We start from the raw sequence: 57,671 nt of genomic DNA, 5'->3' as shown, positions 1-57,671 counted from the left end.
CGGCGTGCTGGGCTCTGCGGTAAGCATGGATAAAGACGTCACCAAACGCCTGCTGCGCGATGCGGGGCTGAACGTCGCGCCGTTTGTCACCCTCACCCGCGCCAGCCGCAGCAACATCAGCTTTGCCGAAATAGAGCAGAAGCTGGGCCTCCCTCTGTTTATCAAACCGGCGAACCAGGGATCTTCTGTAGGGGTGAGCAAGATCAACAACGCGCAACAGTATGAAGCTGCCGTGGCGCTGGCTTTCGAATTCGATCATAAGGTGGTGGTGGAAACCGGCATCAAAGGCCGCGAAATAGAATGTGCCGTGCTGGGCAACGATGACCCGCAGGCCAGCACCTGTGGCGAAGTGGTAGTCAGCAGCGACTTCTATTCTTACGACACCAAATACATTGACGATAAGGGCGCGCAGGTCGTTGTACCGGCGTCACTGCCCGCAGAGATTAACGATAAAATTCGTGGAATTGCCGTGCAGGCCTACCAGGCGCTGGAGTGCAGCGGCATGGCGCGTGTGGATGTCTTCCTGACGGAAGACGGCGAGGTGATTATTAACGAAATCAACACGCTGCCCGGCTTCACCAATATCAGTATGTATCCAAAACTCTGGCAGGCCAGCGGCCTGGATTATCAGTCGCTTATCACCCAGCTGATTGAGCTGGCGCTTGAGCGCCACCGGCAGGACGCCCAGTTGAAAAGCTCAATTAGCCACTAAATGCTACTCTTCAGCCGTCCCCGGCTCCTCTGGCTCCGGGCGACGGCGAATGATAAAGCTCGCCAGCCAGAAGCAGATTATCCAGGTGACAAGCCCCACCGCGTAGTTCTGCCAGCCTTCGGTTTTGAAACCGAGCAGACCAATCACCCCGTTTAAGATGAAAATCAGCCCGATCGCCACGGCGTAATAGTGCCAGTCACGCCGCATTTTTTGACTCAGTGTTTTCGCCTTCATGGTGTTATTCGCCCGCCGTCATTCAGTAGCGGCATTGTCGCATAGCCGCCACCGGGAAACCGCTCGTTTATAGACGTCAATCGTGATTATGTTACGAAAATTTCATTTAAGTTACAAAATTGTGATATTACGCAAAAATTGCGCATCCAGGAAGATTCCGGCGCTGAAATTACCAACAATCTGATATTGACAAACCTTATGACCTGCCACACTTGCTGTAATTATCGGGCGGAAACCTGATTGGCGGTATGGTTACATGGGAGGTCTCTATGACTGAAATTACCTTGTCGAAACACGTTGTCCTTACAACGATTACCGTTTCTTCATCCAGGACTGGTGGCGCTACCCTGAGCAATATCGCCTATGCGGTATTCATTCTGTTCTGCTTCTGGGTCGGTAGCCAGATCCTTAACTTACTGGTACATGCGCCCGGCGTACTTGAACACCTGGCTCAGGGCAACGACGCAACCCGCCCGCGTATCGAGATGGGCCTCGCCGTGAGCACCGTGTTTGGCCTGGTGCCGTTCCTGCTGGGCTGCGCGTTTCTCGGCCTGATAGCCCTGATGGTGAAGTATCACCACCGGCATGAGTATTAATGCCGGGTGACGCTGCGCCTTTCCGGCCTACGTTTCGATTTGTAAGAGGATAAGCACGGCGTCAACCACCGAGTTTTTTGTCGGATGGCGCTCCGCTTATCCGACCTGCGACAGCGTCATCCACCAATTTTTACCTCTTCATACAAGCCGCACGCCTCTCATCTACTCGTTTTGCAAACCATGCAGTCGTTAAATTACGGGTAATTTTCGGGCTTTCAAGCGTGATGCCCGGCAGCATTTCACGCGGTAACTTCTTGCCGGCTTTCTTTTCCGCCAGCGCGTAAACCTGCTCGTAGAGATCTGTTTTCTCGAAGTCGATGCTGTCGCCTTTTTGTAGCGCGCGGTGGATCTGGCTGTCGCTCATATCCAGCTTGCCCGCCAGCTTTCTTACCGCCAGCTCGGTACTGCCCGCTTTGTCGGTATTATAGAGAATAAGATCCCCGTCCAGCGCCAGCTTCGTTCCCGTAGCCTTGCTTACCGCATTCTGGAAGGCGGCGTTGCGGCTGGCGTACCACCCGGCGTTGAAGTCCGCGAAGCGGTATAAAGGCCGGGTGTAATTCGCAGGGTAATTCAGCAAATGATAGGTACCGAACCACATTCCGCCCCGGCGGGTGAAGACTTCCTGACGTACCGTGCCTTCCATCTTCCACGGATAGCCGCTGGTATGCTGCTCAGCAAAGGCAATGCTTACCTGCATTGGCCCGCCGGTGTGTACCGGGTTAAGGTTGCCGAACAGCTTCTGGCCCATCGGCACCATGCCGATGAAGTCATCGAAAATCGCGCTCAGCTGGCCTTCAGTTTTAACCTTGTCCAGCCTGTCGCTGTAGCTCTTGCCGTTCGGTGATTCAATCTTCAGTGCGGTGTGGACCAGGAACGCCGGGATATGCATTTTTTCGGCGCGACGGTCGATCTCTTTCCAGGCGATAGCGCTCAAATTCGGCACTGCCGGGTCTGCCACCAGGTTGGACTCCTGCTGCGCCACCGCCAGCACGGAGCAGATATTCTCCTCGCCTGGCGCGATATCCTGGCTCTTAAAGACGGTCGCTAACTCCTTCGCCCAGGCGCTGCGATCCTTCTGGCCCGGCGGCAGCTTTTGCTTCACCACCGTTTCCACATCCACCGGCTTTGCGGTTTCGGAAACGGGCGAGGCAGTTTTTGTGGTACAGCCCGAGAGGAGCAGAATAGACAACAAACTAAAGCCCATCGCGGCTCGCGGCGCTCTCAAAATTGTTACCGTCATGACATCCTTTTTTCTTCTTAATTATCAAACGCTCCCACCCTGCCATTTTTTCACTCTGTGCGGTAGTAAAAATCGCTGATTGACAAATAGATGCCTGGTCAGTAGTTTCACCTGCAATTACTGACCAGGCAATCATTATGAACGACCATCCGGGTATTATCAGCAGCAAGCTCCACCTCGGTTTGCTTATCCACCTCGCAAACCAGTTCAAAGACCAGCTCATTAACCAGTATTTTGCCGGTGCGGATATCACTGCCCCGCAGTTCAAGGTGCTTATCAGTATCCATAAAGGCTTTATCAGCCCCGTGGAAATCAGCAAAAATCTGGTGATGGACGCCGGTGCCATGAGCCGCATGGTTGACCGTATGGTGAAGCGAGAGCTGATTGCCCGCACCCCGAACCCGCAGGATAAACGTCAGGTCATTCTGGCCCTGACTGACAAAGGCCATGCCCTTTGCGACCGCTTTGAGAAAGAGGCACTGACCTCAATCATCGGCGATCTCACCGCCCGACTCACCCACGATGAATCCCGTTTACTGGTAGAGCTGATTACAAAAATGCTGCCGGACGAGATCACTGCCCCACATCGCTAAGTCTTCAATAAAGGTCATCACAAGATGGAAACCACACCTGCCCAACACGTTGAGCGCGGCAGCAAGCGCAAACGTAACTTTATTATTCTGTTTCTGATCCTGGTGCTTGCCGCCGGGGGAATTCTCGCGTGGTATCTGCTTTACGCCCGCTTCTATGAATCTACCGACGATGCCTATGTTAACGGCAACCAGGTGACGCTGACGCCGCAGATTGGCGGCACGGTCACCCAGGTCACAGTGGATGAAGGCGACTTCGTCCAAAAAGGCCAACCGTTAGTACTGCTGGATCCGAGCGATACCGAAATCGCTCTGCAACAGGCAGAAGCCAACCTGGCTAACACCGTTCGTCAGGTTCGCGGGCTTTACAGCACGGCGGATAACTACCGTGCTCAGGTCGCGGCCAAAAAAGTTGCCCTGCAAACTGCGCAGAATGACTACACCCGCCGTCAGAAAATTTTCTCTACTGGCGCAATCGCTGCGGAAGATCTTTCCCATTATCGTGATGCGGTAACCAGCGCCCAAAGCGATTTAGCCGCCGCGCAGGAAGCACTACGCACCAATACAGCAATGGTTGATGACACCGTTATCGACAGCCATCCGGAAATTAAAAGCGCCGTTGCCACCCTGCGCCAGCGCTTCCTGGACAACGCCCGCAGCACCATCGTTGCGCCGGTAAGCGGCTATGTGGCCAAACGCGCCGTGCAGCTTGGGATGCGTGTGGATTCCGGCACCACGCTGCTGGCTATCGTGCCGCTCAGCGAAGTCTGGGTGGACGCCAACTTCAAAGAGAGCCAGATGAGCACCATGCGTCTGGGTCAAAAAGTTACGCTCAACGCGGATCTTTACGGTGACGACGTGGAATATCACGGCACCATCGAAAGCCTGGGCATCGGTACCGGCAGCGCCTTCTCTTTACTGCCTGCCCAGAACGCCAGCGGCAACTGGATCAAGATTGTTCAGCGTCTGCCGGTACGCATCACGCTGGATCCGCATGACATGCAGAAACACCCACTGCGCGTTGGCCTGTCGATGAACGTCAGCGTGGATATCCGCGACGACGGCGGCCATCTGCTGCCGCAGCAAACCGTTAGCGCCCCTCGTTTCACCACGGATGTGTATCAAAACCCGCTGGCCGAGGCGGACAAACTGGTGGCTAAAATCCTTCATGACAACAGCAAAACGGTCGCCGCGGGCAGCCGTTAAGAGAGACGTTATGCAAGATAAGGCCTCGTTTACGCCGCCCAATATGTGGCTGGCGGTGCTCGCGCTGTCGCTGGCGACATTCATGCAGGTGCTGGACTCCACCATCGCAAACGTTGCGCTGCCGACTATCGCCGGGAACCTCGGCGTTAGTGCGGACCAGGGAACGTGGGTTATTACCTCCTTCGCGGTGTGCAACGCCATTGCCCTGCCGCTGACCGGCTGGTTTACCCGCCGGTTCGGGCAGCTGAAGCTTTTTATCGGTTCGGTGGTGATGTTCACCCTCACCTCGTTCCTGTGCGGCTTCGCCCACAGCATGACGGAGCTGATTATCTTCCGCGCCCTGCAGGGCTTCTTTGCCGGGCCGATGTTCCCGATGTGCCAGACGCTGCTGCTGGTGATCTTCCCCTCCAGCAAGCGCAGCATGGCGCTGGCACTGCTGTCGATGGTCACCGTGGTCGCCCCCATCGTCGGACCAATCACCGGCGGCTGGATCACCGATAACTATTCCTGGCCGTGGATCTTCTACATCAACGTGCCGATCGGCATTTTTGCCTCGATTGTAGTCTGGACGCAGCTTCGCTCGCGCGAAGAAACAACCACCCACTCGCCTATCGACTACATCGGTATCGGTTTACTGGTGCTCGGGGTTGGTATGCTGCAAATCGTGCTGGACAAGGGCAACGATCTGGACTGGTTTGCCTCAACGCACATCATCATCATGACGGTGATTTCCGCGATATCACTGGTGTCGTTTGTCATCTGGGAGCTGGGAGAGCGCCATCCGATTGTAAACCTGCGCCTGTTCAAGGATCGTAACTTTGCCATCGGCACGCTCTCGCTGACGCTGGGATACGCGGCGTTTTTTGCCATCAACATTATTCTGCCGCAGTGGCTGCAAACGCAGATGGGCTACACGGCGATCTGGGCCGGGCTTGCGGCAGCGCCAATGGGCGTGTTGCCGCTCATCATGACGCCGATAATTGGCCGCTACGCGACCAAGTTTGACCTGCGTATTCTGGCTTCGCTGTCATTCCTGACGATGGGCGCGTCCTGTCTTATCCGCGCGCAATTCAATACCAATGTGGATTTCCGCACCATCGCCGAGGTGCAGCTGTTTATGGGCATTGGCGTGGCGTTCTTCTTTATGCCGATCACCACCATCGTGCTGTCGAACCTGAACGGGGCGGAAGTGGCGGAAGGTTCTGGTCTGGCAACGTTCTTCCGCGTGCTGGGCGGCTCGTTCGCCTCGTCGCTGACCACGTGGATCTGGTCACGCCGGGAGATCTTCCACCATGCCAACCTGACGGAGAGCGTGTCACAGTACAACCCGGCGGCGGTGGATTATGTTGCGAAGATGGGAGGCGCTACGCAGCAGCATATGGCGTTTATCGATAAAACCATCGAGCAGCAGGCCTACATGATGTCGACCATCGATTATTTCTGGATTCTGGGCTGGGGATTTATGGCGCTAATCCTGGTTATCTGGTTTGCGCGTCCGCCGTTTGTCCGCTCCGGCGCGCCGGGCGCGCCTTCGGCGGGACATTAAAAATGCGGCCCCATGATGGGGCCGCATTTTTTATACCGATTCGCCTGCGGCTTCTACCGGAATGTCCTGCAACGTGCGTTCAAAGCTGCGCAGACGTTTGTAGATAGACATCAGCTCCACCAGCGTCGTCCAGGAGCTGATCAGATACTGGAACGAGCCGCGCACCTGGCCGAAGACGTTGGTGATCTGCGTCATCAGACCCAGGGTTATCGTCCCGGCCACAATCGACGGGAAGAGCAGGAACAGGCCAAAGACGTTATCCACCTGCAGATAAAGAATGCGGGCAATATTGAAATACATGTAGTGGAAATACAGGCGGAAGTAGTTCTGACGCACGCCGTTAAACAGCTCTTTAACCGTTGGCGGCGAGGCGCGGGTTGGGTCATCTTCGCCATACACCAGCTCTTTACGATAGGCCGCCTCAACGCGCTGGTTTTTAAACTCAAGTCCTGGCAGCTTGATCCCCACCACCGCCAACAGGCCGGTACCGAGCAGGGACCAGACAATCGCCGCAATCACCAGGCCGTAAGGGATGTGGCCGATAATTGGCAGCTCAGGAACGTGGGCTGAAAGGGTAACAAGCACCGGCAAGAAGGCAATCAGCGTCATGATGGCGTTGATAAAGCTCACGCCCATATCTTCCAGCGTCGAGGCGAAACGCATGGTGTCTTCCTGCACACGCTGGGCGGCACCTTCGATGTTGCGCAGCAGCTGCCAGTTCTCCATGTAGTATTCGTTCATCGCCGTCCGCCAGCGGAACACGTAGTGGCTGACGAAGAAGTTGTTCATCACGCCCACCATCACCGCAATCAGCGCAATCCCCAGGAAGACGCCAACCTCATGGTAAAACTGCCCGATGGTGACTTTATGCGGCGAGCTGAGCGCCGTCTGGATCAGGTCATAGAACGGCGCGTACCAGGCGTTGACCGCCACGCCCACTTCCACCAGAAACCAGGTGACGAAGATGATCAGGGAAGAGCCAAGAATGGACCAGTACTGCCAGCGGTGCGGGCTGTAGATAAACCAGAAAGCGGCAAACGCGCCGACGCAAACTGCGTAGTAGGCGTAGAAAATCAGGTAGCTGCGTGACCAGAACCGGGCGGCGCTGATCGGCACATCGCCCTTAGCGCCGGCGAGCTGCTGCAGCCAGTGGCCTCCCCCGACCTGCCAGAAGATAACGGCTAATATCGCCCAAAGAAAAGCCGACAGGAAAAACGCTGTCGGGCGTGGGAAAAACGACTTAAACATTACAACACTCCTGAACTTAATGTTCTTTTAGTTATTTTTGCGACATCGCTTATTTATAGCGGATCCGGGCACAGTAAAGCCTGGGGAATGTTGTATCAAGTAATGTGTAAACTTTTCAGATAGTCGTCCACGCAGTCAGGATATCCGCCGTCTCCTTCACGTCCAGCCGGTTGCCGGGAATAGTCAGGGTACGCCAGACGTCGTTGTAGTGGGCAATCAGTACTTCCGCAACCGCAGCCGGGCGGTTCGCCGTGGTGTGGGCATCCCCTGCTACCGTCATGGCATAGCCCTTGCTGACGCCGTTTTTTATCGTCGCATCCACGCAGTAATCCGTTGCGCAGCCGCAAACCACAAAGTCGGTTATGCCATGGCTTTGCAGAACGTCCTCAAGCGCTGTGCGATAGAAAGCATCGCAGGCCGTTTTGGTGACGTAGAGGGCGTTTGCTGGTCGGGTAAGTTCAGGAAGAAGATCGAATGCGTGGCTATCTGGCTCCAGCCACTCTTCGGTGTGCTGGATGAAAATCACCAGGTCTGCGGCATCGATGAGCTGGTTGATGCGGGAGGTACAATCTTCGCGGGAGGCACGAGGTGTATCAAACACCCCGTTTTGCATATCAATGACCATCAAAATGCGCGATGCGGGCATGGCTCTTCTCCTGTTGAAATTCCTCAGAAGCGTAGCATACCCGCCGCAGGATCAGGCGCTGTAGAGCTTGTCCTGACCGAAAGGACGCGTTTTAAATCTGCGATGTAGCCAGAGATACTGCTCCGGCGCGCGCATGATTTCGTGTTCGATCTTACGGTTCATGTAGGCGGCAGCGGCCTGTTCGTCATCCACCGGGTAGTCGACAAGCTCAGGTTCAATCACCAGCTGGTAGCCGGAGCCGTCCGGCTTGCGGATAAGCACCGTGGTCAGGATGGCCGGTTTTGCCAGGCGCGCTATGGTGTAAGTGCCGTTGGTGGTGGCGGCTTCCTGCACGGCGAAAAACGGCACGAAAGAGCTGCCCTTCGGGCCGTAGTCCTGGTCCGGGGCAAACCACACGGCTTCGCCGGACTTCAGCGCTTTGACCATGCCTTTAAGATTGCGACGGTCAATCATCGCCTTATTGGAGCGTGAACGACCGATGGTCTGCACGAACTCCATCGCTTTGTTATTATGCGGGCGGTACATCGCCATCATCGGCTGGCACAGGCCCATGACGCGGCCTCCCAGCTCAAGCGACATAAAATGAACGCCGATGACCATCACGCCACGGCCCTTTTCGCAGGCGGCATGCAGGTTTTCCAGTCCGCGCACGTCAAACCATTTACGCACACGCTCGTCAGGCCAGAACCAGGCCATGCCCGTTTCAATCAGGCCCATACCGAGGGAGGCAAAGTTTTGCTCGACGATGGAATCAACGTGCTGGTCGGAATACTGCGGGAAGCAGAGTTTAAGATTCTGGCGCGCAATGGAGACGCGGCGCTTTAAGAAGCGCATGGAAAATTTGCCGATAAAACGGCCCATTTTCAGAAGAACGGGATAAGGCAGCTGTACCCAGAGCCATAAAATGGCCAGGCCAAACCAGGTCAACCAGTAACGTGGATGAAGCAAGCCTTTGGAAAACAGCGGTTTTGTAGACATAGTTGAGCTTCTTTATGCGTGAATGGGGTGTATCGCATAAAGAATTAAATCATTAGCGGTACAGCGCAGGCTACATATTTAGACGCCAAGGGGCGAGGAAAGTTGCAGCAAAGTAATAAACTTACAAGATGATGATAGGCATTTTACGTTCAGTGTATGTATAGGAGATGTCAGTTTTTTTACTGCTCTTCGCTGGCCACGCGGCGCAGGTGTCCGTTATACACGGTTGAGAGTATGAAAAACAGACAGGCATCGTCTGAATTTGTTTTTACGCAGCTGGTGCAAAAAACAGCCAACCCCCCCGCTGAAACGCCGCGTTACGCTTTTTCTCATCACAAACCTCATTTTCCACGTTTGCGCAGAGCGCTTGAGTAGTATAAATACGATCAATACCGCCTCACTTTGCTAAATGGATTACTTGCGTTGAAAATTTGTCTCCCGCGCATCGCCGCGCTCGTTCTTGCTGCGCTGCCCGTCCTGGGGTTTGCGCAAACCTCGCCCGATCCTGTTTTTGCTTCTGAAATCGCGGAGCGCTACGCCAACCATATCTTCTACGGCAGCGGCGCTACCGGAATGGCGATGGTGGTGATCGACGGCAACCAGCGTGTATTCCACAGCTTTGGCGAAACCCGCCCCGGCAACAACGTGCGGCCCCAGCTCGATTCGGTAATCCGTATCGCCTCGCTGACCAAGCTGATGACCAGCGAGATGCTGGTGAAAATGCTCGACCAGGGCAAAGTGAAGCTGAACGATCCGCTAAGCAAATACGCGCCGCCCGGCGCACGGGTGCCGACCTTTAAAGGTGAGCCTATCAGGCTGGTGAACCTGGCCACGCATACCAGCGCCCTGCCCCGCGAACAACCCGGCGGCGCACCGCACCGCACCGTATTCACATGGCCCACGCAAAACCAGCGCTGGAACTGGCTCTCAACCGCCACGCTGAAGTATGCCCCGGGCAGTACGGCGGCTTACTCAAATCTGGCCTTTGACCTGCTGGCGGATGCCCTTAGCCGGGCCGCCGGAAAACCCTACGCCACGCTGTTTGACGAGCAGATTGCCCGTCCGCTGGGGATGAAGGACACCACGTTTACGCCTTCGCCGGACCAGTGCAAGCGCCTGATGGTGGCTGAGAAAGGTGCCAGCCCCTGCGATAACACGCTGGCGGCAGTGGGTAGCGGCGGCGTTTACTCCACGCCGGACGACATGATGCGCTGGATGCAGCAGTTCTTAAGCTCCGACTTCCACCAGCGCAACGGCCAGGCAGACCGCATGCAAACGCTGATCTACCAGCGCAAGCAGCTGCACAAAGTGATTGGTATGGACGTGCCGGGCAAGGCTGACGCGCTGGGCCTGGGCTGGGTCTATATGTCGCCGAAGAGTGGCCGTCCGGGGATCGTACAGAAAACCGGCGGCGGCGGCGGTTTCATCACCTACATGGCGATGGTGCCGCAAAGTAACGTCGGGGTATTTGTGGTAATTACCCGTTCGCCACTGACCCGCTTTGTGAACATGAGCGACGGCGTGAACGATCTGGTGTCTGAACTCAGCGGCTATGCGCCCGTGGTGACGCCAACATCCTGACAGCTTAAGCAGGCCCTGTGCGGCCTGCTTCTCTCTTTACGGGATAATCAAATCCCCGCGCAGCACGGAACTCCCCGCCACGCTTTCGCTTTTCTCATTCAGCCTGCTGACGATGCGCGCCGCCATGGCGTCCATTGAATACTCGATTGCCGGAATTGTCGGAATACCCGGCAGATGCAGTGTGCCCGCCAGGCTAAACACCATAATGTCCCCAGGCACGGATTTATTAAACGCCTGCAGCTGCGTGATAACCCGCTGCGCCTCCTGCTCGTCCGCCACCAGCAGAGCATTAAAATTTACCGTCGTGCTGTTGTTAAGCAGCACCTGCAACGCTACGGACGACGAGGTAGCATCCATAAAGATCAGGTTGCGGTTAAACGGCAGGAAGTTATTTTCCAGCGCCCGCTTGTAGCCCAGCAGCACCTGCTCCACAGGACAGCTGGTTTCAGGGGCAATAAGCGCAATCTGCCTGCGCCCCTGCTTGATCAGGTAGTTACAGGCTGTTTCCGCCGCAAAGGCATGGTCAAACTGGATGCTGTTGGCGGCATCAAACTCCAGACAATCCACCAGGATGACGTTTTCATAGGGGATATCCAGCGGGAAGCGCGCGCCGATAATCAGCACGTCATCGCACAGGCCGCAGGTCAGCTCTTCCAGCGCGTGCATGACTTCGGCTTTGCCGCTGGCAAAGCGCAGCAGCAGATGCTTCTGGTGCTGGCTCAGATGCTTTTCCAGCGCGTAAAGATACCCTGTCGTCTGGTTGATGTTCTCCTGGGCGCAGATCACCCCGATACAGCCGGTTGACTGGCTCAGCAAAGACTGTGCAATGACGTTTGGCCGGTAATTCAGCGTTTCCACCGCCTGCAATACGGCAGCACGGCTGGCTTCTTTTACCCCGCGTGAACCGCTCAACACGCGTGACACCGTGGCTTTAGATACCCCGGCCAGACGCGATACATCGTTGATTGTCGACATTTTCTCTCCCCTGAAGGCAGCACATCACCGCCTGCTATTCCTTACTGGCACTCGCCGCCCGTCCTGTTTCCGTAAAAGTATAATCGTTTCCGTTTTTCATGGAAACTTGTTTCCATATCAGTCCATGAAGCCTCCCTCAACCATAACAATTTGTGATGAACATCCAAGAAGATTCGCTTGCTAAGGCTACTTTTCAGAGGGTCGTCACATTTCTGCAACAGGCAAATGGAAAACGGTTTCCACAAAGTATCAAATCGCATCCGCAATAACTTTTTACATTTAGAGGATGAGTGATGATGATCAGGATTATGTTGTGTTGTTCCGCCGGGATGTCCACTAGCCTGCTGGTGCGCAAAATGGTCGCCGCCGCCGCCGAGCGCGGCCTGCCCGTGGAAATCGAAGCTTATGGCGTAGCCGATTTCGATAACCAGTTCCCGCGCTACCAGGTCGTGCTGCTTGGGCCGCAGGTAAAGTACATGCTCAACGGGCTGGCGGAAAAGGCGGCATCGAAAGGGATCCCGGTGCGGGCGATTGATACGATGGATTACGGCATGCAGCGCGGCGACAAGGTGCTCGACTACGCGCTTTCCCTTATCGAGACCGCAAATCAGAAGGTCAACATATGAGCTCTTTATATCAGTCAATGGTTGCCATTATCGAGCAGTCCATTACCCCGCTCGCAGGCCGCCTGGGCCAGCAGAAGTACGTGATTGCCATCCGCGACGGCTTTACCGCCGCCCTGCCGTTTATGATCATCGGCTCGTTCATGCTGGTCTTTATCTTCCCGCCCTTCTCGGCGGACACCACGCTCGGCTTTGCCCGCGCCTGGCTGGATTTCTCGCAGACCTGGCGCGAACAGCTCATGCTGCCGTTTAACCTCAGCATGGGCGTGATGACGTTCTTTATTTCTGTGGGTATCGGCGCGAGCCTCGGGCGGCAGTTTAACCTCGATCCGGTGATGTCCGGCCTGCTTGCGTTTATGGCCTTTCTGCTGGTCGCCGCGCCGTATGCGGACGGCAAGATCTCTACCCAGTATCTTTCCGGGCAGGGGATCTTTACCGCCCTGATCACCGCTATTTATTCCACGCGGATGTACGCCTGGCTTAAGCAGAACAACATTACTATACGCCTGCCGAAAGAGGTGCCGACCGGCGTTGCGCGCTCGTTTGAAATTCTGATCCCTGTGCTGGTTGTTATCGGTACGCTGCATCCGCTAAACCTGTTCATTGAAGCGCAAACCGGCATGATCCTGCCGCAGGCGATTATGCACCTGCTGGAGCCGCTGGTTTCCGCGTCCGACTCCCTGCCTGCGATTTTGCTTTCCGTTCTGCTGTGCCAGATCTTCTGGTTCGCCGGGATCCACGGCTCGCTGATCGTCACCGGTATCATGAACCCGTTCTGGATGGCGAACCTTTCTGCCAACCAGGCCGCGTTGGCGGCGGGTACCGTGTTGCCCCATGTCTATCTACAGGGTTTCTGGGATCACTACCTGCTTATCGGCGGCGTGGGTTCGACGCTCCCGCTGGCATTTCTGCTGCTGCGCAGCCGCGCCACCCACCTGCGAACCATCGGCAAAATGGGCGTGGTGCCGAGCCTCTTTAATATCAACGAACCTATTTTGTTCGGCGCGCCAATTATCATGAACCCGATGCTGTTTATTCCGTTCATCTTTGTGCCGATGATTAACGCCTGCCTCGCCTATGGCGCGACAAAATTAGGCTGGATTGCCCAGGTTGTTTCGCTGACCCCATGGACCACCCCTGCGCCAATTGGTGCCTCGTGGGCGGCGAACTGGGCGCTAAGCCCGGTCATAATGTGCGGCATCTGCATGGTGATGTCGGCAGTTATGTATTTACCCTTCCTGCGCGCCTATGAACGCTCGCTATTAAAAGCCGAAGAAGAAAAGTCTCAGATATTAACCCCGGCTACCGAACTCAATTAATTATCTCTGGAAGAAAAGATGATCGACTTAGAAGAAGCCGTCATGGAAATAATCATGAACGCCGGTCAGGCCCGCAGCCTCTGTTTTGAAGCGCTACACGCTGCCCGCAACGACCGCATTGACGAGGCGAAAAGCCTGCTGCGCGAAGCCGACGGTTACTCGCGCCAGGCGCACCTGATGCAAACGAAATTAATCGAACAAGATGCAGGCGAGGCGAAACAGCCGATGACATTAATTATGGTGCACGCTCAGGACCATTTAATGACGTCAATGCTGGCCCGCGAACTGTCGCAGGAAATTATTCACCTTTATCAGCGCTAAGCACACAGCTTATTTAATACGGAGAGATGCTTATTTAAATAGACTAATCGATACCTCTGGATTACAGCATAAAAAATAAACTCGTCCGGCTGCCGCGTAATAAATACGCCAGCCCGAGCGGGATAGTCATTGTCTGAAAATAGAAATAACTACAGTTGAGATGATTATGAAATTAATAACTAAGCTGCCGGTCGCCCTCGCAGTTCTCGCCGCCCTTTGCCCAATTTCTTCCTTTGCGCAGGAGTTCACGCAGGAGCAAATCGATCAAATCGTGGCAAAGGCCGTAGATAAAGCGCTGGCAGACCGCGAAGCGAAAATCGAGGCGGCGCGGGTCAAAAGAACCGATCCTCTTGTCACCCCGCAGGTGCCCGAGCCTGCCACGGCGGAGCTGGCCATTCCCTACGGCGTGAAGTTCACCGGCTACGCCCGCTACGGCGCGCACTTCCAGGCGGGAGACCAAAAATACGTGGGCGTCGACGGTTCCTATAACGGTACCTCTGCCATTGGTCGACTGGGTAACGAAGGTAACGGCGGCGAATTCCAGCTCACCAAAGCGTTCAAAAGCGAAGCGGGCGCCATCTGGGACGTGGGCGTGATGTTCGACCACTGGGGCGATGAGGTGAACCTCAAAAAAGCCTACGCCGGGGTGACTAACCTCTTTGCCTCCCAGCCGAACGCCTATTTCTGGGCCGGGCGCGACTTCCATCAGCGTCCGCAGCAGGGCATCAACGACTACTTCTGGATGAACCACGACGGCCAGGGTGCCGGGGTGAAAAACTTCGACCTGGGCTTTGCACAGCTCGACGTGGCGGGCGTCTCTTCGGTTGAGCAGTGTAATCCGGAAATGATCGAGGACGGCGATAACCCGTCACGCATCTCCTGTACCGGCAGCTCCGGCACCGGCGACAGCGGCAACTATGCGGCGACTTCTAAACTTCACGGCATCAAATTTGGGCCGATCGATTTCGAGCTGTACGCCAACTACGGCTTCGATTCCAAAGCCATCGACAGCGACGAACGCGCCAAAGCCTGGCAGGCGGCCGTGGTGCTCAGCCACACGGGCGACAACAGCCTGAACAAAATCATCGCCCGCTATTCCGACCACTCGGACAACAGCGTATATAACAAAACCAACGGCCTGCACACCGTCTACACCAGCTTCGAGGGCAGCTATAAGTTCACCCCGCAGGCCCAGATTGAATACCTGCTGGCGTTCCACGATTACGACAATGATGACCTGCCGTCCGACAACCGCCGCAACTACGGCGCGATCGTCCGTCCGATGTATTTCTGGAACGACATTCATTCGACCTGGCTGGAAGCGGGCTATCAGCGCGTGGATTATGAAAACGACGGCGATAACAAGGGCTGGAAGCTGACGCTGTCCCAGAACATCTCCATCGCGATGGGGCCGGAGTTCCGCCCGATGCTGCGCTTCTACGTCACCGGCGGCCAGGTTGAAAACAACCACACCACCCGCGTGGCGGGCGAAGAGAGCACCCAGCTTGATTCGTTTAACATAGGCGGCATGTGGGAAGCCTGGTTCTGATGCGGTAACGCCCGGCGGCAGGCGGGGGCCCCTCATCCCCTCCTGCCGCTTCATCTATCTGAAAAAGCTGGTTGTTTTAAATAATCTCTACCGGTTCGGCCCGCCCGGTTCTATGCTTAAGCGATGGATAAAATGGCTGAACTGAAAAAAACCAAGCGCATCGCGCTCTCTTTACTGCTGATTGCTGCGGCAGTCTTTGTCACAACCCTTTTCCTCCCGCCGAGCTTCTGGGTCAGCGGCCTGAAGGCGATTTCCGAAGCCGCGATGGTCGGCGCGCTGGCCGACTGGTTCGCCGTGGTGGCGCTGTTCCGCCGCGTGCCGATCCCGTTTATCGCCCGGCATACCGCGATTATTCCCCGCAACAAAGACCGCATCGGCGAAAACCTCGGCGTCTTTGTACAGGAGAAATTCCTCGATACCCAGTCGCTGATAGCCCTGATCCGCCGCCACGAACCGGCGCAGATGATTGGCGTCTGGTTCAGCAGGCCCGACAACGCGCAGCGCGTCGGCCAGCATCTGATGCAGATCTTGAACGGATTTCTGGATATGACCGACGACTCGCGCATTCAGAGCCTGCTGCGCCGGGCGGTGCACAAGGCGATCGATAAGGTTGACCTGAGCTACTCCAGCGCCCTGCTGCTCGAGAGCATGACGAAAAACAACCGCCATCAGGCTCTGTTGGACGCGATGATTGCCCAGCTGGTGACCTGGCTTGACCGCGAAAGCTCACGTGATTTTATTGCCCATCAGATTGTGCACTGGCTGGAAACAGAGCATCCGCGTAAAGCAAAAATCCTGCCGACGGAGTGGCTGGGCGAGCACAGCGCCGAGCTGGTGACCAGCGCGGTCAATAATCTGCTCGACGACATCACCCACGATCGGGGGCACCAGCTGCGCAAGGCCTTCGACCGCGCCACCTTTAAGTTCATCGACAGACTGAAGAGCGACCCGGAAATGGCCGCTAAAGCCGAGAATATCAAAACGTATCTGAAGGAGGACGAAGCCTTCAACCGCTACCTGAGCGAGATGTGGGGCGACCTGCGGAAATGGCTGAAGGAGGATATGCGCTCGGAGGACTCCCGCATCAAACAGCGCATTGCCGAGGCGGGCCAGTGGTTTGGGGAAACGCTGGTGAACGACAGCGCGCTGCGCGCGTCGCTTAACGAACATCTTGAGCAGGCCGTCGGCAAAGTCGCACCGGAGTTCGCCACCTTCCTGACCAGGCACATCAGCGATACGGTAAAAGGCTGGGACGCGAAAGATATGTCCGCGCAGATTGAGCTGAACATCGGCAAGGACTTACAATTTATACGCATCAACGGCACGCTGGTCGGCGGCACCGTCGGCCTGCTGCTGTTCCTGCTCTCGCAGCTGCCTTCGGTGATTCATTTTTGATAGCGAACGGCGGATGGCGTTACAATCATCTCGCCGCTTTCGTAGGTCGGATAAGCGCAGCGTCATCCGACAAAAACCAACGCTACTGCGCTAAATCCACCCGAACAATACTGTCCGGCCCTTTGGTGGTGTGGTCCTTATTAAAGCCCTGCTTCACCGTCACATACAGCGTTTGTCCGTCGGCAGAGAGCAGCAGGCTATTTGGATGCGGAGGCAGGTCGATGGATTTTTTCTGCGCATACGTCGTGGCATCCAGAATCAGCAGCCTGCCGGATTCGCGCTGGGTCAGGTACAGCTCGTTGCGCTTCGCGTTGAATTTCACCGCCAGGGTATCGCCCGTCGCCAGGTTCTTCAGCACTTCCCCGGTTTTGATATCCAGCACCAGCGTGGTTTTCGCCTTTGAGTTGTCGGTCACGAACAGGCGGCCCGTCGCCGGATCTTCTGCCAGGTTAAGCAGCAGCGCTGGTTTATCCCCGAGCGGCTTCCAGCGTTTTTCGATACGGTTAGTCCGCGGGTTGATCACCAGAATCTCACCGCCGCCGTTTGCGGCGTAGATCCGCTGCGTCTGCTCTGAGTAAAGCAGGCCAGTTACCCACTTCCCGGCGTTATTGATGCGCTTTTTCAGCTTCAGCGTCTTCGCATCCACCACCCAGATCACCGCAGGATCCGCTACGCCGCCTACGTACAGCAGCCCGTCATGAAGAATGATTTCACGCGCGCCGTACGGCAGACCTTTCTCGTTACGTTCGGTGAACAGCAGGCGTTTGAGCACCTTACCATCTTCAACGTTGACCGCGCTGATGCCGCCGTCCAGCGAGTTGGTCACAAACAGCGTCTTGCCGTCCGCATCCATTACCGCGCCGAAGTTTTTCAGGTCGGTGTACGATTCCCCCAGCGTTTTCAGCGTCACCGGATCCAGCTTGTAGATTACTCCGCCCTGCACGGTTTTAAACCCCTGCGCGGTAGCGACATACAGCGCGCCCGTCTGCTGGCTGAACGCCATTTCATACACGCCTTCAGAAAGCTCACGCTGCGTTAAAGCGCTTTTTTGCTCCGTCTGAGCAGCGGCTGCGGGCTGATCGGTTTTGGTTTGCTGAGCGGTACATCCCGTTAATGCCAGCGCAATGAGCGCCGCCAGCGCCGTTCTTTTTTTTATCACGATTAGGTTCCTGTTTCCGTCAGAAAGGCGGGTGGCGACCTGTGAGAACCTCCCCGGTGCCGGACAGGACACCTGCGAGCAAAACGCCACCCTTAAATGCAAATGAGAAACATAATCATTTCCTTGATGAATGTAAAACGCTATTGATTAATGAATGCTTCTCATAACGGCATTCAGTAACCAGGACTAATCCTTCCGCTACGCCGTCTATGCTTAATAGTTCGCTATAAAAACTAAGCGGTGCATTTTTCCTGGTTTAACTTTTAGATTACTGGAGGCCTGGTATGAGCAACCAAGGCGATGAGGCAAATAAAAGCGTGCGGCCTGAAGCTGGCGGCACGATGAGCAAAATTTTCTGCATAAGGGATTTTGACCTGCCTGAATACAACCTGACGAGGCGCGATCTGCTGAAAGCAGGCGCGGTCTCTGCGGCGGCGGCGGCGACCATGACGCACTCCAGCCCGCTGGGAGCCAGCGAGCTGAAAACGACCCCGCCACCGGCAATGACCCCCGTGACGCTGAAGGTCAACGGCAAAGAGCAGCGGCTGGAAGTCGATACCCGGACGACCCTGCTGGACGCGCTGCGGGAAAACCTGCATCTCACCGGCACCAAAAAAGGCTGTGACCACGGCCAGTGCGGGGCCTGTACGGTTATCGTCAACGGACGCCGTCTTAACTCCTGCCTGACCCTGGCGGTGATGCAGGACGGCGCCGAAGTCACCACTATCGAAGGCCTCGGCACGCCGGATAACCTGCATCCTATGCAAGCCGCGTTCATCAAACACGATGGCTACCAGTGCGGCTACTGCACCCCGGGACAAATTTGTTCGTCCGTGGCGGTGCTAAAAGAAATCGAAGACGGGATCCCAAGCCACGTCACCCTCGATCTTGTTTCCCCGGCCCAGCCGACTCAGGAGGAGATACGCGAACGCATGAGCGGCAACATCTGCCGTTGCGGGGCTTACTCCAACATTCTTGCGGCGATTGAAGACGTCTCCGGGGGGCAGAAATCATGAAGGCATTCACCTACGAACGCGTAAAAAACCCGGCGGAGGCGGCTGCCAGCGCCCAGGGCAAGCCCGGTGCTAAATTTATTGCGGGCGGCACCAACCTGCTCGATCTGATGAAGCTGGATATAGAAACCCCGCCCCACCTGATAGACGTTAACGGCCTTGCGCTGGATAAAATTGAGCCGACGGAAAACGGCGGCCTGCGGATCGGCGCGCTGGTACGCAACACCGATCTGGCAGCCGACGAGCGTGTACGACGCGACTACGCCGTGCTTTCACGCGCGCTGCTTGCGGGTGCTTCCGGCCAGCTGCGCAACCAGGCAACCACCGCCGGAAACCTCCTCCAGCGTACCCGCTGCCCCTATTTCTACGACACGAATCAACCCTGCAACAAACGCCTTCCCGGCAGCGGCTGCGCGGCCCTGGAGGGCTTCAGCCGTCAGCATGCCGTAGTAGGAACCAGTAAGGCCTGCATCGCCACCCACCCCAGCGATATGGCGGTTGCCATGCGGCTGTTGGACGCGGTGGTAGAGACCGTCAGCCCGGACGGCAGCGAGCGAAAGATCCCTGTCGCAGAGTTCTACCGCGCGCCGGGCAATACGCCCCATCTGGAGACCGTCCTCAAAGCAGGCGAGCTGATCGTCGCCGTTACGCTCCCCGCCCCGCTCGGCGGCACGCACATTTACCGTAAGGTCCGCGACCGATCATCCTACGCCTTTGCGCTGGTATCCGTCGCCGCAGTGGTGCAAAGCGATGGTACGGGCCGGGTTGCGCTCGGCGGCGTTGCGCACAAGCCCTGGCGCATGGAAGAGGCGGATGCCCTGCTTCCTCAAGGGGCGAAAGGGGTTTACGACAGGCTGTTTGCCGGAGCCACGCCAACGCCTGAAAACGAATTCAAGCTGATCCTGGCGAAGCGCACGCTCGCCTCGGTGCTGACGGAAGCGAGGGGATAAATCATGAAATTTGATAAGCCAGCGGGCGCGAACCCGATAGATCGGCTTAAGGTAGTCGGCCTGCCGCACGATCGCATTGACGGCCCGCTGAAAACCACCGGCACCGCCCGCTACGCCTACGAATGGCACGATGAAACGCCCGATGCGGCCTATGGCTATATCGTCGGATCCGCCGTGGCGAAAGGTAAAATCAGCTCGATGGAGCTTGAAGCCGCCCGCCAGGCGCCGGGCGTCATCACCATCGTCACCGCCGACAACGCCGGCAAGCTCGGCAAAGGGGATAAAAACCCTGCCCCGCTGCTGGGCGGCCCGGATATCACCCACTACCATCAGGCGGTTGCCGTTGTGGTCGCGGAAACGTTCGAACAGGCCCGCGCTGCGGCGGAGCTGATGAAGGTCGAGTATCGCCGTGAAAAAGGCCGCTACGATCTGGCCGATGAAAAACCTTCGATCAATAAGGCACCCGAAAGCGAACCGGATAAATCGACCGGGGACTTCGAAGGTGCTTTTGCCGCCTCCGCAGTGCAGCTGGACGCCACCTACACCACGCCGGACCAGAGCCACATGGCGATGGAACCGCACGCCTCTATGGCGCAGTGGCAGGGCAACAAGCTCACCGTCCATACCTCTAACCAGATGGTGGACTGGTGCCGGAGCGACCTGGCCACCACGCTAAACCTGCCGCCGGAAAACGTCCGCGTGCTGTCACCCTATATTGGCGGCGGATTTGGCGGCAAACTCTTCCTGCGCAGCGATATTCTGATGGCCGCGCTGGGCGCCCGCGCCGCAAAACGCCCGGTCAAAATCGCCCTGCAGCGCCCGCTCATTCCTAACAATACAACCCACCGTCCGGCGACTATTCAGCACATCCGCATCGGCACCGATAAAGACGGGCGTATCTCCGCCATCGCCCACGAAAGCTGGTCCGGTAACGTGGAGGGCGGCCCACCGGAGACGGCGGTGCAGCAAAGCCAGCTGCTTTATGCCGGGGCAAACCGTTTTACCGGGCTTCGGCTGGCAAAACTCGACCTGCCGGAAGGCAACGCCATGCGCGCGCCGGGCGAAGCACCGGGCCTGATGGCGCTGGAAATCGCCATCGATGAAATCGCAGAGAAGGCAGGCGTCGATCCGGTTGAGTTCCGCATTATCAACGACACCCAGGTTGACCCGGCCAACCCGAACAGGCCCTTCTCGCGCCGCCAGCTGGTTGAATGCCTGCGCACGGGGGCCGACCGTTTCGGCTGGAAAAATCGCAAGGCACAGCCCGCACAGGTCCGCGACGGACGCTGGTTGGTCGGCATGGGCGTTGCAGCAGGGTTCCGTAACAATCTGGTGATGAAATCCGGCGCGCGGGTGCATCTGGATACCGCAGGTCGCGTCACCGTGGAAACCGACATGACGGATATCGGCACCGGCAGCTATACCATCATCGCCCAGACCGCCGCCGAAATGCTGGGCGTGCCGCTGGAAGATGTGGTGGTTAAGCTTGGGGACTCCGACTTCCCGGTTTCGGCAGGCTCCGGCGGCCAGTGGGGGGCGAACAGCTCCACCGCCGGGGTTTACGCTGCATGCGTCAAACTGTGTGAAACGGTCGCCGTTAAGCTGGGGCTTGATCCGCAGAAGGCAGAGTTTACCGACGGGCAGGTGCGCGATGGGGAGAAAAGCGTGCCGCTGAAAGACGCAGCCGCTGGCGGGACGCTGACCGTTGAGGACAGCATCGAGTTCGCGGAGCTGGAAGAGAAATTCCAGCAGTCCACCTTCGCCGCTCACTTCGTCGAGGTGGGTGTGGACGTGGCGACCGGGGAAACCCGCGTGCGCCGCATGCTGGCAGTTTGTGCCGCTGGCCGAATTCTCAACCCAAAAACCGCCCGCAGCCAGGTGATCGGCGCGATGACCATGGGCGTTGGCGCGGCGCTGATGGAAGAGTTAGCCATCGACGAGCGGCTGGGGTACTTCGTCAACCACGATCTGGCCGCCTACGAGGTGCCGGTCCATGCGGATATCCCGGAACAGGAAGTGATCTTCCTCGACGATACCGACCCTGTGTCATCACCGATGAAGGCCAAAGGCGTGGGCGAGCTGGGGCTGTGCGGCGTGAGCGCGGCTATCGCCAACGCGGTATACAACGCGACGGGCGTGCGGGTGCGAGATTATCCCGTCACGCTCGATAAGCTGCTGAAGGGGCTGCCGGAGCTGGTTTAACAGTTTGTCGGTGGATGACGCTGCGCTTATCCCCCCTACGTTATCGCCGTCCTAGGTCGGATAAGCAGTAGGTTGGATAAGCGCAGCGTCATCCGACATTTTTTAACAACTGTTGCTCATAAGAACAAAGCAGAACGGCAAAAATGTCCGCGGCGCGAAGGCAAAGCGGATCGTTCTTAACTACGCTTTGACACTGTATTTAGCAATCGCTTACCGCTCTGAGCCAGCCTTCCACAGCCGTGGAATATCCAGCGTTACTCCATCCTTCCCACCCAGGGGGTTAGATCATGTCATTTGTCACCACGAAAGATAATGTCAGCATTTTCTTTAAAGATTGGGGCCCTAAGGACGCACAGCCGATTTTCTTTCACCATGGATGGCCGTTAAGCGCCGACGACTGGGACACGCAGATGCTGTTCTTCCTGTCGAAAGGATTTAGGGTGATCGCATCGGATCGACGTGGGCATGGCCGCTCAGGCCAGGTCAGCGAGGGGCACGACATGGATCATTATGCTGCAGACGCCTCCGCGGTGGCGGAACATCTGGATCTGAAAAATGCGGTGCATATCGGACATTCCACCGGTGGCGGACAGGTTGCGCGCTATGTGGCGAAGTACGGACAGCCGCAGGGGCGAGTGGCGAAAGCAGTGCTGATAAGCGCGGTGCCGCCGCTGATGGTGAAAGCGGAAAGCAATCCTGACGGCACGCCAATTGAGGTGTTTGATGGCTTCCGCCAGGCGCTGACCGCCAACCGGGCGCAGTTTTTCCTGGATGTCGCATCCGGGCCTTTTTACGGCTATAACCGTCCGGGGGCCGAGGCGTCACAGGGCATCATTGAAAACTGGTGGCGGCAGGGCATGACGGGCAGCGCCAAAGCGCACTATGAGGGCATCAAGGCATTCTCGGAAACCGATCAAACGGAAGATCTGAAGGCCATCTCCGTGCCGACGCTCATCCTGCACGGTGACGACGACCAGGTCGTGCCGTATAAAACGGCAGCGCTGCTGCAGGAAAAACTTATCCCCAACAATAAAATGAAGATCTACCCCGGCTACCCGCACGGGATGCCAACCACGCACGCCGACGTCATCAATAACGATATTCTTGAGTTTATTCGTAGCTAAGCCGGAGCGGGGCTTAACGCCCCGTTTTTCACTGCTAGATCAGCTTTAACAACAGGCGGATTGGCTTGATGTTCACGATAGCGTGCCAGATTTTATGCAGATCGATCACGTCCGCCAGGGACAGCAGCGCGAGGGTAATCATCAGCGTTGAGGCGGTAATGATCAGCATCAGGCGAACGATGTTTTTCTGCATCCTCACCTGCTGCTCGCTGCGACGCTCGTCTTTTTCGTAGTCGACGATGGTGGCAATCGACTTCGGCTGCACAAAATAGCGATCTTCCTTTTGCAGCAGATCCTCGGTGATCACCAACGACTTCAGCAGCAGCGTCACCTTGCGGCGAAACTCTTCATTGCGGATGTGCTTGTACCACAGTTTGCCGTACAGCAGCTCGATCACCTCTTCCACCGTCACGCCGGTATTCAGCTTCGACGGGCGCTGCTGTATATATTCGTTAACCAGCAGATTTAGCAGCGCGATGCGGTCGCGGCTTTTCAACTCTTTGCTGGCAAAAAACGCCGACACGAACTTGCCTTTGCCACGGCTAAAGAGCGTTTTGATATAGACGAAGCGGGTGTAATAGCTGAAATTAAAGCCCAGAATGCCGCCGAAGCTCACAGGCCCGTAACGACGATGGTGGATAATTTCCGCCTCCATCTCGTCAAGTTCACCAAGGGTAATGCGCCGTTCATCGGTGTATACATGGGCATCGTAATCCCAGCGGGCAATCAGCGCGGTATTATCCTGCCAGTCCACCAGCTGATAGCGCTGGTGCGCCACGTCCACCAGATGCACGGAATAATAGTTATAAGGATTTTCTGTGCGCGCATCCTTAGCGACAAGCATGGGAAGACGTTTTCTCCATAACGTCTGGCGCAGAGACGCCATTTTACCGTCGAGCATTCTTCTTCCACCCGTGAGTCTGAGAATTAAAGTTAAGCAGGGGATCTTAGTCGATGTAGCGGTGAAATATCGACCAGCGCACTATTTAATAATAAACAAGGCGACACAAAGGTAGGAAAACTATTTCGCCGGGCATCCCTGCCTGGCTGAAAGTCTGTTTACTCGAAGCAGACGTGCGGGTTGTCCGCCAGCGAAACATAGGTTTTGCTGTTTTTATCCAGCGTGCGGATTTCGCCGCTTTCTATGTCGTACACCCAGCCGTGCAGGCGCAGCGCGTTATTGCGCAGGCCAACCGCCACGGAAGGATGGGTTTTGATGTTATTCAGTTGGGCGATAACGTTCTCTTCTACCATCGCATTTACTTTCGCGGTTTCGTTATCCCAGCTCTTTTTCTCCACCACCGCCTTCGCCGCATCGGAGTAGCGCAGCCAGTGGTCCACGGCCGGCATCGAGTCCATGCACTGACAGGTGGCAATGGCCTTCATGGCACCACAGTTGGAGTGGCCGCAAATCACAATATCCGTTACGCCCAGCGCCACTACCGCATACTCGATGGTTGCCGAGACGCCGCCCGGCTCAGGGCCGAAGGAAGGCACGATGTTACCGGCGTTACGAATGACAAACAGCTGCCCCGGCTCCTGCTGGGTGACCAGCTCCGGCACCAGACGGCTGTCGGAACAGGAGATAAAAAGCGCCTTCGGATTCTGGCTGGAGGCTAAACTACGAAAGAGCTCTTTACGCTGCGGGAATATTTCTTTCTGGAAGTTGAGGAAGCCCTCAATGATATGTTGCATAGCACGGTCTCTTTTATTGTCTTCACCAGATTATGATAAAGATCACACTCAGTTAGTCTAGCTCCGGCAAAAGAAAATGATGAATTTCTGATGGATTATGGGCGTCACGAGGAGAGGTATCGATGAAAAAGATTGCGATTATCGGCGCAGGACCTACAGGGATCTATACGCTTTACTCGCTGTTCAGGCATGGCCAACCGCTTGCCGTCTCGGTCTTTGAACAGGCTGACGAGGCAGGCGTAGGCATGCCGTACAGCGATGAGGACAACTCCAGGCTGATGCTGGCCAACATCGCCAGCATTGAGATCCCCCCCATTTTCAGGACCTATCTGGACTGGCTTAAAGAGCAAAGCGCTGAGCATCTTGCCCGTTACGGCGTTGAACACGCCTCCCTGCACGACCGCAAATTCCTGCCGCGTATTCTGCTTGGCGAGTATTTCCGCGACCAGTTTCTTGAGCTGGTAAAACAGGCGAAGCAGCAGGGCTTTGAGATAACCGTCCGGGAGACATGCCGGGTAACCGACCTGGAGGCGACGACGGAAGGCGTGCGCGTCTGGGCGGAAGAGAAGCCGCTGCGGGAGGTCTACGATCTCGCCGTTATCGCTACCGGGCACGTCTGGCCCGACGAAAGCGAATCGACGCGCACCTTCTTCCCGAGCCCGTGGTCGGGGCTGATGGAGGCAAAAATCGGCGCCTGCAGGGTCGGCATTATGGGCACGTCACTCAGCGGCATCGACGCCGCGATGGCCGTTGCCGTCCAGCACGGAAGCTTCATCGAGGTGGACGCGCAGCAGGTGCGGTTCGAACTGGACAAAGAAAGCGAAGCGCTGGAAATCGTACTGATGTCCCGCTCCGGTATCCTGCCGGAAGCCGACTTCTACTGCCCTCTTCCGTACGAGCCGCTAAGCATCGTCACCGAAAGCGCTATCGAGCAAGAGATAGCCAAAGGATCGGAGGGTCTGCTGGATCGCGTGTTTAGCCTGATGACAGAAGAGCTGGAGCTGGCGGATCCCGCCTGGAGCGAACAAATCGCCCTGAGAACGCTGAACCCGCAAAGTTTTCACGACGCCCTGTTTGCCCCGCGCCATCAAAACGATCCGTTTGAGTGGGCGGAAGCCAACCTTGCGGAAGTTGAATGCAACAAGCGCGACAAGCGCACCGTGGCCTGGCGCTACACCATCCTGCGGCTGCACGAAGCCGTGCAGGAGATTGTTCCACATTTGAACGATGAGGACGGCAGACGCTTCCACGACAGCCTGGCACGGGTGTTTATCGATAACTATGCGGCGATCCCCTCAGAATCCGTCCGCCGCCTGCTGGCGCTGCACAAGGCCGGGATCATCAGCATTCAGGCGCTGGGGCCGGACTACGAGCTGGAAGTAAAAGAAGCGCAGACGGTGATCTACGCGCAGGGAAAAAGGCATGAGTTCAAAGTTTATATCGATGCCCGAGGCCAGAAAGCGCTGAAAACCAAAGACCTGCCGTTCCCGACGCTACGCGAGCAGCTGCTTAGCACCGGCGACGACATCCCGGACGTCAGCAAGGATTACACCCTGCTTGCGCCGGAAGCCGTGCGCGGCCGCATCGCCTTCGGCGCGCTGCCGTGGCTGATGCACGACCAGCCTTTCGTTCAGGGGCTGGTGGTCTGCGCAGAGATGGGTGAAGCAATGGCGAAGGCCATTTTTGAGATGAATTTACGGCCACGCAGGCGGCTGACGTTTATTGAGGATTAAGCCCCTGCCATTCTCGCGGAGCGCCTGCTGGCGTGGGTGCTCAGGTGAGAGTGGCGGGCTTGTTAACCTGTCATGTGTGGATAAGTTTCTACCATATCTTCAAAATCAAGATCTTACGTTCCAGTCGTCCGTGTATTGGACGTTACCGTCCACATAGCGCCATGTGATTTTCTCATACATCATGGAAACAGATTCCATATGGTTGATTTGAGAGTTGCCCGCCATTTTTGCGTTGGGCATTCCCGGATTCACTCCGGTAATTTTCACCCCTTCAAGAGTCATGATAAAGTAGGCTTCCTCCTGCCCTGCGTAGTTAATGCGATACCAGCGTATCTCTGCAGATTTAAGTGTCTGCCCTTTAGCCACTGCTTTATAAAGGTAAGGCGACGAACTATCGAATTCTTTCTCAATTAGCATTGGTGAATGCGAACGCGTCCCCGTGATTTTGCCGCTTGTACCATCAACCGGAATATTCAACCCATGGCTAAAACCAACAATTTCTATGCTTCCCTCCCGGTCGTTTACATCCACATTCCCTTTGATATCGGCACCGCCATCATCTTTTAGCCACATATAAGCTGGAATCGGCATTTTACAAGCTCCTTTTGATTGTCCATTTCCTGCTGATGAACCAATAGCAAATACCTGTTATCAACAGATTAAAACCTACAATTATCATTATCGTGGAAATGGATAATTTGGCATGCCCTGGGAATAAAGCCTGATACGGTAAGGCTCGGAATACAGCCCAAAACAAAAGAGTAAATGAAAATATTTTATAAAATCTTCTCAATATCGAAAAAAAACATTCTTTTAGATGATGAACAGGTGAAATGCGGCTCATCATCATATTGATAATGGCAATAACGGAACTAAACAATGGAACGCTAATGAGAATATTAATCATAAGACTTATATAGAGTCTTATGGATTCGTACGGCTCTGGATCTGGCTCACCTAAGATATAATTTCCGGTTTTTTCTGCCATGTTCAAAGTGATATATTCTCTCATAAAACGGTCAACCAGCCCGTCATAAGAGAATAACCAGGCAACCAACAACATTGTCATACAGAACAAGACTATCTTAATGATGAGATTATGGACATGTTTTGCCACTGACCCCCACCTCAATTGTGCCGTAAGACTTTAATTTTCGCATGCAGGGTACATCTACTTGCTTCGTTCGTAGCAATGCATTTCTCAATAGTGCAAAATCTGATTCATGTGGCAATGTAATACAACCTTCGGAAAGACTACCTGGATGCAAACGAAAGTTACCGCGTTTTATTGATTCAATCCAGGTATAATCATCTATATTCCAGTCGATTCGCCATAGCGCAAACCAGTCGCTATGTTTAAAGCTCGCGCCGTTTATGAAATGATTATATGTATCTTTCACACTGGTGTTCATCTTAGATCTGATCCCACCCTCAGGCCGATCAACAATCCAGTATTGACCTGCCGGAACAGGACCCATTTTGGGAATCATCCCGCAGGCCCCGCGATTACGATAGGCGCCATCACCGGAGAATGCTAAAAATGTGCCAATGCCGGGAAATATCAAAGGGGAATAATACGCGTCATTAATTATAAACTTTCCATGTAAAGACATAAGTTATCCAATAACTTTAGTTTCAGTACAAATGACATTACACCATATAAGGCGAAGATTCCAGCACGAACGTTAAATTGATTTGCAAGATGGACTGTTTATAAAACCATGGCTTATTCATGCAGTCAATAATAGTTATTTTTATCTTACATAAAGAAGCTAATAACATAGCCCCTTGTTGTATAAGGAGTTCCACGCATTTGAATATCGTTTAATTAAAAGCTACCAGCATTCGCCCCATTCATGAAACATATAACTCAGGAGAAAAACAAAATAAAATGATAAGAAAATTTCTGCGGGCTACCTCGCAGCGTTAAAAAACATTCTTCATTAAAAATGATATTTATCAATTAAAATCAATTTAATTATTCTGTTTGGGCACCTGCCAAATCAGGTGTCGGGAATGGGAATCAGAGAAAAAAATGGTGAATCTGTCATCTTTCATGGAGATTTTACGGATAAACAACGCCATATCCCCCTGTTCATAAGACCCCTTGATTTGTTGGTAAAGAGGGAGGCGCCGGGTTACGGCGCATCCCGCCTGGCTCAATCACGCCCGAACAGTATCGTCCCCAAAGCCGATCCACTTATAGGTGGTCAGCGCTTCAAGGCCCATCGGGCCGCGGGCGTGCAGCTTCTGGGTGCTGACCGCGACTTCTGCGCCCAGGCCGAACTGCCCGCCGTCCGTGAAGCGCGTTGAGGCGTTTACATATACAGCGGATGAATCGACTTCATTAACGAAGCGATTAGCGTTGCGCAGCGTGCGGGTCAGGATGGCGTCCGAATGCTGGGTGCCGTGGTCGCGGATGTGTTCGATGGCTTCATCCAGGTCCGCGACCATCTTCACGTTCAGGTGCAGCGACAGCCACTCGTCGTCATACTCTTCCGCTTTCACCAGCAGCACTTCCGCCGGGCCATTTTGCAGCAACGGCAGGGATTTCCCGTCCGCGTGTAGCGTGACGCCGGACTCCGCCATCTGCTTGCTGAGCGCGGGCAGGAAGGTGTCGGCAATGCCCTGATGAACCAGCAGCGTTTCCACGGTGTTGCAAGTGCTTGGGCGCTGGGTCTTGGCGTTAACGATGATTTTCAGGGCCGGTTCGATTTCCGCCGTGTCGTCCACCACGATATGGCACACGCCAATTCCGCCGGTAATCACCGGAATGGTGGACTGCTCGCGGCAGAGTTTATGCAGGCCCGCGCCGCCGCGCGGGATAAGCATATCGACGTAGCGATCCATCTTCAGCAGCTCGTTAACCAGCGCGCGATCCGGGCTTTCAATCGCCTGTACCGCAGCCGCTGGCAGACCGCATTCCACCAGCGCCTGCTGGATAACTTTCACGGTGGCGGCGTTGGTGCGCCACGTCTCTTTCCCACCGCGCAGGATCGCCGCGTTGCCGGTTTTCAGGCAGAGAGAGGCGACGTCTACGGTGACGTTCGGACGCGCCTCGTAGATGACACCAATCACGCCCAGCGGTACGCGGCGACGTTCCAGACGCAGGCCGCTGTCCAGCAGGCCGCCGTCGATCACCTGCCCTACCGGATCCGAGAGGTTGCAGACCTGGCGCACGTCGTCGGCGATGCCCTTCAGGCGTGCCGGTGTGAGCAGCAGGCGGTCGAGCATGGCTTCGCTCAGACCGTTGGTGCGGGCTTCCGCCACGTCCTGCTCGTTGGCGGTAATTATCTGTTCAGCCTGCGCTTCCAGGTAATCCGCGATGCGTTGCAGCACGCGGTTTTTCTCAAGGCTTGAGAGCAGCGCCATTTTGTAAGAGGCCGCCCTGGCGGCTTTGCCCATCTGTTCCAGCATTGCCCGCTCCTTAGTTAACGATCATGTCGTCACGATGCACCGCCACCGGACCATATTCATAGCCGAGGATCGCACCGATCTGTTGTGAATGGTGGCCCGCAACGCGACGCAGCGCATCGCTGTTATAACGACAGACGCCGTGGGCGATGTCGCGCCCTTCCAGGCTGCGGATACGGATGACTTCACCGCGGGAGAAGTTGCCCGTCACGCTCCTGATCCCCTTTGGCAGAAGCGAGCTGCCGCGCTCGAGGATGGCGGAGAGTGCGCCGTCATCCACGGTAATTTCACCCGCAGGCGGCGCGCCGAAGATCCAGCGTTTGCGGTTCTCTAATGGGGTTTGCTGCGCATGGAAGCGTGTGCCGACAGACATGCCCGCCATCACATCGCCAATCACGCCCGGCTTGCTGCCCGCAGCGATGATCACGTCGATGCCCGCACGGCAGGCGACGTCTGCGGCCTGCAGTTTGGTGCCCATGCCTCCGGTACCCAGGCCCGATACGCTGTCGCCCGCGATGGATCGCAGCGCGTCGTCGATGCCGTGAACTTCTTTAATAAGCTCGGCTTCCGGGTTATTGCGCGGGTCTGCGGTATACAGGCCCTGCTGGTCAGTCAGCAGCAGCAGTTTGTCCGCACCGGCCAGAATGGCGGCCAGCGCTGAAAGGTTATCGTTATCGCCGACTTTGATCTCTGCGGTAGCTACCGCGTCGTTTTCGTTGATGATCGGCACGATGTTGTTATCGAGCAGCGCGCGCAGGGTGTCACGGGCGTTGAGGAAGCGCTCGCGATCCTCCATATCGGCACGCGTCAGCAGCATCTGCCCGACGTGGATGCCGTAAATAGAAAAGAGCTGTTCCCACAGCTGGATCAGACGGCTCTGCCCTACCGCCGCCAGCAGCTGTTTAGAGGCGATGGTGGCGGGCAGCTCGGGGTAGCCCAGGTGCTCGCGTCCGGCGGCAATCGCCCCGGAGGTAACAATAACAATGCGGTGCCCGCTCGCGTGAAGCTGCGCGCACTGGCGCACCAGCTCAACGATGTGAGCGCGGTTCAGGCGGCGTGAGCCACCGGTTAATACGCTGGTGCCAAGTTTGACCACCAGCGTCTGGCTATCACTCATGATTCTCTGCCGTTTTAGCGAAAGGTGAAAATTAAAGACCAGCTGACGTTGTATCAGGACTGACGCGCCTTGCCAACAGCCTGAGAGGGAAATCACACAACTTCCCGAAAGGGATCGGCAAGCGTAGCGGTAGCCTTTGACACATTTATGACAAAGACACTTTATTACGATTATTTAAACTTTCTCTTAATCTGTCATAAATCTTTCATCTCAGGACGATAAAACTCTCTGCGTTTTTTAACGGGAATAACTCCCGATTAAATTTTAGCGCGTTCAACACACCTGGAACTGAAAATGAAAAAGACCACACTGGCATTAATGGTTATGGGCATTGTTACAGCAGCTTCTTCTCAGGCCGCCGAAGTTTTTAACAAGGATGGAAATAAACTTAACGTCTATGGCAAAGTTAAGGCGATGCATTATATCAGCGATGATGCATCGAAAGACGGTGACCAGACCTATGTGCGTTTCGGTTTTAAAGGTGAAACGCAGATTAACGACAAATTTACCGGCTACGGTCAGTGGGAAGCGGAATTCTCTGGCAATAAAGACGAAAGCAGCTCCACGACAAAAACACGCTATGCTTTTGCCGGTATTAAATACGCAAACTTTGGCTCATTCGATTATGGCCGTAGCCTGGGCGCGCTGTACGACGTGGAAGCCTGGACCGATATGTTCCCGGAATTTGGCGGCGACTCATCCGCACGCACCGATAACTTTATGACCAAACGTGCCTCCGGCCTCGCCACCTTCCGCAGCACCGACTTCTTCGGCGCGGTAGACGGCCTGAACATGACCCTTCAGTACCAGGGTAAGAACGAAAATCGCGACGTGGCGAAACAGAACGGCGACGGCTTCGGTACGGCGCTAACCTATGACTTCGGCGGCAGCGATTTCGAGATCGGCGGCGCTTACACCACCTCCGACCGCACTGATGCCCAGCAGGCGCAGCTGCGCGGCAACGGCGATAAGGCCGACTCGTGGGCAACGGGCGTGAAATATGACGCCAATAATCTTTATGTCGCATCCATGTATTCCGAAACGCGGAACATGACACCAATCTCCGGGGGCTTCGCAAATAAAACCCAAAGCTTCGAAGCCGTGGTGCAATATCAGTTTGATTTCGGTCTGCGCCCTTCCCTTGGCTATGTGCAGCAAAAAGGTAAAGAAATTGAGGGTATCGGCGATGCCGATCTGGTGAAATATATTGACGTGGGTGCAACCTATTATTTCAACAAAAATATGTCAGCCTTCGTGGATTATAAAATTAACCAGCTGGATGACGATAACCCGCTGGGCATCAATAACGATGATATTGTAGCTTTGGGTATGGTTTACCAGTTCTGATTTAAAAATAATCTGGCGGATGACGCTGCTCTTATCCAGCCTGGATAATAAAAAAGCCCTTTATTAAAAAGGGCTTTTTATTCTTAAGAACCTCACGCTGAAAGCTTAACGGGCTTTTCAGCAAAATCTTTGGCAGGCACCAGATCCAGGTTTAACGTTTTTAACAGATCCCGCAGGCGGACGTGGAAACCACGCAGCGTCACTTCGAGCCGGTCCTCTACTTCTTTGTCTTTCGAAGGCGTTGACGTCCATTTGCCCTCCTGATCGAACAGCCCAAAGTGGTAGGTATAGGTAAATTGCTTTTCCTGCGCTTCCAGCTCCATCCACCATCCCCAGAACTCACGTTTTTCCGGTGCGGGCTTAACGTTGACGCACACTGCCAGGCAGTCGAAGAAGAAACGGTTGTCTTCACACTGCTCCTCCCGGATATACGGGCCCAGGGCGGCAAACTTTTTGATCAATCTTCCTTTCGGGTGTCCACTCGGTAACGTCATTGCGATCTCCTGTTGTGAAGTCACTGTTTTACCAAACCGTTAAGATTTAGCAAATTTTTAACGCAATCTCTGTTTGATCCATCCCGTTATTTCTCTTAATCCATTGTCAAAATTCTTATACACGGGGCTGAAGGGGATCGACAGCAGTTTACCATCCGCAGATGACGAGGTGATTAAACGCGACTCCTCTTCAGGGCTGAACGGATCGTTAGCCCAGAAGCCCGACAGCATTGGCGTCGGGCAGCGTCGGCCAAGCAGCCCCTGAGTCTTAAGGGAGTAGCGATTTAGCTCAACGCTCAGCGCAGCATCCGTCGCATCAAACATGCCAAGGCGGCTGGCAAGAACGTCAATATACATTTCCGGCACCTGCGCCTGGCGTTCCGGGTCGCTCAGCAGGCTGTGCACCACCGGGCCGAGGCAGGCGACGGCTTTCAGGCGCGGTGCCTCCAGATAAGCAAGACGAACGGCGACGTTTGCGCCAAAGCGGAAACCGAACGCGGCCACACGTGTATGGTCCACCCATGGAATATTCGGCAGGGCCTTTAGTACATGCTGGTGCAGGAGGCTGGAGTCCTGGGTGAGCTTCCATTTTGAGGAATAGCCCACCGACGGCATATCAATCGTCAGCATGGCGATGCCCTGCGGGGCGAAATAATTTTCAAACAGGGAATAATAATCGCTTTGCAGCGCGTCCAGCCCGCCGCACATCAGCACGGTTGGCAGCGGCCCTTCTGCCCCCTTCGGCATATGCAGGAAGCCGGTGATCGAACCCCCGCCGCTGATGGCGAACTCCAGCTCTCGCAGGTCGCCCGACAGGCGCGGAGCGGCCTCTTCAAACGCGCGGTTAGCAAGGACTTGCGCCTGTTCTGCCAGGGCATCGCCTTTCAGGTGCGGGTAAGCCGCAATGCTGTAGAGGTTTGCTGCCTGAAGCCAGTGCTTACCAACTTTTTTCGGATCGGCTTCCTGATTGGCCTTCTGCTGCCACATCATCGCCTGCTTCGACCATTCGTAAATCCAGTTGCCGCCACGGTAGCCCACGACGGTATCGAACAGCTCGTCGTTGGTACGTTCTTCTTTGCAGCAGGCGATGCGGGCCTGAACGTCAAGAATTTCGCGCGGGTCAACGCCGCGCCAGATCCACATCAGGCGGTTGACCATGCGGTACCAGTGCGGAACGGTTTTGCCGTCCAGCGCGGACTGAATATTGGGGGCAGAATGATGTCGGGCGCGACGGATTAACGTCGAGGTTTCGGGGTGTTTAAAACGCGGTTTGAACAGCTCTTCGCTCAGATTAACCTGTGACATCGCTTTTGCCTCCATGAAAACGTCAGGAATGCAGCATTGTACTCTGTCGGGGGTTAAAAAACAGAAACGCCCGGCTAACCGGGCGTAAATCTATGCAAAGCTACCAATTAAAATAGACTATATCACTTGCGTTGCAGGTAGGCGGCAAGGGAGTGAATCCCCAGGAGCTTACTTGAGTAAGTGACTGGGGTGAGGGAGTGCAGCCACCCCCCCTGCAGCTCAAAGGATGACGGCTATTAACGACCGGCTAACGGCGGCACAAACACAACGCCCATATCCCACGGCTGTTCGATCCAGGTGTCCTGCGGGATATCAATCACATAGTCGTCAACCAGCGGCTGGCCTGCTGGTTTGGCAAAGATAGTGACGAAATGCGCTTTCGGGTACATTTCGCGGATCGCAACGGCGGTGCCGCCGGTATCAACCAAATCGTCAATGACGATGAAGCCTTCGCCGTCGCCTTCAGCACGCTTCAGCACGGTCAGCTCGCGCTGGTTGTCGTGGTCGTAGCTGGAGATACAGACGGTATCAACATGACGAATACCCAGTTCACGCGCCAGCAGTGCGCCTGGTACCAGACCGCCACGGCTAACGGCAATGATGCCTTTCCACTGTTCTGCAGGCAGCAGGCGGCTGGCCAGCTTGCGCGCGTGAATCTGCAACATGTCCCAGGTGACGACGTATTTTTCGCTCATGTGATGTATCCCGGCCTATTATTAACGGCTTAAAAATGTTCAAAGGGGTTTTGGTTGCGCGAGATTATAGAGATCTGACGCACTAAAAACCAGCGTTGCGGGCCGGGAGCAACTGTTTTTAAGTGGATTGGGTCGTCACGGCCTGAGAGTTAGTGGTATTCTCAGACCATCGCGCAAGCCCCGCTTGCAGTGAAACTGAGCCTGGTCCGGACCGTGACCAGCAAGCCAAAAATTCGAAACCTGGGAGACTTAACGTGTCTGAATTGTCTCAATTATCCCCGCAGCCGCTGTGGGATATTTTTGCCAAAATCTGTTCCATTCCGCACCCGTCTTATCATGAAGAGCAACTGGCGGAACACATTCTATCCTGGGCAAAAGAAAAAGGCCTGCACGTTGAGCGCGACCAGGTGGGCAACATCCTGATCCGCAAACCTGCCACCGCCGGTATGGAAAACCGTAAACCGGTTGTTCTGCAGGCGCACCTCGATATGGTGCCGCAGAAAAACAACGACACCGTGCACGACTTCACTAAAGATCCTATCCAGCCATATGTCGATGGCGAGTGGGTAAAAGCTCGCGGTACCACGCTGGGCGCGGATAACGGTATCGGTATGGCGTCCGCGCTGGCCGTACTGGCAGACGACACCGTCGCGCACGGCCCGCTGGAAGTGTTGCTGACCATGACCGAAGAAGCCGGTATGGACGGGGCTTTCGGCCTTCAGGCCGGCTGGCTACAGGCCGATATACTGATTAACACCGACTCAGAAGAAGAAGGTGAAATCTACATGGGCTGCGCGGGCGGGATTGATTTTATCTCCACCCTGCCGGTGCAACGCGAAGCGGTTCCGGCTGGCTTCGACACCTTCAAGCTGACCATCAAAGGCCTGAAAGGCGGCCACTCCGGCGCTGAAATCCATCTGGGTTTAGGCAACGCCAACAAGCTTCTGGCCCGCTTCCTGTTTACCCACGCGGCGGAGCTTGATGCGCGTCTGATCGACTTCAGCGGTGGCACCCTGCGTAACGCCATCCCACGTGAAGGCTCAGCCGTACTGGCCGTTCCTGCGGCTAAAGCAGCACAGCTGAAAGATCTGGCAGGTCAGTATCTGGCAGTTCTGCAAAACGAGCTGGGCGCGGTGGAGAAAAACACCACCGTTCTGGTCGAAGCAACCAGCACGGATAAAGCTGCCCTGACGGCAAACAGCCGTGACACCTTTATCAGGCTGCTGAACGCCACGCCAAACGGCGTGATCCGCAACTCTGATGCGGTAAAAGGCGTGGTTGAAACTTCCCTTAACGTGGGCGTGGTTACCCTGAGCGAAGAGAGCGCGGAAATCATCTGTCTGATCCGCTCCCTTATCGATACCGGTAAAGACTACGTGGTGAGCATGCTGGAATCTGTAGGCCAGCTGGCTGGCGCGCAGACCGTGGCTAAAGGCAGCTACCCAGGCTGGCAGCCGGATGCGGCTTCCCCGGTGATGGCGCTGGTTCGTGAAACCTACCAAAAGCTGTTCAACAAGACGCCGAACATCATGGTTATCCATGCGGGTCTCGAATGTGGTCTGTTCAAGAAGCCTTATCCGGAGATGGATATGGTGTCGATTGGGCCAACCATTACCGGGCCGCACTCCCCGGATGAGCAGGTGCATATCGCAAGCGTGGGCCAGTACTGGATCCTGCTGACCGAACTGCTGAAAGCGATTCCTGCAAAGTAAGCTTCTCCCTTCACCCCGGGCCTCTTACCTAAGGGCGAGGGAGCAATGAAAAGTCCCCTTTCCCTTTTAGGGTCAGGGGACTTTCATAACCCCAGCAATAACTGCCGCTCAAGCTGCGGATCCAGCAGCGTCACGTGCAATCCCACCAGCCTGACACCTCGCCCTCCCCGACGCTCATCCCAGGTTTTTCTGGCGGTGGCGATCAGGTCGTCTTTGTTCAGCTGCGGCCAGACGTGCTCCTGCGTCGTCTGCTGGAAGTCATTGAACTTGAGCTTGATGCCCTGCCGCGCAATCAGCAGGTCAGGCCTCTCCTTCTTAAGCCTTCTTTCCAGCTCCGGGTAGAGCTGCTCAATAATGGCCTCGCAGTCTGCCCATTCATGAATATCTTCCGCCAGGGTTCGCTCCACGCCTACGGATTTGCGCTGCCTGTCGCTGCTGATTTGCCGCTCGTCTATGCCCTGGCTGCGCTCCCAAATCACGCGGCCAAATTTACCGAAGCTTTTAAGCAAGGAGGCGAGATCGGTTTTCTGCACGTCAGCACAGGTGCGCAGCCCCAGGCTTTCAAGCTTGCCAGCGGTGACTTTGCCGACGCCGGGGATCTTCGCGAGCGATAAGGTTTCCAGAAAAGCAGGCACCTCTTCGGGCGTAATCACATACTGTCCGTTGGGTTTGTTGAGATCGGAAGCAATTTTGGCGAGGAACTTAACCGGCGCGATGCCAGCAGAGGCGGTGAGATCCAGCTCGTCAGAAATAGCCTGACGAATTTCCCGGGCCATTAACGTCGCCGAACCGTAGCAGTGCGGGCTGTCAGACACGTCCAGATAAGCCTCGTCCAGCGAGAGCGGTTCAATCAGCGCGGTATAGCGTGAGAAAATTTCCCTGATATGGTTCGAGGCTTCTTTATAGGCATCAAAACGCCCGGGCAGTAAAGTGAGATGTGGGCAGAGTTTAAGCGCCGTGGCCGTAGCCATTGCGCTGTGGACGCCGTATTTGCGCGCCGGATAGTTGGCTGTGCTGATCACGCCGCGGCGCTGGGTGCTGCCGCCTATCGCCAGCGGTACATCGCGCAGGGCTGGATTATCACGCATCTCAACGGCGGCAAAGAAGCAGTCCATATCGACATGAATGATTTTGCGCATACTCATCTGGCCCGGTTATTTAACTGGATAAGTATACAGTTAAAAGTGTGAGCATGGCAATTCGTTGGGGGATTGTCGGATGGCGCTTCGCTTATCCGATCTACGATAATTCATGGATCTCGAGGGAATTGCCGGATGACGCTGCGCTTATCAGGCCTACGGAAAACAAGCGTAGGTTAGATAAGCGCAGCGTCATCTGAAAAACTACAGTATTTGTCGGTCTTTGTATCTGGCCTGCCGTTCCGCCTGCGCCATGCGTTTTTTACGCGCGTCGCAGGGTTCCGGGCAGTTACACACCTTCTCCATACCGAGCGCTGCGATACCACCGCAGCTGCCCTGAATGGATTTTCGCTTCACGATAAAGCCCAGCGACATGCCAAATACAACCAGCAGGAATATCGCAAAGGTGGCGATAAATACGGTCAGCATAGGGGCTCCTGTCAGCCGCCAAAGTCGTCGAGCATGATGTTCTCATCCTCTACGCCCATGTCTTTGAGCATTTTGATCACCGCTGCGTTCATCATCGGCGGCCCGCACATGTAGAACTCACAGTCTTCCGGCGCCGGGTGGTTGCGCAGATAGTTTTCCAGCAATACGTTATGGATAAAGCCGGTGTAGCCCGTCCAGTTGTCTTCCGGCTGCGGATCCGACAGCGCCACGTTGAAGGTGAAGTTCGGATTGTCCCGCGCCAGCTGTTCAAACTCATCTTCATAGAACATCTCACGCAGCGAGCGCGCACCGTACCAGAAGCTGATTTTGCGCTTGCTGTTCAGGCGCTTAAGCTGGTCGAAGATATGGGAGCGCATCGGTGCCATACCCGCACCGCCGCCAATAAACACCATTTCCGCATCGGTGTCTTTGGCAAAGAACTCACCAAACGGCCCGGAAATCGTCACTTTATCACCCGCTTTCAGCGACCAGATATACGAAGACATGATCCCCGGCGGTGCGTCCGGCACGTTCGGTGGCGGCGTGGCGATACGGACGTTGAGCATGATAATGCCCTCTTCTTCCGGGTAGTTCGCCATGGAGTAAGCACGCACGCACGGTTCTTTGACCACCGACTTAAAGCGGAACAGATTAAATTTGTTCCAGTCGCCGCGGTACTCTTCCGGCACGTCGAAGTCAGCGTAGTTAACTTCGTGCGGCGGCGATTCAATCTGAATGTAGCCACCCGCGCGGAACGGCACCACGTCACCGTCAGGGATGCGCAGCTTCAGCTCTTTGATGAACGTCGCTTTGTTATCGTTGGAGATAACTTCGCATTCCCATTTTTTGACGCCGAAGATCTCTTCCGGCAGCTCAATTTTCATATCCTGCTTCACGGCGACCTGGCAGGCCAGACGGCAGCCCTCTTTGGCCTCGCGCTTGCTGATATGGGAAAGCTCGGTCGGCAGGATATCACCGCCGCCCTCTTTGATTTTAACCCGACACTGGCCGCAGGAGCCGCCACCGCCGCAGGCCGAAGAGATAAAGATCCCCTGGCTTGAAAGCGTGTTGAGCAGCTTGTCGCCTGCCGGGGCGTGGAACTGTTTGTCCGCATCGTTGTTGACTTCAATCAGCACATCGCCGGAGTTCACCAGCTTTGATTTAGCAAACAGGATCAGCAGCGCCAGCGCCAGCACGATCAGCGTGAACATCACCACGCCAAGAATAATTTCCATAACTTTCCGCCCTTACAGCTGCACGCCGGAGAATGACATGAAGCCCAGCGCCATCAGTCCGGTGGTGATAAAGGTGATCCCTAAGCCGCGCAGTCCTGCGGGCACGTTGGCGTACTTCATCTTCTCGCGAATACCCGCCATGGCGACAATCGCCAGCATCCAGCCGATGCCGGAGCCAAAGCCATAAACGATGGATTCGCTGAAATTGTAGTCACGCTGCACCATGAACGACACGCCGCCGAAGATGGCGCAGTTCACGGTAATGAGCGGCAGGAAGATGCCCAGCGCGTTGTAAAGTGCCGGGAAAAAGCGATCGAGGATCATCTCAAGAATTTGCACCAGCGCCGCAATAACGCCGATAAAGGTGATGAAGTTCAGGAAACTGAGATCCACCCCTTCTACCAGCGCACCGTCGCGCAGCACCAGGTTATATACCAGGTTGTTCGCCGGAACGGAGATACCCAGCACCACCGTTACGGCAATCCCGAGGCCAAACGCGGTAGAGACTTTCTTCGACACAGCAAGGAAGGTGCACATGCCGAGGAAGAAGGCGAGCGCCATGTTTTCAATAAACACCGCCCGCACGAACAGACTGATCATATGTTCCATGGTCTGTTAATCCTTTTCCTGTTGGGCCGGCTTCCAGGTGCGAAGCGCCCAAATCAACAAGCCAATAATAAAGAACGCGCTCGGCGCCAGCAGGAAGATGCCGTTTGGCTGATACCAGCCGCCGTTCTGCAAGGTTTGCAGGACGGTAACGCCAAACAGCTTGCCGCTGCCAATCAGCTCACGCAGGAAGCCCACCAGCAGCAGGATCACGCCGTAGCCCAGACCGTTGCCGATGCCGTCCATAAAGCTCGCCAGCGGCGGAGACTTCATGGCGTAGGCTTCTGCGCGGCCCATTACGATACAGTTGGTGATGATTAAGCCAACGAAAACCGACAGCTGCTTGGAGATCTCGTAGGCGTAGGCCCGCAGGATCTGATCGACCACGATCACCAGCGAGGCGATGATCGCCATTTGCACGATAATGCGCACGCTGTTAGGAATAAAGTTGCGGATCATTGAGATGAACATGCTGGAAAATGCCGTGACCAGCGTAACCGCAATCGTCATGACAAAGGCTGTTTCCAGCTTGGTGGTGACAGCCAGCGCCGAGCAAACCCCGAGGATTTGCAGCGCGATTGGGTTGTTATCCACCAGCGGGCTGACCAGAACCCGCTTAACTTCTTTCATGCCTGAGATATCAGCCATTGTTAAGCGCTCCTTCACGAACCTGTTTCAGGAACGGGCCGAAACCAAGCTCGCCCATCCAGAAATCGAATGTGTGTTGTACTCCGTTTGACGTCAGCGTCGCACCGGACAAGCCGTCAACGCCGTATTCGTCGCCCTGACGCGCACCGCCTTTCACAACGCGCAGCGCTGGCTGGCCGTTGTCATCCAGCAGCTTCTTGCCGATGAACTGGGCGCGCCAGTTTGGATTTTCGACTTCGCCGCCCAGACCCGGGGTTTCTCCCTGATCGTAGTAGGTTATGCCTTTAATAGTGCGCCCATCGGTGTTCAGTGCAACAAAGGCGTTCATCATCGACCACAGACCTTTCCCGTAGACCGGCAGCACGACTTCCTGCACTTTATTCTGTTCGTCTCGTACCAGGTAGATTTCCACGATGTTACTGCGGCGCTTGATACCGGCACGGTCTTCGCTTGCGGTCAGCTCCACGCTTTGCTGCGGGTCACGCAGGGCGGCAGCCTGATCGTAGTTTGCCGGGTCTTTGTCCAGCATTTCACCAGATTTCAGATCTAACAGGCGCGGCGTGATGCGAGACTCAAAGGTGGCTTTCACTTCTTCACCGGTCATTTTCGGCACCGCAAGACCTGCCACATCCAGAATATTACGCTGCTTGTCCAGCGCCTTTTGTTCCTGCTGGCGAGACTTGAGGCCAACGGCAGAACCCGCCACCACGATGGAACACACCAGGCAAAGCACCAGCACCACCAACAGCGTTCTGCCGATGCTATCGTTACTTTTTACGTCAGCCACGCGATTTCCTCCGCTTGATATTGGCCTGCACCACCACGTAGTCGAACAGCGGCGCAAAGAGGTTGGCGAACAGGATCGCCAGCATCATCCCTTCCGGATAGGCTGGGTTAACCACACGAATCAGCACGCACATCACGCCGATGAGCGCGCCGTACCACCATTTTCCTTTATTGGTAAAGGAGGCGGAAACCGGGTCGGTGGCCATAAACATCATGCCGAACGCGAAGCCACCCAGTACAAGGTGCCAGTACCACGGCATGGCAAACAGCGGGTTGGTGTCGGAGCCGATGAAGTTAAACAGGGTTGCTGTGGCAATCATGCCGATCATCACGCCGGCCACGATGCGCCAGGAGGCGACACGGCCAAACAGGATAATGGCGCCGCCGATCAGTATCATCAGCGTTGAAACTTCGCCTATAGACCCCGGAATATTGCCAAGGAAGGCATCCATCCAGGTCACCGGCTGCCCGGTCACGACGTTAACCAGCGCTTCACCGCCGCCGTGGGACCACTGGGAAAGCGGCGTCGCGCCGGAGAAGCCGTCTGCCGCCGTCCACACCAGGTCACCAGAAATCTGCGCAGGATAGGCGAAGAAGAGGAATGCACGACCGGCGAGCGCCGGGTTCAGGAAGTTACGCCCGGTACCGCCGAAGATCTCTTTGGCGATAACCACGCCGAAGCTGATGCCCAGTGCGGCCTGCCAGAGCGGCAGCGTTGGCGGCACCACCAGCGCAAACAGGATGGAGGTAACAAAGAAGCCTTCGTTAATCTCATGTTTGCGAATGATGGAGAACAGCACTTCCCAGAAGCCACCCACCAGGAAAACGGTAATATAAATCGGCAGGAAGAAGACCGCACCCAGCGTCATCATGCTCAGCCAGCCTGCATCCGGGGTAAAGCTGACCCCCAGCATCTGTGCCAGAGCATAGTGCCAGTCCGCAGAAATAACCTGCTGCAGCTGTTCCGGCCCGTAGAGCTTGTTCAGCGCCGGGATTGTTTGCATGCCGACGTTGTACATACCCCAGAACATGGCCGGGAAGACCGCGAACCACACCAGGATCATCATACGTTTCAGATCGATGGCATCACGAACGTGGGACGCGCCCGGCGTCACCAGACCCGGCGTGTAGAACACCGTGGCCGTTGCTTCATACAGCGGGTAGTACTTTTCTAATTTGCCGCCCTTTGTGAAGTGCGGCTCGATTTTTTCAAAGAGTTGCTTCAGGCCCATGAGTTATCCTTCCTGCTCAATGCGAGTTAAGACCTCGCGTAGCACCGGGCCATACTCGTACTTCCCGGGGCAAACATAGGTACAAAGCGCCAGATCTTCTTCATCCAGTTCCAGACAGCCCAGCGCCTGCGCGCTGTCCGTGTCACCTGCCAGCAGGTCACGCAGCAGCATGGTCGGCAGGATATCCAGCGGCATAACGCGCTCATAGTTGCCGATGGGCACCATTGCACGCTCGCCACCGTTGGTGTCGGTGGAGAAGTTGAACAGCTTACGTTTCAGGAAGTGACCAAGCGTGGTGCGCGTGATCGAGAATTTATCGGCCCCCGGCTTAACCCAGCCGAATAGCTCTTTCTCGCGTCCTTCTATCAGTACGGTCACCTGCAAATGGAATCGACCGAGCCAGGCTCGCGGGCCGCTGGCGTTAACGCCGCTCAGCACCGAACCGGAGATAACACGGTTTTCCCCTTCCAGCAGTTCATTACGGGTCAGCTCAACGGTAGAAGCCCCCAGACAGGTACGGATAAGACGGGGCTGCTTCACCTGCGGACCGGCCAGTGAAATGACTCGTTCGTTCCACAGTTCGCCTTCGATGAACAGCTTGCCGAGGGCAATGACATCCTGATAGTTCAGGTGCCAGACCTGCTTTTGCTGGCTTACCGGCTCGATGAAATGAATGTGAGTACCCGCCAACCCTGCTGGATGCGGCCCGGCGAATTCATTAAAGGTTACTTGACCCACAGGATGCCCACCCAGCTTGCCGCCACCGGCCTGGCAAACGTGGATTTTCCCGTCCGTGAGACGCGACAGCAGCGTCAGGCCCGCGTCGAACATCTGGCGATGGGCAAGGATGATGGGCTGTGGATCTGCTGCCAGCGGATTGGTGTCCATGGCAGTGACAAAAATAGCCGCAGGAACCGTGCCAGGCAGCGGCGTTTTGCTAAATGGACGAGTACGCATCGCCGTCCACAGGCCAGAAGAGAGCATCTGAGCCTGTACGACTTCCCGGGGCAGAGTTGCCAGTGATTCTGGTGCATGACGTTCAAAAGCAACAGCTTCCCCGCCCTGAACATCAATGACGACTGCCTGCAGTACACGGCGTTCGCCGCGATGGATCGCGCTGACGATGCCGCTGGCAGGCGCGGTAAACATCACACCTGGATTGCGTTTATCCTCAAACAGAGGCTGTCCCTTCAGGACGCGGTCACCTTCTTTCACCAGCATAGAGGGACGCATTCCAACGTACTCTTCGCCAAGTAAGGCAACCTGTGTAATCGCGGGTCCATCATGAATGTGCTGCTCGGGCAGGCCGGCGATGGGCAAATCCAGACCTTTTCTGATTTTTATCATAAGGTTATCACGTATAAAATAGGCTATTAAAAACCGACAAAAACGCTAGCCGACTACGAATGGGCTGAATCTGTGCTCAACCATGAAAACACGCCAGGCAGGTAAGAAAGCGGGGAAATGCATCCATTCGTAACGCTCGTCAGAGACTAAGTCGTCCCGGCCAGGCCAGGGCATCAGACTTATGGAAAGCGTCCTTTCTTATCCGCAGGTCATTATTTGGGGGGATTTTAGCATTATTGCCGCCCGGATTGGGGAGAATTAGGTAAAGTTCAGGCCCGCAATGCGAGCTATTACGCAAATCTAACAACTCTTTCACTTTATCAGCGAATTATTTACTATCCCTTTCTGAAAACCTACGACTTGTACTTGCGAATTTTGTTGATGGTGCTAATGTGACCGCACCGAATACGGATTAGTCTGATTCAGGGTCTTTTGTGCCGTCCTGGCATTTGGTTAGAGCTTTATCAAGGAATCACGCAGCATGCCCAAGATCGCACTCGTTATTGCGATGCTTTTGATGCCGTTAATGTCGTTTGCCAGCTTACTCAATGGCACGCCTTCATCGACGCCAATCAGCAAAGAATTTAAGCAGCAGTTAATGGGCTCGCCCGTTTATATTCAAATCTTTAAAGAAGAGCGCACGCTTGAGCTCTACGTAAAGATGGGCGAACAGTATCAACTGCTGGACAGCTATCGCATCTGTAACTATTCCGGTGGTCTGGGACCAAAGCAGCGCCAGGGCGACTTTAAGAGTCCGGAAGGCTTCTACAGCGTCGACCGCAGCCAGCTCAAGCCGGACAGCCGCTTCTATAAAGCCATTAATATTGGTTTCCCGAATGCGTATGACCGCTCACATGGTTATCAGGGGCAGTATCTGATGATCCACGGTGCCTGCGTGTCCGTTGGCTGCTACGCCATGACCGACAGCAATATCGATGAGATTTTCCAGTTTGTGACGGGTGCGCTGGTGTTTGGTCAGCCAAAAGTCCAGGTCAGCATTTATCCGTTCCGCATGACGGACGCGAACATGGAGCGCCACAAGTACTCTTATTACATCAACTTCTGGAAACAGCTGAAGCCGGGTTACGACTTCTTTACCGCCAATCACCAGCCGCCTGGCGTCTCGGTCATCAGCGGCAACTACGTGATCAGCAAACCGGTCACCCCAACGGCGCAACCGCAGCTCGCCTCAAACTATTCGCTCACCGAGACAAAATAGTACCGATTCCCCTGGCGCAATTTTGTGCCAGGTTTCGTTACCTGTCAGCGGCTGAGTCGCAATAACAGAGACCACATCGTTCGGCGTGGTCTCTTCCTGAAAGTCTATCTCCACATCCTGATCCAACAGTTTTGCCACGCCAAACGGTGCCCGACGGGTTATCCAGTAGAGGTTTGTGGAGCAGAACGCCATCACGTAGCGCCCATCCGACAGCAGCATATTGAACACGCCTTTTTCGCGCAGCTCCGCCGCCAGTTCGGTGATGTAACGGAAGACCGCCTGCATGTTGCCGGGCGTGCGGGGATAACGCTGCGTCAGCTTGTGCAGAAGCCAGCAAAACGCCTGTTCGCTGTCCGTTTCGCCAATCGGACGAAACGGCCCGGTGTCCAGCGTGCGGTGACCTTTGAGCTGTCCGTTATGGGCATAGGTCCAGTTACGGCCCCACAGCTCACGGGTAAAGGGATGGGTATTTTCCAGCGCGACTTTGCCACGGTTGGCCTGACGAATGTGTGCGACGACAGAGCAGGACTTAATGGGGTAATCCTGCACCAGTCTGGCAATGGGTGAGCTATAGCTCGGCTGGGGATCTTTGAACGTGCGGCAGCCTTTCCCTTCGTAGAAGGTAATCCCCCAACCATCTTTATGAGGACCAGTCCCGCCGCCGCGCTGCACCAGACCTGTAAAGCTAAAGCAGATATCCGTCGGCACGTTGGCGCTCATCCCAAGCAGTTCGCACATATTTAACTCCCCCAAATTACCGGCGGATGACGCTTCGCTTATCCGCCCTACGGCCACGATAGCGAAGCGTCAACGCCTTAAGCCTTAACCATCTCTTTTTCGATCAGCTGGATCAGGATGTGGATCACTTTGATGTGAATTTCCTGAATGCGGTCCGCGTAGCCAAAGTGCGGGACGCGAATTTCGATATCCGCCGTGCCCGCCATTTTGCCGCCGTCTTTGCCGGTCAGCGTAATCACCTTCATGCCTTTCTCACGCGCCGCTTCAATCGCCTTGATGACGTTTGCGGAGTTGCCGGAGGTAGAAATACCCAGCAGCACATCGCCTTCACGGCCAACCGCCTCGATATAGCGGGAAAAGATATAGTCATAACCGAAGTCGTTGCTCACGCAGGAGATGTGGCTGACGTCGGAAATGGCGATCGCCGGGTAGCCCGGGCGGTTTTCACGATAGCGGCCAGTCAGCTCTTCCGCGAAGTGCATTGCGTCGCAGTGGGAGCCGCCGTTACCGCAGGAAAGCACTTTACCCCCGGCCTTAAAGCTGTCCGCCAGCAGTACCGCAGCGCGCTGTACGGCGTGAATATTGGCGTCATCTTTCAGGAAGTTAGCCAGCGTTTCGGCAGCTTCATTCAATTCGTTACGAATAAGATCCTGGTACATGAGGATGTCCTTCAGTATTTATTGATTGAGTAAACCTCTGCAGTTTACCGGATAGCGCGAGAAGCGCCATAACCTCCTGCTTTTGGATTTCCGTGCGGCAACAATGTGAGCAAGGTTGTAATTATTTTGTAAACACATTGCTAAAAAATCACCCATACACTAAAACCAATACATCACAAGTGGTCAGACCTCCTACAAGCAAGGGAGCTTTCGTTATGTTGATTTTGAGTGTTGTTGCAACCGTTGTTCTCCTCGGTGTGCTGTTTTATCACCAGGTCAATCTGCTGCTGAGCAGCGCCCTCCTCCTCGCGTGGACGGCGGCCTTAGGGTTTGCCGGTATCTGGTCCTTCTGGGTACTGGTGCCGCTGGCCATTATTCTGATACCGCTGGTCTTTACCCCGCTGCGTAAATCGCTGATTTCTGCCCCGGTGTTCAAGGGCTTCCGTAAAGTGATGCCGCCGATGTCCCGCACTGAAAAAGAAGCGATCGACGCGGGCACCACCTGGTGGGAAGGCGATCTATTCCGCGGTAAGCCGGACTGGGAAAAGCTGCATAATTACCCGCAGCCTAAGCTGACAGCCGAAGAGCAGGCGTTTATTGACGGCCCGGTTGAAGAAGCCTGCCGCATGGCAAGCGACTTCCAGATCACCCACGAGCTGGCCGATCTGCCGCCGGAGCTGTGGGCGTACCTGAAAGAGCATCGCTTCTTTGCGATGATCATCAAGAAAGAGTACGGCGGGCTGGAGTTCTCGGCTTACGCCCAGGCCCGCGTGCTGCAGAAGCTTTCCGGCGTATCCGGGATCCTTGCGATCACCGTCGGCGTGCCTAACTCTTTAGGCCCGGGCGAGCTGCTCCAGCACTACGGTACCGAAGAGCAAAAAGATCATTATCTGCCACGTCTGGCACGTGGCCAGGAGATCCCTTGCTTCGCGCTGACCAGCCCGGAAGCGGGTTCCGATGCGGGCGCTATTCCTGATACCGGCGTCGTCTGCATGGGCGAATGGCAGGGGCAGCAGGTGCTGGGCATGCGCCTGACGTGGAACAAGCGTTATATTACGCTGGCACCTATCGCTACCGTTCTGGGGCTGGCCTTTAAGCTGTCCGACCCGGATCACCTGCTGGGCGACGACGAAGAGCCAGGCATTACCTGCGCGCTGATCCCAACCCATACGCCTGGCGTCGAGATCGGCAGACGTCACTTCCCGCTCAACGTGCCGTTCCAGAACGGCCCGACGCGCGGCAAAGATATCTTCGTGCCGATCGATTACATCATCGGCGGCCCGAAAATGGCCGGCCAGGGCTGGCGCATGCTGGTTGAGTGTCTGTCCGTGGGACGCGGCATCACCCTGCCGTCTAACGCGACCGGCGGCCTGAAATCTGTGGCGATGGCAACCGGCGCCTATGCCCACATCCGCCGACAGTTCAGGATCTCTATCGGTAAGATGGAAGGCATTGAAGAGCCGCTGGCGCGAATTGCGGGTAACACTTACGTCATGGATGCGGCTGCGTCACTCATTACCTACGGTATCGTGCTGGGTGAAAAACCTGCGGTGCTCTCCGCAATTGTGAAGTATCACTGTACCCACCGTGGTCAGCGTTCCATTCTCGATGCAATGGATATTCTCGGCGGGAAAGGCATCATGCTGGGTGACTCCAACTTCGTGGCCCGAGCCTACCAGGGCGCACCTATTGCCATTACGGTGGAAGGCGCGAACATTCTCACCCGCAGTATGATTATCTTCGGCCAGGGTGCGATTCGCTGCCACCCGTACGTGCTCGAAGAGATGGCGGCGGCGCAGACCAACGACGTTAATGCCTTCGACAAACTGCTGTTCAAACATATCGGCCACGTTGGCAGCAACAAAATGCGCAGTCTGTGGCTGGGCCTGACCAACGGCTTAACCAGCGCCACGCCAACCCGTGACGCCACCAAACGCTACTACCAGCATCTGAACCGCCTGAGCGCGAACCTTGCGCTGCTGTCAGACGTCTCCATGGCGGTGCTGGGCGGCAGCCTGAAGCGTCGGGAACGCATCTCCGCTCGTCTGGGTGACGTGCTGAGCCAGCTCTATCTGGCCTCGGCAGTCCTCAAACGCTACGAAGATGAAGGCCGCAACGAGGCGGATCTACCGCTGGTTCACTGGGGCGTGCAGGATGCGCTGTTCCAGGCAGAGCAGGCGATTGACGATCTGCTGCGCAACTTCCCGAACGGCTTTATCGCCGGCGCAATGCGCCTGGTTATCTTCCCGCTCGGCCGCCGGTACGATGCGCCGTCTGACAAGCTCGATCATAAGCTGGCGAAAATCATGCAGGTGCCTTCAGCGACCCGTTCCCGCATCGGTCGCGGTCAGTATCTGACGCCGAGCGAGCATAACCCGGCCGGTCTGCTGGAGCAGGCCCTGCTCGATGTGATGGCCGCCGAGCCAATCCATCTTCGCGTGTGCAAAGAGATGGGTCACAATCTGCCGTTCACCCGCCTGGACGAACAGGCGAAACAATGGCTGGCAGAGGGGAAAATCAACGCGGAAGAAGCGGCGATCCTCACCACCGCCGAAATCAGCCGCCTGCGCAGCATTAACGTAGATGAGTTCGAACCGGAGGAGTTGGCGACTAAGCCGGTAAAGCTGCCGGAGAAACACCGCAAGATTGAAGCGGCTTAATTAACCTGAAGTTTAAAAACCCCGTTCGCGGGGTTTTTTATTGCTAAAAGATCGTCAATGGTGGATGGCGCTGACGCTTATCCCCCCTACAAAACCTCACATCCTTTCTTTGCCATTAACAAAAACCCGCATTTCCCATGCTACAGTGAAGAGATACTGACTCTGATGGGATCACGATTGTGTCTGGCCTGAAAATTACCCTGCTACAACAGCCGCTGGTCTGGATGGACGGCGCCGCTAACCTGCGCCATTTCGACGTGCTGCTCGACGGCATCCATGGCCGCGACCTGATTATTTTGCCCGAGATGTTTACCACCGGTTTTGCGATGGAGGCGGCAAAACAGTCGCTGGCGGAAGAAGAGGTCATCGACTGGATGCAGTTCAAAGCCCAGCAGACGCAGGCGATGATCGCGGGCAGCGCCGCGCTGCAAACCGAGCGCGGCCCGGTAAACCGTTTTCTGCTTGTCCAACCGGATGGCAAGGTGCATTTCTACGATAAGCGCCACCTGTTCCGCATGGCCGATGAACACCATCATTATCAGGCGGGCGAAGAGCGGGTGATTGTGGAATGGCGCGGTTGGAGAATTCTGCCGATGGTCTGCTACGATCTGCGCTTCCCGGTCTGGTCGCGCAACCGCAACGATTACGATCTGGCACTGTACGTCGCCAACTGGCCCGCGCCACGCTCCCTGCACTGGCAGAGCCTGCTGGTAGCGCGTGCGATTGAAAACCAGGCGTACGTAGCAGGTTGTAACCGCGTAGGTACGGATGGTAACGGCCACCACTATCGCGGCGACAGCAAAATTATCAATCCACAGGGTGAGATTCTGGCGAGCGCCGACGCCCACCAGGCCACGCGTCTGGATGCGGATCTCTCACTGATCGCCTTGCAGGAGTACCGCGAGAAATTTCCAGCCTGGCAGGATGCGGACCCGTTTAGCTTATAGTCTGTTTCCCCTCCCCCAAAAAAGGGGAGAGGGGACTGGATCGATGATAACCCTCTCCTCAATAAACCAGCGCCTGCCCGTCCTTACGGCTCTCGGTCGCGGCGATGTAATGCCCTTCCGGCGCACGAACGATGATCTGCGCACCGCCAAAGTTATAGGCCTGGAGCGGATCTTCAACCACGATGGCGTGGCCTCGCTCACGCAGCGCAGCGATGGTATTACGGTCCATGGTTGATTCCACTACCACTTCCCTACCTTGCACCACTCGCCAACGCGGCGCATCAATAGCCGCCTGCGGGTTCTGCTTATGCAGCATGATGCGGATAGCCATCTGTAGATGCCCCTGAGCCTGCATCGGCCCCCCCATGACCCCAAACGACATCAGCGGTTGTCCGTCTTTATCCAGCGCGAACGCCGGGATAATGGTATGGAAAGGACGCTTGCTGCCCGCCACGCAGTTAGGGTGATTTTTGTCAGTCACGAAGCCCGCACCGCGGTTTTGCAGGCTGATACCGGTGCCTGGTACCACCACGCCCGAACCGAAGCCCATAAAGTTCGACTGAATAAACGACACCATCATGCCGCTGGCGTCGGCGGTAGAGAGGTAAACCGTGCCGCTCTGGGTCGGTGAGCCAAAGGTGAAGTCGCTCGCCTTGTCCGGGTCAATCAGCGCCGCCCGCAGCCTGAGATATTCGTCGCTTAACAGATGCTTTGCCGCGAACTCCATGTGATCTTCATCGGCAACGTAGCGGTCCAGGTCGGCCAACGCCAGCTTCATCGCTTCAATGGACAAGTGCAGCGTTTCTATTGAATCCGGACCGTAGCGGCCAATATCCCACTGCTCCAGGATGCCCAGCGCAATCAGCGTAGCGATGCCCTGCCCGTTTGGCGGCAGCTCCTGCACCGATCCGCCCGCAAACTCTTTCGACAGCAGCTCCACCCAGTCGGCTTTATGGCTGGCTAAATCTTCTTTCGTCAGATGCGCGCCGTGCTCTTGCGCAAAGGCGACAATTTTCTGTGCCAGCTCGCCGTGATAGAAAGCCTCACCGTTAGTGGCCGCGATTTTTTCCAGCGTGTCGGCCTGCGCCGGGTTACGGAAAATTTCACCGATTTTCGGCGCTCTTCCTTCCGGCGCAAAGCATTCGCTGAAGCCCGGCTGCTCTTTCAATTTTTTGTAGCCGCGCTCCCAGAGCTGGCCTATCAGTGGCGAAACGGGGAAACCGTTGCGGGCATATTCAATTGCCGGTTGGGCAAGCGTCGTCAGCGGTAAAGTGCCAAAACGTTCGGCCAGCGCTACCCAGCCGGAGACCGCACCCGGTACGGTTACCGCATCCCAGCCGGTTTCCGGCATCGTCGGGTAGTGCGCGAAATGGTCGTGGTGCCAGGCTGCCGGCGCGCGGCCCGTTGCGTTTAACGCATGGAGCTGTTTGCCGTCCCAGACTATCGCATAGGCATCGCTGCCGATGCCGCAGCCGGTCGGCTCAACGACCGTCAGGGCCATGGCACTGGCAATGGCCGCATCAACGGCATTCCCGCCCTGTAACAGCATGCGCAGACCAGCCTGGGCCGCCAGCGGCTGAGAGGTGGTGACGGCGTTGCGGCCCATCATGGCCGGACGGTGAGAGGGATAACCTACCTGAAAATCGAGTGAGTCTTTCATTACATCTCCTGCATGTCAGTCATTGCGCGGATCAAGCGCGTCGCGCAGCCCGTCACCTAATAAGTTGAAGCCTTGCACCGTCAGAAAAATAGCGACGCCGGGGAAGATAGACATCCACGGGGCCTGCTCCAGAAAACCTTTCGCGGTATTGAGCATCGCGCCCCAGGAGGGGTTTGGCGGCTGCTGGCCAAGGCCGAGGAACGAGAGGCTCGCCTCGGTGATAATGGCGGCAGCAATCGCAAGCGTAGACTGCACCAGAATCGGGGACATCACGTTGGGCAGCACGTAACGGATGATGATCCAGCGATCGGGCAGGCCGATCGCCCTTGCGCCGTCGATATACTCTTCATTACGGATAGCGATCACCTGGCCGCGAGTCAGACGCGCGAAGATCGGCATCGCCGACAGGCCAATGGCGATCATCGCATTGCTCAGGCTCGGACCTAAAAAGGCCCCCAGCGCGATGGCCATGATCAGGAACGGACAGGCCAGCAGCGCCTCGATGAAGCGCGAGATCACCCCATCCCACATTCCCTGAAAATAGCCGGCCACCAGCCCCAGCGGCACGCCGATAACCACGGCAATGAAGACCGATATGCAGCCCGCCAGCAGCGACGTACGCGCGCCCCAGACGATGCGTGAAAGAATGTCGCGCCCAAGCTCGTCCGTGCCAAACCAGTAGAGTTCAGAGGGCGGCTTGCGCACCGCCAGGAAGTTGGCCTTCACCGGGTCAAAGGGGGCAATCCAGGGCGCGAGCAGCGCTACCAGGACAAACACGACAACAATGACCGCACCAATCATCGCGCTTTTGTTAGCGAGGAATTTTTTCAGCACGCGATTTGGCGCTTTGGGCAGCGCGACCGCCACGCCCGTTGTGGATAATTCAGCCATGATCAGCTCCGCATTTTCGGGTTGATTAGGACGTAGAGCACGTCCGCCACCAGGTTCAACAGCAGGAAACCTATCGCCACCACCAGCACAACACCCTGTACCACGGCGTAATCGCGGTTAAAGACGGAGTCGACGATCATTTTGCCAAAGCCCGGGATGGTAAAGACCTGCTCGGTCAGCACCGCCCCGCCAAGCAGCTCGCCGAACAGCAGCGTGGTTAAGGTAATCACCGGCACCAGCGCATTACGAAACGCATGCTTCAGGATGACGCGTTTGGGCAGCAGCCCCTTGGCGCGAGCGGTACGAATGTAATCGGCTTTCAGCACGGCGATCATCGATGCCCTGGTATGGCGCATCAGCGTGGCCGCAAGCCCCGTCCCCAGTACTAAAGCAGGGAGCAGCAGGGTGCGCAGGTTCATCAGCGCATCCTCACTGAAGGGGACAAAGCCCGAGGCGGGCAGCCACTGAAGATTGACCGAAAAGACGAGGATCAGCAGGATGCCGAGCCAGAAGTGCGGCACCGAGATCCCCGAGATCGCCACGAAGTTAGTGCCGTGGTCGATCCAGCTATTTTTATGCACCGCCGCGACGATCCCCATGCTGATGCCCACCAGCAGCGCGATAATCATCGCCAGCAGCGACAGCTCGAGGGTCACCGGTAATTTGCTGGCAATCAGCGTGGTGACCGGTTCATGGGTACGTAAGGAGATCCCCAGGTCACCCTGTAGCGCGCTGGTCAGCCAGTGAAAATACTGCACCGGGATCGGATCGTTAAGGTGCAGCTCTTCACGCAGCTGGGCGATCACCGCCGGGTCGCGCTCCTCCCCCGCCATGGCGATCAGCGGATCGCCCGGCAGGAGTTTTTGCAGGCCGAACACCATGACGCTGACGATAAGCAGCGTCGGTATGGCCAACAGCAGGCGTTTGCAAATCAGTTCCAGCATGGTCTCTCCTCTCGCCCGTCGGTTAAGGTGCCAGCGTTAAACCCGCCAGACGCACGATGCCGTCCGGGTAAGGTTTAAAGCCCTGCACTTTTTTGTTCAGCCCAAAGATGCGCGGCTCAAAGTAGAGATAGGCAATCGGCGTATCGCTTTGCAGCTGCTTAACCACTTTGTCATACAGCGCCTGGCGCGTGGCCTGGTCGTTGCTCTGGCGGGCCTGGGTCAGCCATTCATCCACCTGCGGATTGCTGTAGCGCCCGTCGTTGAGGTTGCCTTTGCTGTTGATGAACGCAAACAGGCTGCCGTCCGGATCCGGGCGTCCTGACCAGCCGGAGAGGCTGAGCTGGTAGTCGCCGCTCTGCTGACGGTCGAGCAGCGTGGCAAACTCGGTCATTTGCAGGTTGAGAGTAAAGCCCGCTTCGGCGGTCATCGCCTGCAGCACCTGGCCCACCTGCTGAGAGGTCGGGTTGTTCGGCACCAGCAGGGAGACGTTCAGCGGCGCGGTAATGCCCGCTTCTTTCAGCAGCGCTTTTGCTTTGTCGACATCGCGAGGCGCAACGGGAAGTTTGACGTGGTAAGGGCTGACCGTGGACAGGCCCTGATTTGACGGTGCGTAAAGCCCTTCAAACACCACCTGATTTAAAGCGTCGCGATCGATAGCCAGCGAGAAAGCTTCACGTACACGGGCATCCTTGAACGGATCGTTTGCCGGTACCTTGCCGTTGTTAATGTTAAAAGTGATGCCCTGATAGCCAAGGCCGGTGACCTTCGCGAGGCTCAGCTTGCTGTCGACCTCCACGGTTTTCACATCGCTTGCGGCAATCCCTTCGGTGACGTCCAGATCCCCGGCTCGCAGGTTAGCCAGACGGACGGATGCGTCCGGGATTGGCAGGAAAATCACCTTATCGAAGTGATAGGCACCTTTGTTCCAGTAGTTATCAAAGCGCTTAAGTACGATGCGGTCTTGTGAGACGCGGCTTTCGAACTGATACGGCCCGGAGCAGACCGGATGGGCGGCAAAATCCGCCTTCGCCGCAGCTTTCGGCGCCAGCATCGCGCCGGCGCGGTCGGTCAGCTGGCTGAGCAGGGCCGCATCCGGCGATTTCAGGTGCAGCACAACCTGCGTTGGGCTTTTCACCTCTACAGATTCAACGGACGACAGATCGCTTTTACGCAGCGAACCCGGCATCGTCATAGCCCGGTCGAGGTTATATTTCACCGCTTCGGCATCAAACTTTTCGCCGTCGTGGAAGGTCACGCCTTCGCGCAGGTTCAGAGTCAGCGTTTTGCCTTCGTCACTCCACGTCCACTCTTTCGCCAGCCCCGGCACAACCTTGAGATTTTCGTCCACGTCCACCAGCCGATCGCATAGGGCTGCAAAGACAAAGCGGCCGTAATAGGTGCGGGCCTGATGCGGATCGAGCATGTCCGGGTCGGCCCCTAAGCCAATGCGCAGCACGCTTTCGGCATAGGTCTGGGCGCTGGCTCCCAGCAACAACACACTTCCCAGGGTAGTCACCACTGCATTTCGCAATTTCATTGTTATTTTTCACTCCAGAGGGGTCAGGATTGTTGGGATGCCGCATGTTCAAACAGCGCGCGGCGACGAACAAATGCGGCAGAAGGTGGTGCAATGTGAATGACGCTGCGGTCACGATTGATCTCCTGCCAACGGTGGCAGGCCACCTGGCGACCGCCATCCAGAACCTGAACGATCGGTTCGCGCTGCTGACATTCTTCTTTCGCGTGGGGACAGCGGGTGTGGAAACGGCAGCCTGTCGGCGGGTTTGACGGATCCGGTAAATCGCCCTGCAACAGCGGCGTCTGGCGCGCAACGCCAGGCTGCATCTGCGGCGCAGAGGCGATCAGCGCCTGGGTATAAGGGTGCAGCGGCGCATCAAAAATATCGTCGACATGGGCAAGCTCAACGATCTGCCCGAGATACATCACCGCCACGCGGTCGCTCATATGGCGAATCACCGCCAGACCGTGCGCCACGATAATCATCGTCAGTCCGAACTGGTCTTTCAGGCTTTCCAGCAGGTTAACCACCTGTGCCTGTACGGAAACATCCAGTGCCGACACAGGTTCATCTCCCAGCAGCAGCTTCGGCCCGGATGCCAGGGCGCGAGCGATACCAATACGCTGACGCTGACCGCCCGAAAACTCATGCGGATAGCGTCTGGCCCAGGCCGCCGGCAGGCCGACAGTTTTCAGCAGCTCGGCTACGCGATGGGTACGGTCTGACCTGCCCATGTTCTGGTGCAGCCATAAAGGTTCGCCGACGATCTGCTCCACTGTCATCCGCGGGTTAAGCGACGCAAAGGGATCCTGGAAGATAATTTGCAGCTCACGACGAAGCTGGTTCAGGCGCGCGGCGTTGACCTGCGTAATCTCCTCACCCTGGTAGTAAACCTGTCCCTGAGATGGCGCTAACAGGCGGAGCAGGAGCCGCCCGAGGGTTGACTTGCCCGAACCGGACTCGCCGACAATCGCCAGCGTTTCACCCGGCCAGACTTTCAGCGAGATGCGATCGACCGCCGTCACCTGGCTGCTGCGGGCAAACAGGCGTTTAGGCCCGGCAAAGGTCTTACTTAACTCCAGACATTCGAGGATCGGCGTCGTCATGCGATTTCTCCCAGCGCGATGTGTTGCTCCAGCGGCACGCGGAAGCACGCGACCTGATGGTGGCTTCCCATGTTTTGCAGAGCAGGCTTCTGTTTGTGACAGCGAGGTTCCGCGAACGGGCAGCGCGTAGCAAAGCGGCAGCCCTGCGGCATCGATTCAGGCAGCGGCACCGAGCCGGGTATCGTAGCGAGTGAGCCTTTGCGCGCGCCCAAAGAAGGAATCGATCCCATCAAGCCAATGGTGTAAGGGTGCTGCGGATCGGCAAAAATCGTCTCCACCGTGCCGCTTTCGACGACCTGGCCGGCGTACATCACCGCAACGTGCTGCGCGACTTCCGCTACCACGCCCAGATCGTGAGTGATCATCAGCACCGCCGTGCCGGTCTCTTCTTTCAGCGTGTTGAGCAGCGAGAGGATCTGCGCCTGAATCGTTACGTCCAGCGCGGTCGTCGGCTCATCGGCTATCAATAGCTGCGGATGGTTGATCAGCGCCATGGCAATCATCACACGCTGACGCATTCCACCGGAAAGCTGGTGCGGATAACTTTTCAGACGCATTTCCGGCGCGGGGATTTGTACCTTCTCCAGAATGGCAAGCGCGGCTAACATCGCCTCGCGGCGGTTCACCTTACGATGGCGCATAATCGCTTCGCTGAGCTGGTCGCCGAGGGTAAAAGCCGGATTCAGGGAGGTCATCGGCTCCTGAAAAATCATCGCCAGCTGGTTGCCGCGGATATCGGCATACTCCCGCGGCGACAGGCTGCGCAGGTCATAATGGTTGAACTGCATCTCACCGCTGACAATCTGCGCGCTGGCGGGCAGCAGGCCCATCAGCGCCAGTGAGGTAATGCTTTTACCGCAGCCTGACTCCCCCACCAGCGCCAGCGTTTCCCCCGCCTTCAGCGTCAGAGAGATGCCGTCCAGCACGCTGACGGGCGAGCCGCTAAATCTTACGTTCAGGTTGCGCAGACGCAGGACTGGTGCAGGCGCGTTCAGAGGAATCGTCGTCATAAGCTCGTGGTTTCCTGGTGGTTGATGGCCTGAATAAGCGCCTGCTGCAGGTCGAGAAGATGGTCGTGCATCGCGGCGGCGGCCTCAACGGGCTGCCGTGCAGCAATATGGGTAAGGATTTTCTGGTGGTGATCGTCATAGCGGGTGACGCGGGCCGGGGTGCGAGCCAGCTCTCGC

General features: G+C 56.3%; 54 protein-coding genes (2 of these 54 only partly in view). 21 read left to right on the top strand and 33 right to left on the bottom strand.

All coding sequences use genetic code 11. From position 1 onward, the window contains the following. Positions 1-712, top strand: partial view of a D-alanine--D-alanine ligase gene (gene ddlA / locus ACA108_04935; protein ID XEX96884.1) — the 3' portion only. Its footprint begins 389 nt before the window's first position; only the last 712 of its 1,101 coding nucleotides appear in the window; its start codon lies beyond the left edge, outside the window; the stop codon is at positions 710-712. A 3-nt stretch (positions 713-715) separates the two neighbouring features. On the opposite strand, the gene ACA108_04930 is transcribed toward ddlA, so the two are convergent. After that, the gene (locus tag ACA108_04930; GenBank protein ID XEX96883.1) at positions 716-946 is read right to left on the bottom strand and encodes a DUF2754 family protein; all 231 of its coding nucleotides are present in this window, start codon (positions 944-946) and stop codon (positions 716-718) included. A gap of 269 nt (positions 947-1,215) precedes the next feature. Between ACA108_04930 and ACA108_04925 the strand changes: the two genes are divergently transcribed. Further along, positions 1,216-1,542 carry a DUF2755 family protein gene (locus tag ACA108_04925; protein ID XEX96882.1) on the top strand — a complete coding sequence of 109 codons (327 nt, stop codon included), beginning with the start codon at positions 1,216-1,218 and terminating at the stop codon, positions 1,540-1,542. 130 nt (positions 1,543-1,672) lie between these two features. Here ACA108_04925 and ACA108_04920 read toward each other — a convergent pair whose 3' ends face one another. Beyond that, the gene (locus ACA108_04920) at positions 1,673-2,746 is read right to left on the bottom strand and encodes a DUF1615 domain-containing protein (protein ID XEX98020.1); all 1,074 of its coding nucleotides are present in this window, start codon (positions 2,744-2,746) and stop codon (positions 1,673-1,675) included. 173 nt (positions 2,747-2,919) lie between these two features. Here ACA108_04920 and ACA108_04915 point away from each other — a divergent pair, with 173 nt between their 5' ends. The 3 genes from ACA108_04915 to ACA108_04905 are packed head-to-tail and all read left to right on the top strand — an operon-like array spanning position 2,920 to position 6,124. After that, positions 2,920-3,375, top strand: a complete 456-nt coding sequence (locus ACA108_04915; GenBank protein ID XEX96881.1) for a MarR family transcriptional regulator — start codon at positions 2,920-2,922, stop codon at positions 3,373-3,375. A 24-nt stretch (positions 3,376-3,399) separates the two neighbouring features. Continuing rightward, positions 3,400-4,578 carry an efflux RND transporter periplasmic adaptor subunit gene (locus tag ACA108_04910; protein XEX96880.1) on the top strand — a complete coding sequence of 393 codons (1,179 nt, stop codon included), beginning with the start codon at positions 3,400-3,402 and terminating at the stop codon, positions 4,576-4,578. 10 nt (positions 4,579-4,588) lie between these two features. After that, complete coding sequence (locus tag ACA108_04905) at positions 4,589-6,124, top strand: DHA2 family efflux MFS transporter permease subunit (protein ID XEX96879.1); 1,536 nt, start codon at positions 4,589-4,591, stop codon at positions 6,122-6,124. Between the two features lie 30 nt (positions 6,125-6,154). Here ACA108_04905 and sbmA read toward each other — a convergent pair whose 3' ends face one another. The 3 genes from sbmA to lpxP all read right to left on the bottom strand — a co-directional run bounded on the left by sbmA (position 6,155) and on the right by lpxP (position 8,996). Continuing rightward, complete coding sequence (gene sbmA, locus ACA108_04900) at positions 6,155-7,372, bottom strand: peptide antibiotic transporter SbmA (GenBank protein ID XEX96878.1); 1,218 nt, start codon at positions 7,370-7,372, stop codon at positions 6,155-6,157. 115 nt (positions 7,373-7,487) lie between these two features. Then, the gene (locus ACA108_04895; protein XEX96877.1) at positions 7,488-8,018 is read right to left on the bottom strand and encodes an isochorismatase family protein; all 531 of its coding nucleotides are present in this window, start codon (positions 8,016-8,018) and stop codon (positions 7,488-7,490) included. Between the two features lie 51 nt (positions 8,019-8,069). Then, on the bottom strand, positions 8,070-8,996 hold the full coding sequence (gene lpxP / locus ACA108_04890; GenBank protein ID XEX96876.1) for a kdo(2)-lipid IV(A) palmitoleoyltransferase: 927 nt from the start codon (positions 8,994-8,996) through the stop codon (positions 8,070-8,072). Positions 8,997-9,419: 423 nt separating this feature from the next. On the opposite strand from lpxP, the gene ampH reads away from it, so the two are divergent. Beyond that, entirely contained in the window at positions 9,420-10,577 is a 1,158-nt protein-coding gene (gene ampH, locus ACA108_04885; protein ID XEX96875.1) for a D-alanyl-D-alanine-carboxypeptidase/endopeptidase AmpH, read from the top strand. Between the two features lie 36 nt (positions 10,578-10,613). On the opposite strand, the gene ACA108_04880 is transcribed toward ampH, so the two are convergent. After that, complete coding sequence (locus ACA108_04880; GenBank protein ID XEX96874.1) at positions 10,614-11,552, bottom strand: LacI family DNA-binding transcriptional regulator; 939 nt, start codon at positions 11,550-11,552, stop codon at positions 10,614-10,616. A gap of 296 nt (positions 11,553-11,848) precedes the next feature. Between ACA108_04880 and ACA108_04875 the strand changes: the two genes are divergently transcribed. The 5 genes from ACA108_04875 (at position 11,849) to ACA108_04855 (ending at position 16,759) form a co-directional block, all read left to right on the top strand. Beyond that, positions 11,849-12,178 (top strand): PTS sugar transporter subunit IIB, encoded by a 330-nt coding sequence (locus ACA108_04875; protein XEX98019.1) that lies wholly within the window; start codon positions 11,849-11,851, stop codon positions 12,176-12,178. Further along, complete coding sequence (locus ACA108_04870; protein XEX96873.1) at positions 12,175-13,494, top strand: PTS sugar transporter subunit IIC; 1,320 nt, start codon at positions 12,175-12,177, stop codon at positions 13,492-13,494. The genes ACA108_04875 and ACA108_04870 overlap by 4 nt, the downstream gene beginning before the upstream one ends. A gap of 18 nt (positions 13,495-13,512) precedes the next feature. Continuing rightward, positions 13,513-13,815, top strand: coding sequence for a PTS lactose/cellobiose transporter subunit IIA (locus ACA108_04865; GenBank protein ID XEX96872.1), 303 nt, complete (start codon positions 13,513-13,515; stop codon positions 13,813-13,815). Positions 13,816-13,981: 166 nt separating this feature from the next. Then, a complete protein-coding gene (locus ACA108_04860; protein XEX96871.1) occupies positions 13,982-15,364 on the top strand; it encodes a carbohydrate porin in 1,383 nt (460 codons plus the stop codon). Between the two features lie 123 nt (positions 15,365-15,487). Continuing rightward, positions 15,488-16,759, top strand: a complete 1,272-nt coding sequence (locus tag ACA108_04855) for a DUF445 domain-containing protein (GenBank protein XEX96870.1) — start codon at positions 15,488-15,490, stop codon at positions 16,757-16,759. 82 nt (positions 16,760-16,841) lie between these two features. On the opposite strand, the gene ACA108_04850 is transcribed toward ACA108_04855, so the two are convergent. Continuing rightward, positions 16,842-17,918 (bottom strand): YncE family protein, encoded by a 1,077-nt coding sequence (locus ACA108_04850; GenBank protein XEX96869.1) that lies wholly within the window; start codon positions 17,916-17,918, stop codon positions 16,842-16,844. Between the two features lie 341 nt (positions 17,919-18,259). On the opposite strand from ACA108_04850, the gene paoA reads away from it, so the two are divergent. The 4 genes from paoA to ACA108_04830 all read left to right on the top strand — a co-directional run bounded on the left by paoA (position 18,260) and on the right by ACA108_04830 (position 23,207). Then, positions 18,260-18,934, top strand: coding sequence for an aldehyde dehydrogenase iron-sulfur subunit PaoA (paoA, locus tag ACA108_04845; GenBank protein ID XEX98018.1), 675 nt, complete (start codon positions 18,260-18,262; stop codon positions 18,932-18,934). Next, positions 18,931-19,881 carry a xanthine dehydrogenase family protein subunit M gene (locus ACA108_04840; protein ID XEX96868.1) on the top strand — a complete coding sequence of 317 codons (951 nt, stop codon included), beginning with the start codon at positions 18,931-18,933 and terminating at the stop codon, positions 19,879-19,881. Before paoA ends, ACA108_04840 begins: the two co-directional genes overlap by 4 nt. A 3-nt stretch (positions 19,882-19,884) precedes the next feature. Then, the gene (gene paoC / locus ACA108_04835; GenBank protein ID XEX96867.1) at positions 19,885-22,083 is read left to right on the top strand and encodes an aldehyde oxidoreductase molybdenum-binding subunit PaoC; all 2,199 of its coding nucleotides are present in this window, start codon (positions 19,885-19,887) and stop codon (positions 22,081-22,083) included. A gap of 287 nt (positions 22,084-22,370) precedes the next feature. Then, positions 22,371-23,207: an alpha/beta fold hydrolase gene (locus tag ACA108_04830; GenBank protein XEX96866.1), complete on the top strand. Its 837-nt coding sequence runs from the start codon at positions 22,371-22,373 to the stop codon at positions 23,205-23,207. Between the two features lie 34 nt (positions 23,208-23,241). Here the strand turns inward: ACA108_04830 and ACA108_04825 are convergent, their stop codons facing one another. Continuing rightward, positions 23,242-24,108 carry a hypothetical protein gene (locus ACA108_04825; GenBank protein XEX96865.1) on the bottom strand — a complete coding sequence of 289 codons (867 nt, stop codon included), beginning with the start codon at positions 24,106-24,108 and terminating at the stop codon, positions 23,242-23,244. Between the two features lie 158 nt (positions 24,109-24,266). Then, positions 24,267-24,902, bottom strand: a complete 636-nt coding sequence (locus ACA108_04820) for a carbonic anhydrase (protein ID XEX96864.1) — start codon at positions 24,900-24,902, stop codon at positions 24,267-24,269. 122 nt (positions 24,903-25,024) lie between these two features. On the opposite strand from ACA108_04820, the gene ACA108_04815 reads away from it, so the two are divergent. After that, positions 25,025-26,635, top strand: a complete 1,611-nt coding sequence (locus ACA108_04815; protein ID XEX96863.1) for an FAD-NAD(P)-binding protein — start codon at positions 25,025-25,027, stop codon at positions 26,633-26,635. Positions 26,636-26,740: 105 nt separating this feature from the next. Here the strand turns inward: ACA108_04815 and ACA108_04810 are convergent, their stop codons facing one another. The 4 genes from ACA108_04810 to proB form a co-directional block, all read right to left on the bottom strand. After that, a complete protein-coding gene (locus tag ACA108_04810; protein ID XEX96862.1) occupies positions 26,741-27,226 on the bottom strand; it encodes an Hcp family type VI secretion system effector in 486 nt (161 codons plus the stop codon). Positions 27,227-27,732: 506 nt separating this feature from the next. Continuing rightward, complete coding sequence (locus tag ACA108_04805) at positions 27,733-28,248, bottom strand: DUF2778 domain-containing protein (GenBank protein ID XEX96861.1); 516 nt, start codon at positions 28,246-28,248, stop codon at positions 27,733-27,735. Between the two features lie 550 nt (positions 28,249-28,798). After that, a complete protein-coding gene (gene proA, locus ACA108_04800) occupies positions 28,799-30,052 on the bottom strand; it encodes a glutamate-5-semialdehyde dehydrogenase (protein ID XEX96860.1) in 1,254 nt (417 codons plus the stop codon). A gap of 10 nt (positions 30,053-30,062) precedes the next feature. Then, positions 30,063-31,166, bottom strand: a complete 1,104-nt coding sequence (proB, locus tag ACA108_04795; GenBank protein XEX96859.1) for a glutamate 5-kinase — start codon at positions 31,164-31,166, stop codon at positions 30,063-30,065. 294 nt (positions 31,167-31,460) lie between these two features. Between proB and phoE the strand changes: the two genes are divergently transcribed. Next, complete coding sequence (gene phoE / locus ACA108_04790; GenBank protein ID XEX96858.1) at positions 31,461-32,513, top strand: phosphoporin PhoE; 1,053 nt, start codon at positions 31,461-31,463, stop codon at positions 32,511-32,513. 92 nt (positions 32,514-32,605) lie between these two features. Here phoE and crl read toward each other — a convergent pair whose 3' ends face one another. From crl to gpt, 3 genes are all read right to left on the bottom strand, one after another. Next, the gene (crl, locus tag ACA108_04785) at positions 32,606-33,007 is read right to left on the bottom strand and encodes a sigma factor-binding protein Crl (protein ID XEX96857.1); all 402 of its coding nucleotides are present in this window, start codon (positions 33,005-33,007) and stop codon (positions 32,606-32,608) included. 57 nt (positions 33,008-33,064) lie between these two features. Beyond that, the gene (gene frsA, locus ACA108_04780; protein ID XEX96856.1) at positions 33,065-34,312 is read right to left on the bottom strand and encodes an esterase FrsA; all 1,248 of its coding nucleotides are present in this window, start codon (positions 34,310-34,312) and stop codon (positions 33,065-33,067) included. Positions 34,313-34,548: 236 nt separating this feature from the next. Next, complete coding sequence (gene gpt / locus ACA108_04775; protein XEX96855.1) at positions 34,549-35,007, bottom strand: xanthine phosphoribosyltransferase; 459 nt, start codon at positions 35,005-35,007, stop codon at positions 34,549-34,551. A gap of 254 nt (positions 35,008-35,261) precedes the next feature. Between gpt and pepD the strand changes: the two genes are divergently transcribed. Next, positions 35,262-36,719: a beta-Ala-His dipeptidase gene (gene pepD, locus ACA108_04770; GenBank protein XEX96854.1), complete on the top strand. Its 1,458-nt coding sequence runs from the start codon at positions 35,262-35,264 to the stop codon at positions 36,717-36,719. An 83-nt stretch (positions 36,720-36,802) separates the two neighbouring features. Here pepD and dinB read toward each other — a convergent pair whose 3' ends face one another. From dinB to ACA108_04730, 8 genes are all read right to left on the bottom strand, one after another. Beyond that, entirely contained in the window at positions 36,803-37,858 is a 1,056-nt protein-coding gene (gene dinB, locus ACA108_04765) for a DNA polymerase IV (GenBank protein XEX96853.1), read from the bottom strand. Between the two features lie 204 nt (positions 37,859-38,062). After that, entirely contained in the window at positions 38,063-38,287 is a 225-nt protein-coding gene (nqrM, locus tag ACA108_04760) for a (Na+)-NQR maturation NqrM (protein ID XEX96852.1), read from the bottom strand. Between the two features lie 11 nt (positions 38,288-38,298). Then, complete coding sequence (gene nqrF, locus ACA108_04755; GenBank protein XEX96851.1) at positions 38,299-39,522, bottom strand: NADH:ubiquinone reductase (Na(+)-transporting) subunit F; 1,224 nt, start codon at positions 39,520-39,522, stop codon at positions 38,299-38,301. A 12-nt stretch (positions 39,523-39,534) separates the two neighbouring features. Next, positions 39,535-40,131, bottom strand: a complete 597-nt coding sequence (nqrE, locus tag ACA108_04750) for an NADH:ubiquinone reductase (Na(+)-transporting) subunit E (GenBank protein XEX96850.1) — start codon at positions 40,129-40,131, stop codon at positions 39,535-39,537. A 6-nt stretch (positions 40,132-40,137) separates the two neighbouring features. Further along, positions 40,138-40,776 (bottom strand): NADH:ubiquinone reductase (Na(+)-transporting) subunit D, encoded by a 639-nt coding sequence (locus ACA108_04745; GenBank protein ID XEX96849.1) that lies wholly within the window; start codon positions 40,774-40,776, stop codon positions 40,138-40,140. Next, positions 40,769-41,563 carry a Na(+)-translocating NADH-quinone reductase subunit C gene (locus ACA108_04740; GenBank protein ID XEX96848.1) on the bottom strand — a complete coding sequence of 265 codons (795 nt, stop codon included), beginning with the start codon at positions 41,561-41,563 and terminating at the stop codon, positions 40,769-40,771. The genes ACA108_04745 and ACA108_04740 overlap by 8 nt, the downstream gene beginning before the upstream one ends. Continuing rightward, positions 41,556-42,794 carry an NADH:ubiquinone reductase (Na(+)-transporting) subunit B gene (locus ACA108_04735; protein XEX96847.1) on the bottom strand — a complete coding sequence of 413 codons (1,239 nt, stop codon included), beginning with the start codon at positions 42,792-42,794 and terminating at the stop codon, positions 41,556-41,558. Before ACA108_04735 ends, ACA108_04740 begins: the two co-directional genes overlap by 8 nt. A gap of 3 nt (positions 42,795-42,797) precedes the next feature. Beyond that, positions 42,798-44,141, bottom strand: a complete 1,344-nt coding sequence (locus tag ACA108_04730) for a Na(+)-translocating NADH-quinone reductase subunit A (protein XEX96846.1) — start codon at positions 44,139-44,141, stop codon at positions 42,798-42,800. A 481-nt stretch (positions 44,142-44,622) separates the two neighbouring features. Here ACA108_04730 and dpaA point away from each other — a divergent pair, with 481 nt between their 5' ends. After that, positions 44,623-45,360, top strand: coding sequence for a peptidoglycan meso-diaminopimelic acid protein amidase (gene dpaA / locus ACA108_04725; GenBank protein XEX96845.1), 738 nt, complete (start codon positions 44,623-44,625; stop codon positions 45,358-45,360). Here the strand turns inward: dpaA and ACA108_04720 are convergent. Together ACA108_04720 and lpcA are read right to left on the bottom strand one after the other, a co-directional pair. Next, positions 45,331-46,098: a class II glutamine amidotransferase gene (locus ACA108_04720; GenBank protein XEX96844.1), complete on the bottom strand. Its 768-nt coding sequence runs from the start codon at positions 46,096-46,098 to the stop codon at positions 45,331-45,333. The genes dpaA and ACA108_04720 overlap by 30 nt on opposite strands. Before the next feature lie 77 nt (positions 46,099-46,175). Beyond that, positions 46,176-46,757: a D-sedoheptulose 7-phosphate isomerase gene (gene lpcA, locus ACA108_04715; protein XEX96843.1), complete on the bottom strand. Its 582-nt coding sequence runs from the start codon at positions 46,755-46,757 to the stop codon at positions 46,176-46,178. Positions 46,758-46,972: 215 nt separating this feature from the next. Between lpcA and fadE the strand changes: the two genes are divergently transcribed. Both fadE and ACA108_04705 read left to right on the top strand, forming a co-directional pair. Next, positions 46,973-49,417, top strand: a complete 2,445-nt coding sequence (fadE, locus tag ACA108_04710) for an acyl-CoA dehydrogenase FadE (GenBank protein ID XEX96842.1) — start codon at positions 46,973-46,975, stop codon at positions 49,415-49,417. A gap of 179 nt (positions 49,418-49,596) precedes the next feature. Next, on the top strand, positions 49,597-50,364 hold the full coding sequence (locus tag ACA108_04705; protein ID XEX96841.1) for an amidohydrolase: 768 nt from the start codon (positions 49,597-49,599) through the stop codon (positions 50,362-50,364). 58 nt (positions 50,365-50,422) lie between these two features. Here the strand turns inward: ACA108_04705 and ACA108_04700 are convergent, their stop codons facing one another. The 7 genes in view from ACA108_04700 to ACA108_04670 are tightly spaced (at most 23 nt apart) and all read right to left on the bottom strand, a layout consistent with a single transcriptional unit that may run on beyond the window. Further along, positions 50,423-52,024 (bottom strand): gamma-glutamyltransferase family protein, encoded by a 1,602-nt coding sequence (locus ACA108_04700; protein XEX96840.1) that lies wholly within the window; start codon positions 52,022-52,024, stop codon positions 50,423-50,425. A 15-nt stretch (positions 52,025-52,039) separates the two neighbouring features. Then, a complete protein-coding gene (locus ACA108_04695) occupies positions 52,040-52,915 on the bottom strand; it encodes an ABC transporter permease (protein ID XEX96839.1) in 876 nt (291 codons plus the stop codon). Positions 52,916-52,917: 2 nt separating this feature from the next. Continuing rightward, positions 52,918-53,859, bottom strand: coding sequence for an ABC transporter permease (locus tag ACA108_04690; GenBank protein XEX96838.1), 942 nt, complete (start codon positions 53,857-53,859; stop codon positions 52,918-52,920). Positions 53,860-53,881: 22 nt separating this feature from the next. Further along, positions 53,882-55,396, bottom strand: a complete 1,515-nt coding sequence (locus ACA108_04685) for an ABC transporter substrate-binding protein (protein XEX96837.1) — start codon at positions 55,394-55,396, stop codon at positions 53,882-53,884. Positions 55,397-55,419: 23 nt separating this feature from the next. Beyond that, positions 55,420-56,484, bottom strand: coding sequence for an ABC transporter ATP-binding protein (locus tag ACA108_04680; GenBank protein ID XEX96836.1), 1,065 nt, complete (start codon positions 56,482-56,484; stop codon positions 55,420-55,422). Beyond that, on the bottom strand, positions 56,481-57,494 hold the full coding sequence (locus ACA108_04675) for an ABC transporter ATP-binding protein (GenBank protein XEX96835.1): 1,014 nt from the start codon (positions 57,492-57,494) through the stop codon (positions 56,481-56,483). Before ACA108_04675 ends, ACA108_04680 begins: the two co-directional genes overlap by 4 nt. Next, on the bottom strand, positions 57,491-57,671 hold the final stretch of the coding sequence (locus ACA108_04670; GenBank protein ID XEX96834.1) for a FadR/GntR family transcriptional regulator. 539 nt of this gene lie beyond the right edge of the window; only the last 181 of its 720 coding nucleotides appear in the window; the start codon falls outside the window, past its right edge — the gene reads right to left on this strand; its stop codon occupies positions 57,491-57,493. The genes ACA108_04675 and ACA108_04670 overlap by 4 nt, the downstream gene beginning before the upstream one ends.

Source organism: Dryocola sp. LX212 (genome assembly GCA_041504365.1).
Lineage (GTDB): Bacteria > Pseudomonadota > Gammaproteobacteria > Enterobacterales > Enterobacteriaceae > Dryocola.
Note: the sequence above shows the minus strand (reverse complement) of the source record. Positions and strands in the feature narration are given on the sequence as shown.

Coding starts and splice junctions, on each gene's coding strand:
- nqrE (XEX96850.1), bottom strand. CDS start 40,131: ATGGAACATATGATCAGTCTGTTCGTGCGGGCGGTGTTTATTGAAAAC.
- paoC (XEX96867.1), top strand. CDS start 19,885: ATGAAATTTGATAAGCCAGCGGGCGCGAACCCGATAGATCGGCTTAAG.
- ACA108_04685 (XEX96837.1), bottom strand. CDS start 55,396: ATGAAATTGCGAAATGCAGTGGTGACTACCCTGGGAAGTGTGTTGTTG.
- ACA108_04920 (XEX98020.1), bottom strand. CDS start 2,746: ATGGGCTTTAGTTTGTTGTCTATTCTGCTCCTCTCGGGCTGTACCACA.
- ACA108_04905 (XEX96879.1), top strand. CDS start 4,589: ATGCAAGATAAGGCCTCGTTTACGCCGCCCAATATGTGGCTGGCGGTG.
- ACA108_04930 (XEX96883.1), bottom strand. CDS start 946: ATGAAGGCGAAAACACTGAGTCAAAAAATGCGGCGTGACTGGCACTAT.
- ACA108_04730 (XEX96846.1), bottom strand. CDS start 44,141: ATGATAAAAATCAGAAAAGGTCTGGATTTGCCCATCGCCGGCCTGCCC.
- ACA108_04690 (XEX96838.1), bottom strand. CDS start 53,859: ATGCTGGAACTGATTTGCAAACGCCTGCTGTTGGCCATACCGACGCTG.
- ACA108_04875 (XEX98019.1), top strand. CDS start 11,849: ATGATCAGGATTATGTTGTGTTGTTCCGCCGGGATGTCCACTAGCCTG.
- ACA108_04695 (XEX96839.1), bottom strand. CDS start 52,915: ATGGCTGAATTATCCACAACGGGCGTGGCGGTCGCGCTGCCCAAAGCG.
- ACA108_04675 (XEX96835.1), bottom strand. CDS start 57,494: ATGACGACGATTCCTCTGAACGCGCCTGCACCAGTCCTGCGTCTGCGC.
- phoE (XEX96858.1), top strand. CDS start 31,461: ATGAAAAAGACCACACTGGCATTAATGGTTATGGGCATTGTTACAGCA.
- ACA108_04815 (XEX96863.1), top strand. CDS start 25,025: ATGAAAAAGATTGCGATTATCGGCGCAGGACCTACAGGGATCTATACG.
- sbmA (XEX96878.1), bottom strand. CDS start 7,372: ATGTTTAAGTCGTTTTTCCCACGCCCGACAGCGTTTTTCCTGTCGGCT.
- proA (XEX96860.1), bottom strand. CDS start 30,052: ATGCTGGAACAGATGGGCAAAGCCGCCAGGGCGGCCTCTTACAAAATG.
- ACA108_04745 (XEX96849.1), bottom strand. CDS start 40,776: ATGGCTGATATCTCAGGCATGAAAGAAGTTAAGCGGGTTCTGGTCAGC.
- ACA108_04840 (XEX96868.1), top strand. CDS start 18,931: ATGAAGGCATTCACCTACGAACGCGTAAAAAACCCGGCGGAGGCGGCT.
- proB (XEX96859.1), bottom strand. CDS start 31,166: ATGAGTGATAGCCAGACGCTGGTGGTCAAACTTGGCACCAGCGTATTA.
- nqrF (XEX96851.1), bottom strand. CDS start 39,522: ATGGAAATTATTCTTGGCGTGGTGATGTTCACGCTGATCGTGCTGGCG.
- ACA108_04825 (XEX96865.1), bottom strand. CDS start 24,108: ATGCTCGACGGTAAAATGGCGTCTCTGCGCCAGACGTTATGGAGAAAA.
- ACA108_04805 (XEX96861.1), bottom strand. CDS start 28,248: ATGTCTTTACATGGAAAGTTTATAATTAATGACGCGTATTATTCCCCT.
- crl (XEX96857.1), bottom strand. CDS start 33,007: ATGACGTTACCGAGTGGACACCCGAAAGGAAGATTGATCAAAAAGTTT.
- ACA108_04735 (XEX96847.1), bottom strand. CDS start 42,794: ATGGGCCTGAAGCAACTCTTTGAAAAAATCGAGCCGCACTTCACAAAG.
- ACA108_04700 (XEX96840.1), bottom strand. CDS start 52,024: ATGAAAGACTCACTCGATTTTCAGGTAGGTTATCCCTCTCACCGTCCG.
- ACA108_04880 (XEX96874.1), bottom strand. CDS start 11,552: ATGTCGACAATCAACGATGTATCGCGTCTGGCCGGGGTATCTAAAGCC.
- frsA (XEX96856.1), bottom strand. CDS start 34,312: ATGTCACAGGTTAATCTGAGCGAAGAGCTGTTCAAACCGCGTTTTAAA.
- ACA108_04820 (XEX96864.1), bottom strand. CDS start 24,902: ATGCAACATATCATTGAGGGCTTCCTCAACTTCCAGAAAGAAATATTC.
- ACA108_04895 (XEX96877.1), bottom strand. CDS start 8,018: ATGCCCGCATCGCGCATTTTGATGGTCATTGATATGCAAAACGGGGTG.
- nqrM (XEX96852.1), bottom strand. CDS start 38,287: ATGCTGACCGTATTTATCGCCACCTTTGCGATATTCCTGCTGGTTGTA.
- lpcA (XEX96843.1), bottom strand. CDS start 46,757: ATGTACCAGGATCTTATTCGTAACGAATTGAATGAAGCTGCCGAAACG.
- fadE (XEX96842.1), top strand. CDS start 46,973: ATGTTGATTTTGAGTGTTGTTGCAACCGTTGTTCTCCTCGGTGTGCTG.
- dpaA (XEX96845.1), top strand. CDS start 44,623: ATGCCCAAGATCGCACTCGTTATTGCGATGCTTTTGATGCCGTTAATG.
- ACA108_04860 (XEX96871.1), top strand. CDS start 13,982: ATGAAATTAATAACTAAGCTGCCGGTCGCCCTCGCAGTTCTCGCCGCC.
- dinB (XEX96853.1), bottom strand. CDS start 37,858: ATGCGCAAAATCATTCATGTCGATATGGACTGCTTCTTTGCCGCCGTT.
- ACA108_04810 (XEX96862.1), bottom strand. CDS start 27,226: ATGCCGATTCCAGCTTATATGTGGCTAAAAGATGATGGCGGTGCCGAT.
- ACA108_04870 (XEX96873.1), top strand. CDS start 12,175: ATGAGCTCTTTATATCAGTCAATGGTTGCCATTATCGAGCAGTCCATT.
- ACA108_04720 (XEX96844.1), bottom strand. CDS start 46,098: ATGTGCGAACTGCTTGGGATGAGCGCCAACGTGCCGACGGATATCTGC.
- ACA108_04910 (XEX96880.1), top strand. CDS start 3,400: ATGGAAACCACACCTGCCCAACACGTTGAGCGCGGCAGCAAGCGCAAA.
- ACA108_04925 (XEX96882.1), top strand. CDS start 1,216: ATGACTGAAATTACCTTGTCGAAACACGTTGTCCTTACAACGATTACC.
- gpt (XEX96855.1), bottom strand. CDS start 35,007: ATGAGCGAAAAATACGTCGTCACCTGGGACATGTTGCAGATTCACGCG.
- ACA108_04915 (XEX96881.1), top strand. CDS start 2,920: ATGAACGACCATCCGGGTATTATCAGCAGCAAGCTCCACCTCGGTTTG.
- ACA108_04865 (XEX96872.1), top strand. CDS start 13,513: ATGATCGACTTAGAAGAAGCCGTCATGGAAATAATCATGAACGCCGGT.
- ACA108_04855 (XEX96870.1), top strand. CDS start 15,488: ATGGATAAAATGGCTGAACTGAAAAAAACCAAGCGCATCGCGCTCTCT.
- ACA108_04680 (XEX96836.1), bottom strand. CDS start 56,484: ATGACGACGCCGATCCTCGAATGTCTGGAGTTAAGTAAGACCTTTGCC.
- ACA108_04830 (XEX96866.1), top strand. CDS start 22,371: ATGTCATTTGTCACCACGAAAGATAATGTCAGCATTTTCTTTAAAGAT.
- lpxP (XEX96876.1), bottom strand. CDS start 8,996: ATGTCTACAAAACCGCTGTTTTCCAAAGGCTTGCTTCATCCACGTTAC.
- paoA (XEX98018.1), top strand. CDS start 18,260: ATGAGCAAAATTTTCTGCATAAGGGATTTTGACCTGCCTGAATACAAC.